This window comes from Streptomyces tatrensis, from assembly GCF_049310065.1.
In the GTDB taxonomy this organism is placed as follows: Bacteria; Actinomycetota; Actinomycetes; order Streptomycetales; family Streptomycetaceae; genus Streptomyces.
Genome location: NZ_JBMDLB010000007.1, coordinates 569,389 through 627,059, shown reverse-complemented (window position 1 = coordinate 627,059; position 57,671 = coordinate 569,389). Strand labels below are relative to the sequence as shown.

At 73.1% G+C, this 57,671-nt stretch carries 43 protein-coding genes and 2 pseudogenes (1 of these 45 running past the window's edge); 15 read left to right on the top strand and 30 right to left on the bottom strand.

Annotation, left to right across the window (positions count from 1 at the left end; translation table 11 throughout):
* Positions 1-112: 112 nt before the first annotated feature.
* Entirely contained in the window at positions 113-1,333 is a 1,221-nt protein-coding gene (locus tag ACODT5_RS06490) for an alpha/beta hydrolase family protein (RefSeq protein ID WP_422518228.1), read from the top strand.
* Between the two features lie 134 nt (positions 1,334-1,467).
* Complete coding sequence (locus ACODT5_RS06485; protein WP_422518227.1) at positions 1,468-2,325, top strand: 2OG-Fe(II) oxygenase; 858 nt, start codon at positions 1,468-1,470, stop codon at positions 2,323-2,325.
* Between the two features lie 84 nt (positions 2,326-2,409).
* On the opposite strand, the gene ACODT5_RS06480 is transcribed toward ACODT5_RS06485, so the two are convergent.
* The 3 genes from ACODT5_RS06480 to ACODT5_RS06470 form a co-directional block, all read right to left on the bottom strand.
* Positions 2,410-4,575 carry a protein kinase domain-containing protein gene (locus ACODT5_RS06480; protein WP_422518226.1) on the bottom strand — a complete coding sequence of 722 codons (2,166 nt, stop codon included), beginning with the start codon at positions 4,573-4,575 and terminating at the stop codon, positions 2,410-2,412.
* A gap of 78 nt (positions 4,576-4,653) precedes the next feature.
* Complete coding sequence (locus ACODT5_RS06475; protein WP_422518225.1) at positions 4,654-7,032, bottom strand: outer membrane protein assembly factor BamB family protein; 2,379 nt, start codon at positions 7,030-7,032, stop codon at positions 4,654-4,656.
* Positions 7,033-7,070: 38 nt separating this feature from the next.
* Positions 7,071-9,098 carry a protein kinase domain-containing protein gene (locus ACODT5_RS06470; RefSeq protein ID WP_422518224.1) on the bottom strand — a complete coding sequence of 676 codons (2,028 nt, stop codon included), beginning with the start codon at positions 9,096-9,098 and terminating at the stop codon, positions 7,071-7,073.
* Between the two features lie 182 nt (positions 9,099-9,280).
* Here ACODT5_RS06470 and ACODT5_RS06465 point away from each other — a divergent pair, with 182 nt between their 5' ends.
* Positions 9,281-9,715 (top strand): ester cyclase, encoded by a 435-nt coding sequence (locus ACODT5_RS06465; protein ID WP_422518223.1) that lies wholly within the window; start codon positions 9,281-9,283, stop codon positions 9,713-9,715.
* 68 nt (positions 9,716-9,783) lie between these two features.
* Here ACODT5_RS06465 and ACODT5_RS06460 read toward each other — a convergent pair whose 3' ends face one another.
* Positions 9,784-10,062 (bottom strand): hypothetical protein, encoded by a 279-nt coding sequence (locus ACODT5_RS06460; RefSeq protein WP_422518222.1) that lies wholly within the window; start codon positions 10,060-10,062, stop codon positions 9,784-9,786.
* Positions 10,063-10,137: 75 nt separating this feature from the next.
* Positions 10,138-11,340 carry a PucR family transcriptional regulator gene (locus ACODT5_RS06455; protein ID WP_422518221.1) on the bottom strand — a complete coding sequence of 401 codons (1,203 nt, stop codon included), beginning with the start codon at positions 11,338-11,340 and terminating at the stop codon, positions 10,138-10,140.
* Positions 11,341-11,454: 114 nt separating this feature from the next.
* Between ACODT5_RS06455 and ACODT5_RS06450 the strand changes: the two genes are divergently transcribed.
* From ACODT5_RS06450 to ACODT5_RS06440, 3 genes are read left to right on the top strand one after another with little or no spacing between them, the layout of a single operon-like run.
* The gene (locus tag ACODT5_RS06450) at positions 11,455-12,843 is read left to right on the top strand and encodes a spinster family MFS transporter (protein WP_422518220.1); all 1,389 of its coding nucleotides are present in this window, start codon (positions 11,455-11,457) and stop codon (positions 12,841-12,843) included.
* Complete coding sequence (locus ACODT5_RS06445) at positions 12,840-14,486, top strand: flavin-containing monooxygenase (RefSeq protein WP_422518219.1); 1,647 nt, start codon at positions 12,840-12,842, stop codon at positions 14,484-14,486. The genes ACODT5_RS06450 and ACODT5_RS06445 overlap by 4 nt, the downstream gene beginning before the upstream one ends.
* A complete protein-coding gene (locus tag ACODT5_RS06440) occupies positions 14,483-15,661 on the top strand; it encodes a zinc-binding dehydrogenase (protein WP_422518218.1) in 1,179 nt (392 codons plus the stop codon). Before ACODT5_RS06445 ends, ACODT5_RS06440 begins: the two co-directional genes overlap by 4 nt.
* An 88-nt stretch (positions 15,662-15,749) precedes the next feature.
* Here ACODT5_RS06440 and ACODT5_RS06435 read toward each other — a convergent pair whose 3' ends face one another.
* The 5 genes from ACODT5_RS06435 to ACODT5_RS06415 form a co-directional block, all read right to left on the bottom strand.
* Positions 15,750-16,133, bottom strand: a complete 384-nt coding sequence (locus tag ACODT5_RS06435) for a VOC family protein (RefSeq protein ID WP_422518217.1) — start codon at positions 16,131-16,133, stop codon at positions 15,750-15,752.
* A gap of 8 nt (positions 16,134-16,141) precedes the next feature.
* Positions 16,142-17,098, bottom strand: coding sequence for a nucleoside hydrolase (locus tag ACODT5_RS06430; RefSeq protein ID WP_422518216.1), 957 nt, complete (start codon positions 17,096-17,098; stop codon positions 16,142-16,144).
* A 94-nt stretch (positions 17,099-17,192) separates the two neighbouring features.
* Positions 17,193-18,047 carry a YihY/virulence factor BrkB family protein gene (locus tag ACODT5_RS06425; RefSeq protein WP_422518215.1) on the bottom strand — a complete coding sequence of 285 codons (855 nt, stop codon included), beginning with the start codon at positions 18,045-18,047 and terminating at the stop codon, positions 17,193-17,195.
* 235 nt (positions 18,048-18,282) lie between these two features.
* Complete coding sequence (locus ACODT5_RS06420) at positions 18,283-18,888, bottom strand: hypothetical protein (protein WP_422518214.1); 606 nt, start codon at positions 18,886-18,888, stop codon at positions 18,283-18,285.
* Positions 18,889-19,122: 234 nt separating this feature from the next.
* Positions 19,123-19,815: a hypothetical protein gene (locus ACODT5_RS06415; RefSeq protein WP_422518213.1), complete on the bottom strand. Its 693-nt coding sequence runs from the start codon at positions 19,813-19,815 to the stop codon at positions 19,123-19,125.
* Positions 19,816-20,076: 261 nt separating this feature from the next.
* Here ACODT5_RS06415 and ACODT5_RS06410 point away from each other — a divergent pair, with 261 nt between their 5' ends.
* From ACODT5_RS06410 to ACODT5_RS06400, 3 genes are all read left to right on the top strand, one after another.
* Entirely contained in the window at positions 20,077-21,087 is a 1,011-nt protein-coding gene (locus tag ACODT5_RS06410; RefSeq protein WP_422518212.1) for a glycosyl hydrolase, read from the top strand.
* 673 nt (positions 21,088-21,760) lie between these two features.
* Positions 21,761-22,570, top strand: a complete 810-nt coding sequence (locus ACODT5_RS06405) for a polysaccharide deacetylase family protein (protein ID WP_422518211.1) — start codon at positions 21,761-21,763, stop codon at positions 22,568-22,570.
* Positions 22,571-23,013: 443 nt separating this feature from the next.
* Positions 23,014-23,724, top strand: coding sequence for a CAP domain-containing protein (locus ACODT5_RS06400; RefSeq protein WP_422518210.1), 711 nt, complete (start codon positions 23,014-23,016; stop codon positions 23,722-23,724).
* Positions 23,725-23,770: 46 nt separating this feature from the next.
* Here the strand turns inward: ACODT5_RS06400 and ACODT5_RS06395 are convergent, their stop codons facing one another.
* Both ACODT5_RS06395 and ACODT5_RS06390 read right to left on the bottom strand, forming a co-directional pair.
* Entirely contained in the window at positions 23,771-24,511 is a 741-nt protein-coding gene (locus tag ACODT5_RS06395; protein WP_422518209.1) for a hypothetical protein, read from the bottom strand.
* A gap of 158 nt (positions 24,512-24,669) precedes the next feature.
* Complete coding sequence (locus ACODT5_RS06390) at positions 24,670-25,779, bottom strand: AI-2E family transporter (protein WP_422518208.1); 1,110 nt, start codon at positions 25,777-25,779, stop codon at positions 24,670-24,672.
* A 290-nt stretch (positions 25,780-26,069) separates the two neighbouring features.
* Here ACODT5_RS06390 and ACODT5_RS06385 point away from each other — a divergent pair, with 290 nt between their 5' ends.
* Entirely contained in the window at positions 26,070-26,834 is a 765-nt protein-coding gene (locus tag ACODT5_RS06385) for a DUF1206 domain-containing protein (protein WP_422518207.1), read from the top strand.
* 162 nt (positions 26,835-26,996) lie between these two features.
* Here ACODT5_RS06385 and ACODT5_RS06380 read toward each other — a convergent pair whose 3' ends face one another.
* The 5 genes from ACODT5_RS06380 to ACODT5_RS06360 form a co-directional block, all read right to left on the bottom strand.
* Complete coding sequence (locus ACODT5_RS06380) at positions 26,997-27,185, bottom strand: DUF6381 family protein (protein WP_422518206.1); 189 nt, start codon at positions 27,183-27,185, stop codon at positions 26,997-26,999.
* Between the two features lie 122 nt (positions 27,186-27,307).
* The gene (locus tag ACODT5_RS06375) at positions 27,308-27,886 is read right to left on the bottom strand and encodes a methyltransferase (protein WP_422518205.1); all 579 of its coding nucleotides are present in this window, start codon (positions 27,884-27,886) and stop codon (positions 27,308-27,310) included.
* Positions 27,838-28,782, bottom strand: coding sequence for a hypothetical protein (locus ACODT5_RS06370; RefSeq protein WP_422518204.1), 945 nt, complete (start codon positions 28,780-28,782; stop codon positions 27,838-27,840). The genes ACODT5_RS06375 and ACODT5_RS06370 overlap by 49 nt, the downstream gene beginning before the upstream one ends.
* A gap of 207 nt (positions 28,783-28,989) precedes the next feature.
* A complete protein-coding gene (locus tag ACODT5_RS06365; RefSeq protein WP_422518203.1) occupies positions 28,990-30,204 on the bottom strand; it encodes a 4-hydroxybenzoate 3-monooxygenase in 1,215 nt (404 codons plus the stop codon).
* 190 nt (positions 30,205-30,394) lie between these two features.
* Complete coding sequence (locus ACODT5_RS06360) at positions 30,395-31,339, bottom strand: 5'-nucleotidase (protein ID WP_422518202.1); 945 nt, start codon at positions 31,337-31,339, stop codon at positions 30,395-30,397.
* A 268-nt stretch (positions 31,340-31,607) separates the two neighbouring features.
* Here ACODT5_RS06360 and ACODT5_RS06355 point away from each other — a divergent pair, with 268 nt between their 5' ends.
* Positions 31,608-31,970 (top strand): transglycosylase family protein, encoded by a 363-nt coding sequence (locus ACODT5_RS06355; RefSeq protein WP_422518201.1) that lies wholly within the window; start codon positions 31,608-31,610, stop codon positions 31,968-31,970.
* Between the two features lie 216 nt (positions 31,971-32,186).
* The gene (locus ACODT5_RS06350; RefSeq protein WP_422518200.1) at positions 32,187-32,615 is read left to right on the top strand and encodes a hypothetical protein; all 429 of its coding nucleotides are present in this window, start codon (positions 32,187-32,189) and stop codon (positions 32,613-32,615) included.
* Between the two features lie 61 nt (positions 32,616-32,676).
* Here ACODT5_RS06350 and ACODT5_RS06345 read toward each other — a convergent pair whose 3' ends face one another.
* On the bottom strand, positions 32,677-33,321 hold the full coding sequence (locus ACODT5_RS06345) for a LysR substrate-binding domain-containing protein (protein ID WP_422518199.1): 645 nt from the start codon (positions 33,319-33,321) through the stop codon (positions 32,677-32,679).
* A complete protein-coding gene (locus tag ACODT5_RS06340; protein ID WP_422518198.1) occupies positions 33,218-33,637 on the bottom strand; it encodes a LysR family transcriptional regulator in 420 nt (139 codons plus the stop codon). Before ACODT5_RS06340 ends, ACODT5_RS06345 begins: the two co-directional genes overlap by 104 nt.
* Positions 33,638-33,768: 131 nt before the next feature.
* On the opposite strand from ACODT5_RS06340, the gene ACODT5_RS06335 reads away from it, so the two are divergent.
* Both ACODT5_RS06335 and ACODT5_RS06330 read left to right on the top strand, forming a co-directional pair.
* A complete protein-coding gene (locus ACODT5_RS06335) occupies positions 33,769-34,281 on the top strand; it encodes a hypothetical protein (protein ID WP_422518197.1) in 513 nt (170 codons plus the stop codon).
* Entirely contained in the window at positions 34,262-34,417 is a 156-nt protein-coding gene (locus ACODT5_RS06330) for a hypothetical protein (RefSeq protein ID WP_422518196.1), read from the top strand. Before ACODT5_RS06335 ends, ACODT5_RS06330 begins: the two co-directional genes overlap by 20 nt.
* 102 nt (positions 34,418-34,519) lie before the next feature.
* Here ACODT5_RS06330 and ACODT5_RS06325 read toward each other — a convergent pair whose 3' ends face one another.
* The 4 genes from ACODT5_RS06325 to ACODT5_RS06310 form a co-directional block, all read right to left on the bottom strand.
* Positions 34,520-37,747 carry an AMP-binding protein gene (locus tag ACODT5_RS06325; protein ID WP_422518195.1) on the bottom strand — a complete coding sequence of 1,076 codons (3,228 nt, stop codon included), beginning with the start codon at positions 37,745-37,747 and terminating at the stop codon, positions 34,520-34,522.
* Positions 37,707-41,018, bottom strand: coding sequence for an amino acid adenylation domain-containing protein (locus tag ACODT5_RS06320; RefSeq protein WP_422518194.1), 3,312 nt, complete (start codon positions 41,016-41,018; stop codon positions 37,707-37,709). The genes ACODT5_RS06325 and ACODT5_RS06320 overlap by 41 nt, the downstream gene beginning before the upstream one ends.
* Positions 41,015-46,708 (bottom strand): non-ribosomal peptide synthetase/MFS transporter, encoded by a 5,694-nt coding sequence (locus ACODT5_RS06315; protein ID WP_422518193.1) that lies wholly within the window; start codon positions 46,706-46,708, stop codon positions 41,015-41,017. The genes ACODT5_RS06320 and ACODT5_RS06315 overlap by 4 nt, the downstream gene beginning before the upstream one ends.
* Before the next feature lie 131 nt (positions 46,709-46,839).
* Complete coding sequence (locus tag ACODT5_RS06310) at positions 46,840-50,007, bottom strand: non-ribosomal peptide synthetase (protein ID WP_422518192.1); 3,168 nt, start codon at positions 50,005-50,007, stop codon at positions 46,840-46,842.
* 1,036 nt (positions 50,008-51,043) lie between these two features.
* Between ACODT5_RS06310 and ACODT5_RS06305 the strand changes: the two genes are divergently transcribed.
* On the top strand, positions 51,044-52,129 hold the full coding sequence (locus ACODT5_RS06305; protein ID WP_422518191.1) for a pentapeptide repeat-containing protein: 1,086 nt from the start codon (positions 51,044-51,046) through the stop codon (positions 52,127-52,129).
* A 51-nt stretch (positions 52,130-52,180) separates the two neighbouring features.
* Here ACODT5_RS06305 and ACODT5_RS06300 read toward each other — a convergent pair.
* The 7 genes and pseudogenes from ACODT5_RS06300 to ACODT5_RS06270 all read right to left on the bottom strand — a co-directional run.
* A pseudogene (locus tag ACODT5_RS06300) lies at positions 52,181-53,050 on the bottom strand (IS630 family transposase); the annotation flags it as partial.
* A gap of 14 nt (positions 53,051-53,064) precedes the next feature.
* On the bottom strand, positions 53,065-54,222 hold the full coding sequence (locus ACODT5_RS06295) for a bifunctional class I SAM-dependent methyltransferase/NUDIX hydrolase (protein ID WP_422518190.1): 1,158 nt from the start codon (positions 54,220-54,222) through the stop codon (positions 53,065-53,067).
* 29 nt (positions 54,223-54,251) lie between these two features.
* Positions 54,252-54,851 carry a class I SAM-dependent methyltransferase gene (locus tag ACODT5_RS06290; protein ID WP_422519569.1) on the bottom strand — a complete coding sequence of 200 codons (600 nt, stop codon included), beginning with the start codon at positions 54,849-54,851 and terminating at the stop codon, positions 54,252-54,254.
* Positions 54,848-55,222, bottom strand: coding sequence for a hypothetical protein (locus ACODT5_RS06285; protein ID WP_422519663.1), 375 nt, complete (start codon positions 55,220-55,222; stop codon positions 54,848-54,850). The genes ACODT5_RS06290 and ACODT5_RS06285 overlap by 4 nt, the downstream gene beginning before the upstream one ends.
* A gap of 397 nt (positions 55,223-55,619) precedes the next feature.
* Positions 55,620-56,327: pseudogene (locus ACODT5_RS06280) on the bottom strand (MFS transporter); the annotation flags it as partial.
* 53 nt (positions 56,328-56,380) lie between these two features.
* Positions 56,381-57,199 (bottom strand): phosphotransferase, encoded by an 819-nt coding sequence (locus ACODT5_RS06275; protein WP_422518189.1) that lies wholly within the window; start codon positions 57,197-57,199, stop codon positions 56,381-56,383.
* Positions 57,200-57,495: 296 nt separating this feature from the next.
* On the bottom strand, positions 57,496-57,671 hold the 3' end of the coding sequence (locus tag ACODT5_RS06270; RefSeq protein WP_422518188.1) for an ATP-binding cassette domain-containing protein. 1,753 nt of this gene lie beyond the right edge of the window; 176 of the gene's 1,929 nt are visible here — the last part of the coding sequence; its start codon lies off the right edge, out of view — the gene reads right to left on this strand; the stop codon is at positions 57,496-57,498.

The window sequence follows — 57,671 nt, the reverse complement described above, 5'->3', positions numbered from 1 at the left end:
CGTTGTCCATCGGTGAGCCGATGCCGTGCGGGAAGGCACGTGACAGCGTTCCCCTGTGCCCACGGACCAGCCGTTCAGGCACGCTTGACGATGCGTCACCACCGGAGGACCCGTGATCAACACACCGTTCGTCAGTCGTCGGCGCATGACGCGCCGCCGCATGCTGGGCGCCGCGCTGGCCGTAGGTGCCGCCGTACCGCTGGCCGCCGCCGGCCCTGCGTGGGCCACCCCCGCCGCGTCCGCCGCCCACGCCTCGACGCGGCTCACGCTGCCCGTGCCGACCGGTCCGCATCCGGTGGGGACGGTCCAGCTGCACCTCGTCGACCGCTCGCGTCCGGACGCCATCGCGGGGCCCGGGCACTTCCGTGAGCTGATGGCCACCGTTTGGTACCCCGCCCGGGACGTGCGGCGGTACCCGGTGGCGCCCTGGATGCCGGCCGGGGCGTTTCGGGCGTTCGTCGACGACGCCGGGTTCGGCGATCTGGCCTCCCTGGGACCGCTGACTGCCGGCCACGTGGGCGCTCCGGTGCGCAGGTCGGACCGGCGGCTGCACGTGGTCGTGTTCTCGCACGGCGCGCACAGCCACCAGGGCGACCACACCGTCGTGGTCCAGGAGCTCGCCAGCCACGGATATGCGGTGGTGACGATCGCGCACCAGTACGACACGTACACCGAGTTCCCCGACGGCCGGGTCGCCGTCCCGCTCCAGGACAGGGAGGCGCCGACGCGGCCGGGGGACTTCGCCGCCGACCTGCGCTTCGTCCTCGACTGCGTCGAGCAGATCGCCGCGGGACGCAATCCGGACGTCGACCACAAGAGGCTGCCGGCCGGGCTGCTCGGCTCGCTCGACCCGCGGCGCACGGGCGCGTTCGGCTGGTCGAAGGGCGGCACGGCCACCGCGTGCGCCACGCTCGCGGACGCGCGCATCCGGGCCGGGCTGAGCCTCGACGGCCCGATGCAGATGAACCCGCCGCTCGCCGGCGACCTGGACCGGCCGTTCATGATGATGTCCGCCGAGTTCAGCCGGGCCACGGATCCCGCGGTCGCCGCCTTCTGGTCGCACCTGCGGGGCCGGCGGCTGGACATCCGGGCCGAGGGAGCCGTCCACATCTCCTCCGGCGACAACGAGGCGCTGTTCCCACAAGTGGCGAAGCTGTACGGATGGAGCGCGCAGCAGCTCCAGGAGGTGATCGGCACCCTCGATCCCGACCAGGCGGTGAGGATCCAGCAGGCCTACCCGCTCGCGTTCTTCGACGAGCACCTGCGCCACCGTCCGGGGCACCTGCTCGACGGGCCGTCCCCGGCCTTCCCGGCAGTGACGTTCCTTCCCTGAGCCCCTTCACGGCACCACGCGCCACACACGCATGCGGATCGGCCTCCTCCGAGGTCCGGGCCGTGCGGTGTACTCCTGTGCGCCCCCATGTACCCCTTCGGTGGCCCAGCCGGTTCCGTTTACGGTTCCGGGCCATGAGTGGATACGCGAAGGAACCGGCCACGCCGACGGAAATCAGCACCCGCGACCTGCCTCCCTCCGACCGGTGGTCCACGACCCCGGTGGTACCGGCCCCGGTCTGCCGTCTGGAGAACTTCCTCGGCGCCGACCGCGCCGCCCGCCTGCTGAGCTACGCGATCTCCCGGGAGCCGGACTTCCGCGCCGGAACGGTCCTTGACCCGCTGTCGGGCCAGGTCTCGCACAAGGGCCGCAGCTCCCTCGTCCTCCCCGTGACCAGCGCCGTGCTGAGCCGGCACCTCGCCGACTGCCTGCCGCTGGTCCAGGAGGTGCTCGGTCACGGGGCCGCGCTCAGCCACACCCTGACGGTGCTGACCGCGCACGGGGAAGGGGGCCACTACGGCATGCACACGGACGCCTCACGGGTCCGCGATGTGAGCACGGCCCTGTCGGCCGTGTACTACCTCCACCGCAAGCCCCGGGGCTTCGACGGGGGCCAGCTCCGGCTGTACGACACCCTGCTCACCGACGGCGGGGCGCAGCCGGCGGAGTCCTACCGCACCGTCGAACCCGAGCACGACACCATCGTCTTCTTCCCGGCGAGCGCCTTCCACGAGGTCGTCCCCTCCACCTGCCCCAGCGGGCGGTTCGCCGATCACCGGTTCACCCTCACGACGTGGATCAGCGGTGCCGGGTCCGCGGCGACGGCGCACGACCCGACGTTCCGGATCCTGCCGTGGATGGCCCGCGCGGCCGAACGCACCCGCCCGCTCGCGGATGTCGAGCACGACCACGACGGCGCCCACCCCATCGCCCTCCCGCCGGCTGCCCCTGCCACGCGACTCACCCTCCCCGCATCCCGCACGACACCGTGAACCCGGTGCCAGGGCCACCACGCGCCGAGGATGCCCCGTCGCTCCCCGACCCTGTCCGGTGATCCGCGGCGGTCGCGGCGGACGTCAGTCGAGCGGTACGGCCGCGAGGCGGTCGACGGTCTGGGGGTAGAGCCTGTTGCCGCGCTGGACGATCATCGTCGGGCCGTCGGGCATGTTCACGGCGCCCGCGGCGAGCGTCCACGCGACCCGCCGGGCCGCGACGTCCACCGCGACGACCGCCTGACCTGCGCCGCCGACCGCCGCGTAGAGCTCCCCGCGGAACGGGGCGGGAGGCGCCAGCATGGAGACGTACGCGCCCGGGTCGTGGGTCCACACCTTCTTCCCGGTCGACTCGTCGAACGCCTGGAGCGCCCCGTCCGCGGCGTACACCGTGCCGTTCACGCAGACGGGCGCGCTCAGCAGCTTCGGACTCTCCGGTTCCAGCTTCCAGGCCACCGCACCCGTCGCCAGGTCCACCGCAGTGATCCGCTCCTCGAAGTCGAAGACGTGGCGGTCCGAGGCGACCGGGGGGTTGATGCCTCCCGACTTGTCCGCCGACGTCGCCTCCTGGTCCGTGCGGACCCGGCAGGCCCACAGGACGCGGCCGTCGCGCAGGTCGGCGGCGAAGACGCGTGCGGGGTCCGAGCAGATCAGGCGGCCGCCGGAGATGATCGCCGACATCATGAGCGAGCCGTCCCTGTCCAGGACGGCGCCCTCGATGCGCGTGCGCCAGCGTAGTTTCCGGGCGCCCAGCTCGTAGGCGAGCAGCCACGCCTGCTCCTGCTGCTGCCGGTCGCCGGATCTGAAGTACGCCTTGAGGTAGAGGCATTCGGCGTCCGCGGCCAGCAGCTGCGTGGTGTGGGTGAGATCGCCCAGGACGGCCGGGTTGGCCGCGTCGGCGGCGAGGTGGCCGGTGCGCGGGTCCAGGTACCCCGCGCTCGCGTTGCCGTCGTCGTCGAAGACGAAGCCGACGAGCTTGTCGCCCGCCACGGCCACGTCGGCCATGGCGGTCCGGGTCTCCCACAGGATCCGGCCGTCGGCGGTCGAAATGCCGCACAGGATGTCGCTCGTGTGGATCAGGACCTCGTCGGAGGGGACGGCCGTGGTGGCGGTGAACGGGGACGGGACCGACCACAGCGGGGCCGGAGGGGTGCCGGGCGGGCGGGAGGACCGGGTGGGGCCGGGCGTCGCGGTACGGCCGGCGGAGCCCGGACCGGAGCCCGAGCCCGGGAGGTACCCGGTGGCCCAGAGCGCCGAGGCGCCGCCCACCACGGTGAGCCCGGCGGCCGCCGCGCCCGCGATCAGGGTGCGGCGGGAGAGCGCGCGGCGCGGGGCGGGGGCGCGCAGTGGGGCGGTGGCGACGGTGGCGACGTCACCGATCCGGCGGGACAGGTCGGCGAGGAGCGCCTGCGGCAGCAGCTCGGCGAACTCTCCGGGGTCGAACGGCCCCCACTCGTCGTGCAGTCGGCCGGGGGCGGGCCGGTCGCCGGGCTCGGGGGAGAAGCAGGCCGTGAGCGTCGCGCGCAGGCCGTCCGGCAGGCCCGTGAGGTCGGGGTCGGCGCCGTCCCGCAGCAGTTCGAGGGTGCTCTGCCGGCCGCGGGCGTCGTAGGGGCCGTGACCGGACGAGGCGAACACCAGGACCGCCGCGAGGGCGAACACGTCGCCTTCCGGGCCGGGCGGTCCTCCGCGCGCCTGCTCCGGTGACATGTACGCCGGTGTGCCCGCGAGGCCCCCGGCCTCCGTGAGGCGGGGGCTGCCCGGGGCCTGGGCGAGCCCGAAGTCGATGAGGCGAGGGCCGTGCGCGGTGATCAGTACGTTCGACGGCTTGATGTCCCGGTGGACGAGCCCGGCGCGGTGCAGGGCGGCGAGCGCGGCGGCGAGCGCGGAGCCGAGTTGACGGACGACCGGTTCGGGCAGCGGACCCCCGGCCGCCACCGCCTCGGCCAGCGAGGGCCCGATGAGGTACGCCGTGGCCAGCCAGGGCCGCGCCGTGTCGGGGTCGGCGCCGAGGAAGGCCGCGGTGTGCTCCGCTCCCAGGGCCCGCGCGGCCTCGGCCTCCAGCGTCAGCCGCCGGCGGTAGCCGGGCTGGTCGCGCAGGTCGGACCGGACGGTCTTGACCGCGGCGAGGCGGCCGCCGGCGGTGCGGGCCAGGAAGACGGTACCCATGCCGCCGCCGCCCAGCCGGCCGAGGAGGGTGTACTCCCCGAGCCGTTCGGGATCGTCGGGCAGCAGGGGCAGGAGCGTGGACATGACCGGTGGACTCCTTCGGGGCGGCGGTCGTACCTGTGCGTGGGTCGGGGGCGGGCGAGGGGGTGGGAGGGCGCGGGGTCAGTCCGCCGGGAGGGCGACGACGGCGGACGGCCGGGCGACGAGCAGGATGCCGGGGACCGCGGCGAGCTGGAACGGTTCCCGGGCCTCCACCCCCGCGAGCCCGGTCTGCCACAGCCGTTTGCCCGAGGGGATGCCGGTCGCGGTGACCTGGTGCAGGGTCGCGAGGTAGAGGGTGCGTCCGGAGGTGCTCGCGGTCATGCCCCCGAGCATGTTCCACTCCAGGTTCTCGGTGAGCGTCTGCTCCCACAGCGTCCGGCCGGTGTCCGGGTCGACGGCGACGACGGGGCCCGTGCCGTCGTCGGCCAGGTACAGGGTGCCGCCGCTGAAGAAGGGCGGGGAGTTGGTCCCGGCGATCAGGGCCTGCGACTCCCACAGCCGGGTGCCGGTCTTCAGGTCGTAGGCGTGGGCGCGACCGCGGGAGAGCAGGAACAGCCGTCCGCCGCCCGCCGGGTCCACCGTGGAGGCCGGGCCGCCGTGGACGCCGGGGAAGGAACGGTTCCAGAGCATGCGTCCGCTGCTCCGCTCGAAGCCCGCGATCGCGAGGGTCCGGACGGCCCTGACGTCCCGGAACACCTGCGGGGGCACCTGCACCTCCACGACGACCGTCTCGGGGCCGACGGCGGTGACGAGTCGCTCGTTGCCGAATCCGCTCGGCAGCGGGGTGCGCCACAGCTCCTTGCGCTGGTCCAGGTCGAACGCCGCCAGCAGGTACCCGACCGCCGGACTCCCGTCCGCCAGGAGCAGCCACGCGGTGGCGCCGTCGGCGGCGATCACCCCCGCGAGCTGTTCGTGGCGCTGGAGCCACTGGGTACGGCCGTCACGCATCGAGCAGAGCGACAGTCCCTCGCGCGTGGCCGTCAGGAAGCGGTCGCCGGGCACCTGGACGGGTGGGGTGCTGCCGCCGTCGGGCAGCTGCCACACCTCCTTGCCGGTGCGCAGGTCGTGCCCGTACAGGACGTCGCCGCGCGTCATCAGGCAGTGGTCGGCGCTGCTCCCCGGAAGGAGCCGGATTCGGGCCGTCGGGTCGTCCAGGCGCCACAGGGCGCCCGGCGGCATGCCGGGGACGCGGGGGCTCGTACCGGAACCGCCGCCCGTCGCGGACGGCCCGGCGCGGTTGTCCTCTCGGGTCAGGGCGGACCAGGCGAGGGTCCCGGAGACCCCGAGGGCCGCTCCCGCCGCACCGGTCAGCAGGCCGGACAGCACTCGGCGGCGGGTGGGCGGGGCCGGAACCGGTGCGGGGGCCGGGGGCGTCACCGCCAGGGTGGCGGGGTGCGGGGGCTCGTACGCATCGGCGTCCGCCGGGGACCGGGCATCCGCATGCCCGTTCCCGTCCCGGTCCGCGTCCGGATCCCCGTCCCCGTTCGGGTCCGCATCGTGGATCTCCAGGTCGGCGATCGCCTGCGTGCGTACGGCCAGTGCGGCGACGACCCGGCCGGGCAGCGGGTCCGGTGTCCGCTCCGCGCCCTGCCCTCCGGGGGCCAGCGTCCGGCACAGCTCCGCGGCGGTCGGGCGGTCCGTCGGGGAGGCGGCCAGCGCCGCGGCCACCACCTCGCCCAGCTCTCCCGGCAGACCGGTCAGTTCGGGCCGGTCGTGGAGGGCGCGGTAGGCCAGCACGGGCGGCGGGCCGTCCCCGAAGGGGAGCCGCCCGGTGGCCGTGTGGAGCAGCAGCACCGCCAGGGAGTACACGTCGGCAGCGGCGGAGGAGGGCCGCCCCGCGGCCACTTCCGGGGCCATGAAGGCGGCCGGCACGGTCGACACCCGGCTCTGCGGTTCGGGCCGCCCTTGCCCTGCGTCGGGCCGCGGCCCCGGCCCCGATCCTTGGCCCGATCCCTGGCCCGGCCCCGGCCCCTGACCCCCGCCCGGTTCGCGAGGTGGCGTGGAGGGCATGCGGCAGGCGTGCAGGGCCATCAGCAGTGGGCGGGCCGTGGTGAGCCAGACCCCGTCGGGGGCCACCGCGCCGTAGGTGATGCCCCGGGCGTGCAGGGCGGCCAGGGTGTCGGCGATCTCCGCGGCAAGCCGCACCGACTGATCCAGGGGCAGGGTCCCGGACTCCGTGCCGGGCCGCCGCCCGACATCGGAGAGGGACACGGCCGGGGTGTGCGCGAGGGCCGCCCACGAGGGCTCGGTCCCGGTCCGCAGGTCCAGTACGTGCGGCACTCCCGGCACGGGCCCACGGTGCAGCGCCTCGGCCGCCTCGTACGCGGCCGGGGGCAGCAGGCACACCACGGCGTGCCCGTGGTTCCGGTCGCGGCCGACGTACATGCCGTTGGCCGGCGGCGCCGGCCGGGGGCCGGGCCAACGGGCCAGCAGCCGGTACGGCCCGGCCGCCCGCGGGTCCTCGGGGTGCAAGCCCTCCTCCAGACGTCCGCCGCCCATGGGTTCCCCCCTCACCTCGTGGCCCCGCCCGGGGCCGGTCACATGCCCGGCAGGGCGCGGACCGCGCTGCCGCGTTGCCAGATGACGCTGCCTCCGGCGACCGCTCCCCGCCAGGGAACGTCGGCCCGGCCTTCCGCGGCCGGGGCCGGTGCGAACACGTACTGTTCGGCCGCCCGCCCGCCGTGCACCACGAGGATGCCGAGCTCGGGCTTCCGCAGCGGCGCGAAGATCCCGGCCCCCGCCACCAACGGAGCCTGGTCCTGGGCCAGTTCCTCGGAGGCCGGCACGGTCCAGGCGGGGGCTCCGGTCTTCACGCCGATGCTCCGGAGCTGGCGGCCGTCGGCGACGTACACGCTGTCGCCGGCCGGCGCGGGCACGCCGAAGCCCGCGCTGTCGTCCGCGGGCAGGGTCCACAGCTGCTCGCCGTGCTCCAGGTCCAGGCAGGTCAGCGTCCGGTCTCCGGCCCCGCCCAGCAGCACTCCGCCCGCGGACAGGGCCGTCCGCGAGCCGTCGGTGCCGGCGGGCCGCCGCCACGCGGGGCCGCCGTCGGCGGCGGACAGGGCCACCACCCCGCCGGCGGCGGAGGCCAGGAGCAGCCGCCCGTACCCGGCGGCCGCCGAGAGCGCCGTGCCCGGCACGGGGACGGGCACGCGCCAGCGCACCGAGCCGTCCGCCCGCTTGAGCGCGGCCAGCCGGCCGTCGGCGCCGAGGACGTACACCTGGTCCTCGTCGGCGGCGAGCAGCCCGGTCACCCCGTCGCGTGCGCGGTGGCGGACCGTACCGCTGCCGGGGTCCAGGAACAGCAGGGCGCCGTCCGGGGCCAGGGCGACGGGTCGGCGGCCGCCGGCGAGGTCGCGCACCACAGGTCCGCGCCAGCGCCGTTCGCCCGAGACCGGATCGTGGAGGAGGAGCTCGCCGCCGCCGTCCGCGAAGCACACCCGGCCGTCGACGTCCACCGGCCCGAAGGCCGGCTGCGCCGCGGCGCGGTCGTACGACCACAGGGGCCCCGGCACCGTGCCGGGCGGGCCGCTCCAGCGGGGAGCGGGGGTGCGGCCGGGGCCGTCGTCCCCCCGGAGGGTGCGCAGGGCGGTGGCGCCGGTCGCCGCGAGGAGCACGGCGGCTCCGGCGCCGGTGAGCACCCTGCGCCGGGTGGGCAGCCGCGGGCCGGCGCCCAGGGCGGCCGCGGCCCGTGCGATCTCGGCGGCGTCGGCGAGCACCGCGGGGGGCAGCCAGCGGGTGGCGGCGCGCACGGCCGCGCCCTGCGGGTCGAGTTCCGCGGCCACCTCCGCGGCGGCGGGCCGGTCTTCCGGCTGCTTTTCGAGGCAGCCGCGGATCACGGGCGCCAGCCCGGCCGGTACGCCGGTGAGGTCGGGGGCCTCGTAGGCGATGCGGAAGTCCGATCGGACCGGATCTCCGTCGTAGAAGGCGTGCCGGCCGGTCAGCGCGAAGACGAGCAGCGCACCGAGGCAGAAGACGTCGCTCGGCGGTCCGAGGGGACCCTTCACCACCTGCTCGGGCGACATGTAGCCGGGCGTTCCGGGGCGCTGACCCGTCGCGGTCAAAGTGGCGTCCCCGGTCACCCGGGCGATGCCGAAGTCGACGACGCGGGGGCGGTCGGCGCCGAGGATGACGTTCGACGGCTTCAGATCGCGGTGTACGACTCCGGCCGCGGCCAGGGCCGTCAGGGCCCGGCCGAGCGCCCCGGCGAGGACCCGCACGGCGGGCGCGGGCAGCGGTCCGTGCCGCTGTACGGCGGCGGCGAGGGTCGCGCCCGGGACGAACTCGGCTGCGATCCAGGGCACTTGCCCGGTCGTCGAGGAGCCGAGCACGTTGGCGACGAAGGGGCTGCGGACCGCTGCCGCGGCGGCGGCCTCGCGGGTGAACCGCTCGCGCAGGTCCGCGTCGCGGAAGAGTTCGGGCCGGATGGTCTTGAGGGCGACCGGACGCCCCCGGCGGCGGGCGAGGTAGACCCTCCCCATGCCGCCGGCCCCGAGCACCCCCAGGATCCGGTGACCTCCGAGTTGCGCGGGCGTACCGCCCGGCAACGGGGCGATCGCTGGTGTCATGCCGTTGATCGTATGCGTGCGTCCGTCAACCATCCCTGGAATCAACAAAGTTGACGTCTCCCCGGCCGGGCGGGGGCACGCCCGGTTTGACCTTGCCGCGACGTCACGGTTTGTACTGAGTGACATCCGGCCCGGGGCGCACCGAGCTCACGGGACGGTCACCCACCCGAGAGGACTCCCAGATGACCGCGACCACCGCTGTCGAGAAGAACATGGCCCTGCTGCGCACCGCGTACCGGTTGGTGGAGAGCGGTGACATCGACGCTGCCGGGCAGCTGCTGAGCGAAGACTTCATCGCCAACGTCCCTGGATGCCCCGACCCGCTGCACGGCCGGGAGACCTGGCGGACGGGCACGCAGATGATGAAGGACGCGTTCCCCGATCTGAAGATCGAGGTGCGGGACATGTTCGGCGCCGGCGACAAGGTGACCGTGCTGGTCCACTTCCAGGCCACGCACCTGGGCGCGTTCCAGCAGTTCGAGGCGACCGGACGGCAGGTCGGCTACCGCAGTGTCGAGGTCTACCGCTTCGAGGGCGAGCGGATCGCCGAGGAATGGGTCGCGCCGGACCTGATCAGCCTCTTCCAGCAGATTTCACCGGCCCCCGTCGGCCACTGACGGACGGTAGTGGGCCAGGGGCCCCTTCCCGCGTGGGGGGAATGGGGCCCCTGGGCGGCAGGGATGCTCTAGGAGCCGTGGACGTTCGCGCCGCTCAGGCGGGCGCTGATCAACTGTTCGGCCCCTTCCGACAGCCGCGCCCGCCGGGCCGGATCCTCGGCCCATTCGAGCTCCACCGTCAGCGCCAGTTCGGACCGGATGACGGTCGCGCGAGGAACCGGCACACGCTGGCCGGGCTTCTCCGTGAACGGCTGGAGCTCCGCCGCCACGGCTTGGGACTCCTCCGAAGAACTGTGACGGAGCGTAAGAAACACCCGGGCGAGCCAGTCGGCCGGGACCTTCACCATGAAATCGGTCATACCGAGGCAACGACGGCACTCGATCTCGGTGACGCCCCACCTCACGGCATCGTCCGGGCCGCCTCAGGTGCGCCGACGGTTGAGCAGCCACCACGAGGTCACCAGATCATCGGTGCGACGCAGGTCGAGTCCCGTGAGTTCCTGGAACCGGTTGACCCGATAACGCACGGTGTTGGGGTGCACGGCGAGTTCCCGCGCGACCCTGCCCACGTCCTGGTCGCATTCGAGGTAGACGCGCGCCGTGCGCTCGATCTCCTTGCTCGAACGCCCCGCGGTGTCGAGCGCCGTCAGGTGGCGTGCGGAGAGGGATTCGGCGGTGCGGGATTCGGCGAGGACGAGGGGCCGCGGCCCGAGGTCGCAGAGCCGTACGGCACCCGACATGGCGAAGCGCCGTGCGGTTTCCAGCGCCAGCACCGCCTCGCCGAAGCCGGTGTCGAGCTGATCGAGCGGCATCGGTGGGCCGACCGCCACCAGGTGTCCGACGATCGACTCGGGTGCGCTCGGGGCGATGAAGCCGAGGACCTCCCCGATCTCGGCGAGGGGCAGCCGGTCGGCGGGAACGCGCAGCGCCCCGGCGATGGCGCGGCGCAGGGTGTCGGCGTCGTCGGCGGTCGAGGCCCGTGCGGCGAGGGCCACGTAGTGCGCCTGTGGCCGGAGCCCGAAGAGGTGGGCGTCCTGGTGGATCCGTTCGGCCGGGAAGGCCCCGCTGAGCACGCCGGCCGCGAAGGCCGATCGGCGTTCGGCGTCGAAGTGCGCGCGCTCCAGGGCGAGGTCGTGCTGGACGCGGGCGAACACCGCCGATGCCTCGTTGGAGAACTCCCAGGTGCTGTCGTGCACCGCGAGGAGGAGGTCGGGGGGCAGGCCCACCTCGGCGGCGATCTCGTCCAGCAGGGCGAGCATCTCCCGCGAGCCGAGCTGGTAGCCGATGGTGAGCGCGTCGAGGGAGATCCCCCGGGCGGTCCGCTCCGCCGCGTAGCCGCCGAGCATCTCCCGCAGGGCGGCGTCGGGCACGCGCAGGGACGAGAGCTCCGAGACGAGGACGTCCATGAACCTGCGGGCGGACACCTGGATCTCCTCGTCCGAGAGCACCGCGTACCCCGGGACGTGTCCGCGCACCAGGATCAGGAAACGCTCCGCGAAGGCGTCGCGCCGCGTGCGCAGGCGGGCGACAGCGGCGACGACCGTGGCGTGGGTCGCGGGGTCCAGGGCGCCGAGGTCCGGCATGCGCCGGCGTGCGGGCCAGGCCGTGGGGCTCTCGTGGTCCATGGCGGCACCCTAGTCACAGACTTTGTTATGGAGAACAAAGTTCGCGCGACGAGGTTATCGGAGACTCCGTAGCTTGCCAGGTCAGGCACGGCGACACTGTGGCGGAGCTCGCGGGTGACCTGGTTCCGGGCGCCATGTCGAGCACTCTTCACTGTCGAAGGGATCCCTCCTGGGGCACGTTCTCTCCCGAAGCCGACCAGCGGTGCGTCGACGCCGCGGTCGCCGGCCGGGTACGTACTCGGGCTGCTGTTCGCAGGCAACCTGCTCAACTTCTACGACCGGGCGCTGCCCTCCGTCGTGCTGGAGCCGATCAAGGAGGAGTTCGGCCTCGACGACACACAAGTCGGGATGCTCGCATCGGCTTTCGTGCTCGTCGCGGCGCTCGCCGGCGTGCCACTGGGGCGTCTGGCGGACCGGATCCCGCGTACGGCGGTCGCGGGATGGGGGCTGTTCGTGTGGAGCGCCTTCACCGCGGCCGGCGGGGTCCTGACCTCCTTCTGGGGGTTCTTCGCCACACGCGTGGGCGTGGGGGTCGGAGAGTCCAGCTACGCACCGGCCACCGGATCCCTGCTGGCGGACCTCTACCCGAGCGAACGCCGCTCGCGCGCCCAGTCGCTGTTCATGCTCGGCTTCCCGATCGGGACCCTGCTCGCCTTCCTCACCGCCGGCGCACTGGCCGTCGCCTTCGACAGCTGGCGGGCTCCCTTCCTGATCGCGGCCGTACCCGGAGTCGTCGTGGCCTTCCTCGTACTGCGCCTGCGCGAACCCGAACGCGGCGCCGCCGAACCCGACCACGTCCCCACCGGGGAGAACCGGCGGACCTCCCTCCTGGCGCTGATGAAGGTGCGCTCGATGTACGGGATGCTCCTGGCGTTCGCCGGATACAACTTCGCCGCGTACGCGATCGGGACCTTCCTCACCCCCGTCCTACAGCGCTATTACGGCCTGTCCCTCGTCACGGCCGGCCTGGTGGGCGGGGTCGTCGTCGGCGTCACCGGTCTCATAGGCCTGCTCACCGGCGGTCGGGTGCTCGACCGTGCGGCGAGGAGATCCCCCGAGGCCCGGGTGCGGGCATCGGCCCTTTGCCTCGGCCTTGCCGCCCTGTTCTCCCTCGCGGGCCTGGCCGCGGGCCGTGGCGCGGCGTGGCAGCTGGTGGTGTTCCTGAGCCTGGGCTACATGTTCGGCATCGTCTACCTGGCCGCGGCCGTGCCCGTGGTCTCCGACGTCATCCGCCCCGAGCAGCGCTCGGGAGCGCTGGGTCTCCTCTTCGCCGTCGGCTACCTGATCGGCGGTGCGGGCGGGCCCGTGTTCGTCGGCGCCCTGTCGGACGCCCTGGCCGAGGGTTCCGCCTCGGCCCTCGGGGCGTCGGCCCACGGCCTGCGCACAGCCCTGATGCTCACCGTTCCCCTCGCCTTCGCGGTCGCGGCGGTCGGGATGCTCCTGGCCTCGCGATACGTCCGCTCGGACCGCGACTCGATGCTCACGCCAAGGACCACGACATGACACGGCCGGACCACACCGAATCCCCGGACATCACTGACTCCCCGGACCGCACCGACTCCCCGGACACCACCGCATCCGCGAACGAAGGAGAGACGTCCCGCGTGATCCAGCACGTACGGGTCCTGATCGTCGGCAGCGGCTTCTCGGGCATCGCCCTGGGGCGAGCCCTGAGGGAAGACCGGTTCACGGACTTCGTCATCCTCGAACGGGCACCCGCGGCCGGAGGCGTCTGGCACTCGAACACCTACCCCGGCTGCCGGTGTGACGTCCCCTCCCACCTCTACTCGTTCTCTTTCGCCCCGAACCCGGACTGGACCTCCACGTACTCCCCACAGCCGGAGATCCGGGCGTACCTGGAGCGCTGCCTCGACCGGTTCGGGCTGCGCCCCCACCTGCGCACCGGAGTCGAGGTGCAGGACGCCCGGTGGGACGAGGACGACCAGCTCTGGCACGTCACGACGGACAGCGGGGACTGGACGGCGCAGGTACTCGTCAGCGCCGTCGGCCCGCTGACCGAACCCAGACTCCCCGACGTGCCGGGCATCGACCGCTTCCGGGGGAAGATCATGCACTCCGCGCGCTGGGACCACGACCACACGCTCGACGGTGAACGCGTCGCGTCGATCGGCACCGGCGCCTCCGCGATCCAGTACGTCCCGGAGATAGCCGACCGAGTCCGCTCGCTCCACGTCTTCCAGCGCAGCGCCCCGTGGATCACCCCCCACGACAAGCGGGCGATCACCGATGCGGAGCGCGAGCGCTTCAGGGCACGCCCCGGGCGCCAGCGGGTCGAACGTGCCAAGACCTACCTCGGCAAGGAACTGCTGGTACTGGGCTTCGCCAAGCGGCCCGGACTCATGCGCGTGATCGAGCGGGTCGCGCTTCGGCACCTGCGGGGCCAGGTCGAGGACCCGGCCTTGCGGCGCGCCCTGACTCCCGACTTCACGCTTGGCTGCAAACGGGTCCTTCCGTCGAACGCCTGGTACCCCGCGCTGCAGAAGCCGAACGTGGAGCTCGTTCCCCGCGCGTTGGCCGAGATCCGGGAGAACAGCGTGATCGACGCGGACGGCGTCGAGCGCGAGGTCGACACGATCGTCTTCGCCACCGGGTTCCACGTCACCGACATCCCCTTCGCGGACAAGGTGCGCGGCCGCGCGGGCAAGCCGCTGAACGTGGTGTGGGCGGGGTCCCCGCGCGCGTACCTCGGCGTGTCCGTTCCGGGCTTCCCGAACTTCTTCATGTTCCTCGGGCCCAACTCCGGCCTGGGCCACAGCTCCATGGTCTACATGGTCGAGGCCCAGGCGCAGCACGTGAAGAAGGCCATCCGCGCGCTCGACCTCTCGGGCTCGACCTCCATCGAGGTGGCCCCGCAGGCGCACGACGCCTACAACGCCGAACTCGACCGCAAACTGGCGAAGTCGGTGTGGGAACTGGGCGGGTGCCGCACCTTCTACCGGGACGCCAACGGCCGCAACGCCACCATCTACCCCGACTGGACCTTCACCTTCCGGCGCCGGGCGATCCGCTGGAAGCCGGAGGCCTACCACCTGGCCACGCGCACACCCGCCAGGGCCGAACACCCGGTCACGACCGAACACCCGGTCACGACCGCACACCCGATCACGTCCACGGATGCCTCATGAAGGCCGTCAGCCTGTCCCGGGGGCAGCTGGAAGTCGTCGACCTGCCCACCCCGCGTCCCGCTGCGGGACAGCTGCTGGTCAAGGTGGAGCGCTGCGGGATCTGCGGCTCCGACCTGCACTGCCGCCTGCACGCCGACGAGTTGGCCCGATCACTGGAGCTGTGCGGCTACCCCCGCTACCTGCGCTCCGACGAGAAGGTGGTGCTGGGCCACGAGATCTTCGGCAGGGTCGTCGAGCACGGCCCGTGGAACGCGGCGCGGATCAAGCCCGGCACGCCGGTCGTCAGCGTCCCGCTGGTGCGCCGCGGCCGGCAGGTCGACGGCGTAGGACTGTCCGCACACGCCCCGGGAGGCTACGCCGAGTACGTCGTGGTCCAAGAGGCACTGACCCTGCCGGTCCCGAACGGCCTCCCCGCCGACCTCGCCGCACTCACCGAGCCCATGGCGGTGGCCTGGCACGCGGTGAACCGCGCAGAGGTGTCCCGCAAGGACGCAGCCATCGTCCTCGGGTGCGGCCCCGTGGGCCTCGCGGTCATCTCCGTGCTCAAAGCCCGCGGTGTCGCCACCGTCGTGGCCGGCGACTACTCCGCCGGCCGCCGTGCGCTCGCCACGCGGTGCGGCGCCGACATCACGGTCGACCCGGCCGTCGACTCCCCGTGGACACAGGGCGGCGCCGGGCACCACTTCATGACCACCATGCCCGATCAGTACAACGCGGGCATCGACGCCCTCGAGAGCCTGGCCCGGCTGCCCGTGCCCTGGTGGACCGCCTGGCGCGTACTGGACAAGGCCGGCGCGACGCGGCCGGACAGGCCCGTGGTGTTCGAGTGCGTCGGAACTCCGGGCATGATCGACGGGATCCTGGCCGCTGCCCCCATGCACACGCGCGTCGTGGTCGTCGGCGTCTGCATGGGCCCCGACAGCATCCGCCCCTCGCTCGCGGTGAACAAGGAACTCGACCTCCGTTTCGCCGTCGGGTACACCCCGATGGAATTCCGGGACACTCTGCACGCCCTCGCCGACGGCACCCTCGACGCCGTCCCCCTCGTCACCGGCCGCGTGGGCCTGGCGGGCGTCCCGGATGCCTTCACCACCCTGAACGACCCCGAGACCCATGCCAAGATCCTCATCGATCCCGCACTCACCACTGAACGGATCGAGGCGGTGAGGAACTAGCTCGGCGGGACTCGGCCGCGAGGGCAAGGCGTCCATCGGGCCGGACCGCTGCGGCCGTCCGGCGCGCGGGCGGCGCGCCCGTACCCGGTCAGGGGCGAGAGCGCAGCGGGTGGTCCGCCGGCACTTCCACTACGGCGATGTGTACGCCGTCGGGGTCGGCGATCCACATCTCGATGAGGCCCCAGGCCTCGCGTCGTGGCGGCCGCAGCACTTCGATGCGGTGCCCGCGCAGTTCCTCGTACGCCGCGTGCACGTCCGCGACTTGGAGCCACAGTTGAAGGCCGGGCGCGGGCGGTGCCTCGGCGCGCCCCGATACCTCGAGGAACCCGCCGCCGAGGAAGTAGACCGTCCCCCGCTCGGGTCCGGTGCCGAACTCGCGGTAGACGGCGAGGCCCAGGGTGTCGCCGTAGAAGGCGCGTGAGCGCTCGGGGTCCGTGGGACGCAGGAGAATCCTGCTGCCCAGTACATGCACCGTGGTCCCTACCCTCGCTCACGCGGTGTACGGGCTCCGAGGGCCGTGACAGCGGCGATCATCCGGTCCCAGAGCGGGTCGGTCTCCAGACCCACCGCGACTCGGGCGTTGACCGGGCGGTCGACGTAACGCTGCAGGTCCACCACGGTGGCGCCGCGCGTGTACCGGCCGTGCAAGTCCACGACGACGTTCGCGTCCACGCAGTGCACGAGCCCGGGGTCGATGACGCGGGCCACCGCGACGGGGTCGTGCAACGGCGGGTGCGGGAACCCCCACAGTGTGCGGTACGTGGACGCGAAGAAGGTCAGCAACTCGGCGCACAGGTGTCCGAGGGGCGTACCGAGCCCCTCGAAGCGGGCCACCACCTCGGGCGTGGCCAGCGCCTGGTGCGTGACGTTGAGACCGCACATGGTGACGGGCACGCCACTGCGGAAGACGATGTCCGCGGCCTCCGGATCCGTGAGGATGTTGAACTCGGCTGCCGGGGTCTGGTTGCCCCGCTCCGTCGATCCGCCCATCAGGACGATCTCGTGGATGCGGGAGGCGTCCTGCGGAAAGCGGGTCAGCAGGAGGGCGATATTGGTCAACGGCGCCGTCGGTACGAGGGTGACCGGCTCCGGATGCTCGGTCAGTATCCGGTGGATGAGGTCCACCGCGTGCTCCGGGACGATGTCCACGGTGGGCTCCGGGAACATCGGTCCGTCGAGGCCGGAGGCGCCGTGCACGTCGTCCGCGACGCTGAGTGCCTGGACGAGCGGCCGGGCGCAGCCCGCCGCGATGGGCACATCGGTGATCCCGGCCACCGTGCACACGCGCCGCGCGTTCAGGGTGGTCTTGTCGAGCGTCTGATTCCCCGCGACCGTGGTGATGGCCAGCAGATCGACCGCGGGATCCCCCGCCGCCAGCATGATCGCGAGGGCGTCGTCGTGTCCGGGATCGCAGTCGATGATGATCGGGACGGGCACGTCGCTCCTCCCGGTGCGGGGTCGTGGCCCCTTCAGTGTGGCGCCCTCCCGGTCCCGTGACCAGGAGGCGGGACCCCGAGCCCGCGGACCACGATCACATCGAGCGGGGCGCCCGGCGCCCGGGCCACCCGGGCACCGCGCGGTCCTCCCGTGCTCGCTCGGCGTTGAACTGGGCTCCCGTGAGCAGGGCCAGGTTGGCGAACCAGAGCCAGATGACGAAGACCACGATGCCGGCCAGCGACCCGTAGACCCGGCCGTACGTGTCCAGCTGCGTGTACAGGGTGAAGAGCGCCGAGGCGGCCAGCCAGAGCAGGGCCGCCAGGACGCCGCCGGGCAGGCCCCGGCGGGTGCCCCGGCTCTGGGCCGGTCCCGTCCGGAAGAGCATCAGCACCAGCAGGGTGACGACGGACAGCAGCACGGGCCAGCGCAGGAGCGCGATCCCCTCGGCGCTCGCCCCGCCCGTGGTGTGCGCGAGCCGGCGGGCGAGCGGCCCGGACACCACCAGCCCCACGGCGCCGACGACGAGCAGGACGAGCAGCAGCACGGCATTGATGATCAGTGTGTGGGCGGCCCGGAGGGGAGGCCGGGTGTCCGGCACCTGGTGCATCGCGTGCAGGGCGCGGCGGAACACCGCGAGGTAACTGCACGCCGACCACAGGGCGCTCACTCCGCCGCTGATCATCAGGACCCAGATCGACGAGTGCTCGGCCGCGAGTCCGCCGAGCGCGTCGCGCAGCACCTCAGCGGACTGGGGCGGTGCGTACGAGGTGAGGTCCGTGGTCAACCGGTCCCTCGTCGCCCCGCCCGACAACCCCACCAGCGACACCGCGATGACGAGCGCGGGCAGGAGCGCCAGTACGGCGTAGTAGGTGAGGGCGGCCGCGTGATCGGCGAGGTTGTCGGTCCAGACGCGGACGGCGGTACGCCGCAGCTCGGCGCGGGTGCGCATCGCGAGGGCGATGGACGGAGGGCGTTCTCCTCCACGTGCTGCACTGCGGGGGATGTCGGCCATGCCCCGCGAGTGCCCTACGGAGCCCTTCGCATGCGCCCGCGGGGCCCCGTGCCGAAGCTGAAGGCCGAGGTGAGCGGGTGCGAGGAGCCCCGCCCCCATCCGGCGCTGACAGCGGTGACCGTCGGCGCCGACGCCGAGCGTGGTGGCCAGGTTCTCTGCTCCCGCGCGCCCGTCAGGGCTTCAGGCCCGCCCGCCTGAGGGCGATCTCGGACAGGTCGGCGATGACTTGCCGGTCGCCGCGGCGCCAGGCGTCGGCGAGGCCGCCTGCGGGGGTGGGGATCGCGGAGAGGGCGCGCGGCGGTCCCGTAAGGGCGCGCAGGGCCAGCAGGTCCGCGCCTCCGGGCGCGTCGAGGAGGTCCCGGATGGTGGCGCTGCGGCGGATCCAGCGCACGCGCAGGGGGAGCCACAGCAGCAGGATGAAGGCCACGGGGAGGACGATCAGGGCGAGCGTGGCCAGGGTCGCCACCTGGCTGACGACGTCCTGCAGTGACTGTCCCGCGTCGGCGAGTCCGGTGCCCGCGTCGGCCGCGGACCGGAACGGCTTCCTCAGGAGGTCGCCGACGAGCGGCACCCCGGAGGCGGTGTCGCCGGCTTCGGTGAGGGCGCTGGCCAGGCTTTCGCCGGAGCTCTCGACCTTGCGTCCGGGTTCGGCCAGCCGCATGATCGCGCCGTGGACGGTCAGGGCGAACTTCACCGCGACGGCGATCAGCAGTACGGCCATCAGGTCCGCAAGGATCTGTCGGTTCCGCCGTGCGGGGGTCTGGGCGTAGAGACGCATGGGCTGCTCCTGTTCCGGCGCTGGCGGCAGGGGTAGGCCGGCCACTCGACCGTATGCCGGACTCGGCCGTCACGTGGTGTCCGCCGGTATTCGGCCTTGACGCGTCGCCAGGTTGGCCCAGTGCGTGCCGTTGCCGTGGGACAACCGGCGGGTCCGCTGGTTCCGCAGGACGCCGTGGGCCGCGGGCCGTCGGCGGCGTCATCGCGAGCGACTGGTTCCGTACCGGCCCTTTGGTCAGTCCTCGCCGGGAACGGCGGCGAACACGGGGGCGCCGACGGCCCGCGCCAGGCGGTATCGCCCGAGCGCCCGGTCGAAGCGGGCGCGGCTGCCCGGCAGGGCTCCGCGGAGGTCGGCGATCAGCGAGCCGTCCGGCACGCCGGCGGCGAGGCGGGCGACCAGCGGGTCCGGGCTGCGGCGGAGTTCGGCAGCGGGGTGCAGCGGCAGTTCGGGGCCGTCCGGCTGCAGGAGGTCCCAGAAGTCGTCGGCGTACGGCTGGACGCCTTCCTCGAAGCCGGTCTGCTCGACCAGTTCCTCCGCCGTGGCGATGAGCCGCTCGAGCCAGAGCGGCAGCGAGTCGGCTTCGACGTGGAGGCCGCCCTCGCGGTACTGCATCAGGACCTGGCCCCACCGGCCGTCGGCCTCGATGTCGACCCAGGTGACGCCGCCGCCCCCGTCGTCGGTGACCAGCCAGTGGGGGTGCGGCAGGCCGTGGTCGCCGGCCTGGCGGGGGTGGCCCGTCAGCGTGAACTCCACCGGCGGCACGGCGAAGCCGCCGAGTCGGCCCAGCAGTTCGCGGGCGTCGGCCGGCACCGGGACGGGCCAGCGGTCGAAGTCGGCAGCCGTGGCGCCGGGTTGTACCGCGAGGTCGAACGGGACTCGGGCGGCCAGCAACCGCAGCCGCTCGAGGAGGGTGTCACCGGAGATCACCCGGCCAAGCTACCGGAGCGGTTCCCGGCAGCGGGAGCCCGTGTGCCCGGCCGAGGCTGTCGGGGCATCGGCCGTCATCGGGCGACCACGCCCGGGCCCGCCGCCCGGTGCGCCGGTGAGGATTCATCCCTTCGGGTCAAGCGGGGGCGGGTGACTGAGGCGAATGGCCCAGCATCGGGACACTGGGCGGGCCGTGCATCGGATGAGATGCCTAACGTCGCTGCCAGACACATCGGTGCTCGCGCAGCTTGTGGAGGTGCCATGTCCCGTCGACGCAGCTTGCTGGCGGGGGTTTGCGCGACCGCGGTCGCCCTCGCTCTGCTCCTGACCGGGGGCGCCCAGGGCGTCCAGACGCCGCACCGGCAGGACTCCGGTACACGTGCCGGGGGCGAGGTCGCGCTGGGCGCCTACCTGCACTACGGATCGCCCGGCGTCGAGCGGATGCAGGAGCTGTCGCGCTGGCTCGGGGGTACCGAGCTGCGCGCCGGGCACACCTACCTGCCGGGCGACACCTGGGCGAACATCGAGGGGGCACCCGATTCCCTGCGCACCTGGGCGCGGTGGCGCAACGAGAGGGCCGACCGGCTGTTCGTCCTGAACGTGCCCATGCAGGAGCGCAACGAGGCCCGCCTCCCCGACGCGCGGGTCGCCGAGCTGATCCGCACCGGTGCGCGGGGCACTCACGACCACCACTTCCGGCGGCTGGCCGAGCGCCTGGTCGACCTCGACGTGCCGGACACCGTGATCGTGCTCGGCTGGGAGATGAACGGCTTCGACTACACCCACCGTTGCCGGCCCGACCCCGAGAACTGGAAGAAGTACTGGCGGCGCATCGTGGCCGCCATGCGCTCCGTGAAGGGACAGGACTTCCGCTTCGACTTCGCCCCCAACCGTGGCGGCGACGCGATCGCGTGGACCCGGTGCTACCCGGGTGACGACGTCGTCGACGTCGTCGGGATGGACTCGTACGACCAGGAACCCGGCCGGACCTTCGACGAGCAGGTCGCCCAGCCCTACGGCCTGCGGCAGCAGGTCGATTTCGCGAGGGCTCACGGCAAGGAGATCTCGTACCCCGAGTGGGGGCTGTTCCGGCACGGCGACAATCCCGAGTACGTGCGGCGCATGCTGGAGTGGATCGAGGAGCACCGGCCGCTGTACCACAGCATCACGGACTTCTGCCCGCACGGCGTGTGGCAGTGCGGGCAGAACCCGCGCTCCTCGCGGGTGTTCCGGGACTTCCTCTCCGGTGGCCAGCGCCGCCTCACGGGTTGAGCGTGACGGCGTTGGCGAACGGCCCGGGAGGAGCGTGCGTACCCGGACGCCGGCACCGTGCCCGCGGGCGTCCCGTCCGTCCCCGCGGCCTCAGGGCGGGCTGTGTCTCGGACCGCGCGGTGCGGGCCGTGGGTCGGTCTCGGTCTCGGGGAGGAGCCCGAGCATGTCCAGCAGCAGCGCCAGCTCGCTCGCGTCGGCGGCCCGTGAAGCGACAAAGTGGCGGGCTGCCGCACGGTCCGTGGTCCCGGAAGATGCCAGGAATGCCGGCTCGTCACAACCAAAGGGATCCTTCACCCGGCCGATCCCACCACGGTCACCCGCTCTGTGCACGCGCAGTGGGCCGTCTGATCGACCGGCCTGATCGACCAGCCTGATCGACTGGTCTGACGGGTCGGCCTGACCGGTCGGACTGACCAGTCGGTGAGATCCGGCAGCGAGATCTGGGCGGGGCGACCCCAGGAACGGCCCGGGGACGACGGGGTTCGGCCCGGATCCTGCTGCGCCCCGGCTCTGGAGCGGGGCCGGACGGAGGTTGGACGGGGGGTCGGACGGCCCGTCCGCGGCGGGCCTCCGGATGGGCCGTTCGGGGGAGGACGGCGCCGGGGCGTACGGCCTAGCCTGGACCGGCAGTGGTGGGGGACCGGGGGGCCGAGTCCGAAGGAAGAGCGCCTCCATGGGCATCACCCGCAGTTCCGCAAGCCGTCTTCGGGCGGGATCCGCCGTGGCGGCCGCTGCCGTCCTCGTCCTGTCGGCGGCCGCCGGTGCATCGGCCTCCGCGGCCCCGAGCGGCCAGGCCGCCCCGGTCGGCGGGCCGGCCGTGCCGTCGGCGGCGGGGCGGTCGTCCGCCGTGCGTGCCCCCGGTCCGGAGCAGGTGCCGCTGGGCATCTCCCGGCTGGCACAGGGCCCGGGTCACGACATCGCCATCACCATCGACGACGGTCCTGACCCGCGCTGGACGCCCCAGGTCCTCGAGGTGCTGCGGGAGAACCACGTTAAGGCCACCTTCTGCATGATCGGAACCCGCGCGCAGCAGTATCCGGACCTGGTGCGCTCGGTCGCCGCCGAGGGGCACAGCCTCTGCGACCACTCGGTCGACCACGACGTGACCATGGACCACAAGCCCGTCGCGTACCAACGGCAGCAGATCCTCGACGGCAAGTCCATGATCGAGCGGGCCGCACCCGGCGTCGCCGTACGCTACTACCGCGCTCCCGGTGGCGCCTTCACCCCCGACAGCCGCGCGATAGCCGCCGCGAGCGGGATGCGGCCGCTGGGCTGGAGCGTGGACCCCAAGGACTGGAGCAGGCCCGGCCTGCCGTCGATCGTCGCCGCAGTGGAGGGGAACCTGCCCCCACAGCCGACGGTCCTCTTCCACGACGGGGGCGGCGACCGCAGCGAGACGGTCGCCGCGCTCAAGGAATACCTGCCGTGGCTCACGGCGCACGGCTACACCTTCACTTTTCCGAAGCTCACCACCCCGTAGATCCGCGGTCACCCGGTTGACGGGCGCGGCGCACCGATGAGGGCATGCCGTCCGGTTCCCCCGCCGAGTGGTGACATGCGTCACGGCCTGCATGTCGCCGTGGCCCCGTCTGTGGTGATCCTCCGCTCTGGACATTTCGCCGTATGTACCTGTTTGGCGGTGACATGCCGTACTCCGGCAGAAACGGAACCCGGCGCTCCTGTTTCCTCGCCTTCAACAGTGCTGACGGGGGTGGGTTCTGTCGGCGGGCCAGGCGGGTGCCGGACCGGCCGCGACGGGAGGATGCACGATCTTGAGGCCGTTTCAAGCCGCGTCCCGAACGTCCCGCGCGGCTGAGCGGGGGTGGCTTGCCAGGCCGCCGGCGGGCTTCTAAGAATGGCGATTCCTCCGGCGCCTTCGCGGTCCGGCGCCGGGAGCTTCGCGATCACCGAGTGAGGTCCCGCATGAAGAAGCACCGTAGGAAGACGCACCACAGGAAAATAGCCGTCGCCATCGGGGCGCTGGCCCTGGTGGCCGTACCCACCACGGCCATGGCCTGCCTCGACCCGCAGGAGACCGGCCCGATGCGGTCCGTCGCCGCCGAGCAGGAGAGCCCTCCCCGGTACGCCGACTCCCAGGGCGACCCCTACGACGAGCCCTACGGCGACCCCGGCGCGCAGCTGCCCGCGGAGGTCCCGGTTCAGGTCGGCGGCCCCGCCGGGATCGTCGAGCAGCCCGTCGTCCAGCCGCCCGCCGAGCCGGCAGCGACCCCCGCGCCCTCGGACTCCGTGGCACCCTCCGGTGCACCGGCCGAGGTCCTCGCGCTCGTCAACGAGGAGCGCGCCGCGGTCGGGTGCCCCGCGCTGACCGTCAACGCGATGCTGACGAAGGCCGCGCAGGACCACAGCGAGGACATGGCGGCCCACTCCACCATGTCCCACACCGGCTCCGACGGATCCGACCCGGGTCAGCGGATCACCCGTGCCGGGTACCAGTGGAGTACGTACGCCGAGAACGTCGCGTACGGCTACGACACCGCCGCCAAGGTCATGGACGGCTGGATGAACAGCCCGGGGCACAAGCGGAACATCCTCGACTGCGACGTCAAGGAGATCGGCATCGGCCTCGCGCAGCCCGGCCAGTACTGGACGCAGGACTTCGGCGCCGCCCGCTGATCCGGCCGCTTCCGCAGCCGGCGGACGACGAGTGCGGGTGCCCGTCCTACTGGAGCCGGGACACGTCGACCGACTCGGCGGGCGCGGGGGGCGTGGCCGGGACGGGCTCGTCGAAGGCGGAGAAGGTTGCCTCGACCCGCGTGCCGGGAGCTTCGGTGCCCTCGATCCGCAGGAGGTACGGCTCGTCCTCGGTGGAGACCTGGTACGCGCCCGTCTCGTCGTCGTGCCGGCTCTCCACCGTGATGGCCGGACGGCCGTCGACGGCGGTCCGCGCCCCCTTGGCCAGCTCTTCGTTCGCCGGTTTCGAGGAGAACTCCTTCTTGAAGGAGTCCAGGTCGCACAATTCGGCGAAGTCCCGCAACAGGAAACTGCCCGTAGTGCCGTGCAGATAGCGGCCGTTGACGAGTGCGATCGCCTCCTCTGCCGCGGAGCCCGGGATCCGGGCCCGCAGAAGGGCGTCGTCGAGCTTCATCCACACGTCGTCGCCGCGTTTGATGATGTCGGCCGTGCCCGAGCCTCCGGGAGGCGTGACGGTCCCGACGCAGTTGCCCCCTTCGTCGAATCGGAGGTCCAGGGCGGTGGTGCCCGACTTGTCGGTCACCACGGCCACCATGCGCATGGACGTGACGCCGGACATGGCCTCACGCGAGGCGTCCGCGATGGCCCGGGCGCTCTTGTCGGCGATGCCGTTGTCATCGGCCCCGGCGGCTCCCGCGCCCACGAGGACCGACAGACAGGCAGCTCCGGCGGCCGCACAGCGTGCCGCTGCCGCCCGGTGTGCGGACATCAGGCCCACCTCCCTCCGGCCGCCTCCGGATGGCATCCGCCATCGCCATGGCCATCGCCCTGGCCTCCGGTACGGCCGTCACCTGATCAGCGTAGGTCCGCGCCGCTGCGGGCGCAGTCCGGGCGCCCCCTCTCGGCTTCGCGGGCCGGCTCAGCTCATCACGGGGTGGCGCCGGTGGGCGCCTGGCCGGTCTCCGGGTCGGCCGCGGTGTGCACGAGCTGCTCGCGGAGGTACCTCCACACGACGCCGATCAGCGCCGCGGCCGGAACCGCCAGCAGGCTGCCGACCACTCCGGCCAGACTGCCGCCCAGGGTCACCGCCAACAGGACCACCGCCGCGTGGAGCCCGAGACCGCGGCTCTGGATCATCGGCTGGAAGACGTTGCCCTCCAGCTGCTGCACCACGATGATGATCACCAGCACGATCAGCGCGTCCGTCAGACCGTTCGAGACCAGCGCGATGAGCACCGCGACCAGGCCGGCGAACAAGGCGCCCACGATCGGCACGAACGCGGACACGAAGGTCAGTACCGCCAGGGGCAGCACCAGGGGAACGCCGACGATCCACAGCCCCAGCCCGATGAAGGCGGCGTCGAGCAGACCGACGAACGCCTGTGAGCGCACGAACGAACCGAGGGTCTCCCAGCCGCGCTCGGCGACCACGGGGACGTCGGTGGCGAGGCGGCCGGGGAGCTGCCGGGTGAGCCACGGCAGGAACCGCGGGCCGTCCTTGAGGAAGAAGAACATCAGGAAGATCGCCAGGACGGCGGTGACCAGACCACTGAAGATGGTGCTCACGCCGGTGACGACCGTGGAAACCGTGGTGCCCACGCTCTTCTGGACCCGGTCGACCGCACTGTCGAACGCCGCCGTGATCTGGGCGTCGCCGATGTTCAGCGGCGGCCCGGCAGCCCACCCGCGCAACTGCTGGATCCCCTTGACCACGCCGTCGCCCAGCTCGCCGGCCTGCGACGCCACCGGCACGGCGATCAGTGCCACGACGCCTGCGGCGACCACGAGGAACAGTACGGTCACCAAGGACGCGGCCACAGCGGGAGGCCAGCCGCGCCGGCGCAGGAACGCGACCAGGGGCCACGTCAGCGTGGTGAGCAACAGGGCCACGACCAGCGGCCAGACCACCGACCACATCCGACCCAGGAGCCACAGCGTCGCGGCGGCCGTCACGAGGACCAGCAGCAACTCGGCGGAGACCCGTGCGGACGCCCGGAGCGCGGACCCCGTCTTTCTCGAACTCAGCGTGTCAGACATGGGCTCACCCTATGGAACGCCCCCACGCCACCGGCCCCGGCCCCGATGGGTACGGCTCATGCGGGTGGGGCACGACCGGCCCCGGCAACTCCCGCGCTGCTCCTGCGGCTTCGGACTTCCCCATGAGCGACTGGTCCGGGGGTCTCGGCAGTTCCGGACCGCGCACCGCGACCGGGGCACCGCCGGGCCGGGCATGGAGGGGGGAATGCAGGGTATTCGCGGGGCATGACGGCTGGTGGAGCGGTACGCGAGGGTGTGGAGACCGCGTCGAGGGGCGGCAAGGTACGGGGGTGCTGGCCCGGTGCGGCCTGGTGACGCGCGGGCTGCTGTACGTACTCATCGGCGTACTCGCGGTGCGCGTCGCCTTCGGCGTGAGCGGCGAGCAAGCGGACCGGACGGGCGCACTGCAGGAGCTCGCGGAGAAGCCCTTCGGCGGTGTCCTCGTGTGGGCCGTCGGCATCGGCCTGGTCTGCATGATGCTCTGGCGGCTTTCGGAGGCGGCGCTGGGTGCGGCCGGCCCCGACGGGGACAAGCCCGGCAAGCGACTGGCCGCGGCGGCCCGGGCCGTGTTCTACGGGGTCGTCGCCTTCTCCGTGCTCTCCTTCGCCGCCGGCACCGGCGGCGGCGGCCGGTCGGGCGACGAGCAGTCGCGCGATGTGACGGCCCGCGTGCTCGATGTACCCGGTGGTCCGTGGTGGGTGGCGGCAACGGGGGCGGGGATCGCCATCGGCGGTGTCGTGATCGCCGTACAGGCGGCGCGGCGCACCTTCCGCAAGCACCTGGCGATGGACCGGCAGTCCGAGCAGCTCCGCACGGCGGTCGAGATCCTCGGGGTGGTGGGCGGTGTGGCGCGCGGCGCCGTCTTCGCCGCGGCCGGCGCCTTCGCCGTGCACGCCGCCCTGAGCTACGACCCGGCGAAGGCGAAGGGGGTCGACGGCACGCTCCGCGCGTTCACCCAGACCCCCGCAGGCCCGTGGCTGCTCATGGTGGTCGCCGCCGGGCTGGTGCTGTTCGGGCTGTTCTCCTGGGCCATGGCCTGTTGGCGCCGGGTCTGAGCGAGTCGAGAACCAGGGCCCGGCATTCGGTTTGGGCAGCGGAGAACGGGCCAGAAGCGTGGACAGGGAGTCCGCGGCGGTGAGCGGCGCGGGCTCCCGAGCGGCCCGAGCCGCGTAGTGGCTTCCCCCCGCCACTACGCGGCCGGGACGCAGGCCGCACGTCTACATGGGGTCCATGGTGCCGCTGCCCCTGCCGTTCTCCCGCTCGCTCTTCTGGCGGATGTACAGGGCCTTGGCGGTCAGCCGGTCCCGCTCCGCGGGGTCGGCGGCCCGCTGCGCCGCCTGCTCCAGTTCCTGAGCCTTGTCGCGCATCTGCCGGGCCCGCTCGCTCGGCTGGCTTTCGGTGCTCATGATCGGTCCTCGATGAGAGTCGGAGGCTGGGGTCCTCCAAGCCAAGCAGGAGCACGCGGGACCCGCCACCGTGACGTCCCGAGGGCGGCGGACCGCGTAGCTCCGGGGGAGCGGGGCTGGGCCTACCGGGCCTTGCGGGCGTGCAGGACGTACGCCTCCAGAGGGAGGGGGGTGTGGTCGAGCAGCTCCAGTCCGGCGTCGGCCAGCAGGCGGGCGTAGTGCTCGGCTCGGCGTTCGCGACCGCCGACGTTGCACATCATGTGGAGGTCCCAGGCCGTGGCCAGCGAGGGGGCACCGTCGGCGGGCAGCAGTCGTTCGACGACCAGCAGGTCGGCGTGCGCGGGCATCGCGCGGGCGCAGTGGCGCAGGATCTCCCGGCACCGGTCGTCGTCCCAGTCGTGCAGGATGCGGGAGAGGACGTACACGTCGCCGCCGTGCGGTACGTCTGCGAAGTCGCCGCTGCGGTAGTCGCAGCGATCACCGCAGCCCGTGGCGTCGAGCGAGCGGCGGGCGGCCTCGACGGCGTGCGGGCGCTCCAGGAGCGTGCCCCGCAGCCCCGGGTGCGCGGTCAGGATGCGCCCGAGGAGTTCGCCGTTGCCGCCGGCGACGTCGACGACGGTCCGCGGGGTGGGCGCCTGGGCCGCGGCGGTGATCACGGGGTGGGCGGGGAGCGGTTGGAACATGCGCGAGCTGGCGGCCATGGAACGGTCGAAGAGGTCGGCGAGTTCGGGGTCCCGTGCGAAGTGGTCGAAGTAGCCAGGTTCTCGGGGCGGGTGGCGGTGCGCCGGGCGAGCTCCCGGGTGCCGGTGGCCGCGTACGGGTCCATCGCGTCGGGCAGGCCCAGGCGCGCGAACGCGGCGAGGGCCTGGGTGGTCCATGCGCCGGTGAGCAGGCGCAGGAGCGTCTCGGCGGGCCGGTCCGCGTCCGGGCGCTGCTGAGGGTCCGCGCGGAGGTGGTCGGCGAGGGCGTCCCGGTGGTCGCCGGGCGTGTAGAGCTCCAGGCGGCGGTAGCCGCACGCCCCGGCCGCGGGGGTGGTGAAGTAGAGGACGGTGCCGTCCTCGTGCGGGTTGTACCCGCCGCCGTCGGGGCGGGCGCCGTGCCGGGTGAGCACCGCGCACAGGCCGCGCAGCACCAGGGGGTCCGGGTGCTCCAGTTCGAGGGCCAGGTGGGCCTCGTGGCCCCGGACGCGTTCGTGCGCGGCGATCGCTTCCAGGCCCGAGGGCGCGGGCACCGTCAGGGCGAACACCTCCACCGCGCGGCGCTCTCCGGCCGGGCCCTGGACGCGGGGGCGCAGGATCCGGACGTCGAGCTCGGCCAGGTCGCGGCGGTGGCGCCGGGCGAGCCGTTGCCGTACGACGACGCTGGGCTGGGACGGAATGTCGACGGCGAGCCCGCAGTCGGCGAGCCTGCGGCGCAGGTCCTGCGGGTCGGTGGGGAAGATCAGCAGGCCGGCGTGGGCGAAGCGGCAGTGCGGGGCCAGGGACTCCAGTTCCGGGCCGCGCAGGCCGGGCAGCAGGAGGGACAGCACGGTGGCGGTGTCGTGTTCCCGCACGAAGGCGACGGCCGTGCGCAGGCGGGCCGTGTCGTCGGGAAGCATCGTTCGCCTCGAAGCGGCGATCCGGCGGGGCGCGTCGCTTCGTCGGGGAGGGTCGTCGTCATCGCAGAGGTTTCTCGGGCGGTGCTGGGGCGGGTGCTCCGGCGGAGCTGGGCATGGTGGAGCTGGGCATGGTGGACCGGCGCGTGGTGGACCGGCTGTGGGGTGGTCGAGCGTGGAAGGCGGTACGGGTACGGGGTAGAGCAGTGGTCACATGCCGACGTAGTTTTCGGCGAACCAGTCCTGGTGGGCGCGGGAGGTGCGCAAGGAGTCGAGGCGGGCGCGCCGAAGGGAAGCCTGGAAGAACGATCCGCCCGGTTGGTCCCGGGCCGGGATCGCGTGCAGCAGTCCGGTCATCCACTGGGTGAACTCCTGCGCGCGCCAGATGTGCGCCAGGCTCCGCGCCGAGTAGCGGTCGAGGGCCGTGCCGTCCCCTCCGCCGAGGGTCTCGGCGAGGGCTCCGCCCAAGAGCTCCGCCTCCAGCACGGCGAGGTTCGCGCCCTTCGCGGCAGCCGGTGCGGCCAGGCTCGCGGCATCGCCGGCGAGCAGGAGCGAGCCGTGACACAGCGGTTCGATCACGTCGCACGCAAGGTCGACGACGCCGCGCTCGATGATCGGCCCCCTGCGCAGCGGGCCGTGTTCCGCGGCGCCCATCCGCAGGTCGAGTTCGTCCCAGATCCGCTCCTCGGACCAGGCGTCGGCGGGGGTGCCGCGCCGGTACTGCAGGTAGTACCGCGTGACCTGCGGGCTGCGGGCCATGTGGCCGGCGAAGCCGCGGTCGTGGACGGCGTAGCCGACGGCGTCGAGACTGGGCGGAGCTTCGGCGAGCAGGCCGAGCCAGCTCACTCCGTGGTCGTGGTGGTGGCGGACCGCGCCGGGCGGCAACGAGCGGCGGGACGCTCCGTGGCGGCCGTCGTAGCCGGCGACGTACCGGGCGTCCCATCGGGTGGGGCGGCCGTCCGGCTCCCGGGTGGTGACGTAGGGCCGGGCGCCGTCGGCGTCGTGGACCGCCAGGGCCTCGGTCGCGAAGTGGATCCTGCCACCGGCGTCGAGGTAGTGCGCCAGGAGGTCCGTCACCAGGTTCTGCTGCGGGTAGACGGTGTGCCGCTCGCCGCGGCCCAGGGAGCCGTAGTCGAGGCGGAAGCGGCCGTCCCCGGTACGGAACTCGCACGTACCGTGGGTGCGCCCGTTGCGGTGCAGCCCGTCGGCGAGGCCGTGGCGGTCCAGGATCCGTACGGTGTTCGGCGCGAGGAAGCCGGCCCGGGCCCGGGTCTGGACGTGTGACCGGTCGGCGCGTTCGAGAACGACGCAGTCGATCCCGGCGGCGAGCAGGAGGTTGGCGAGCACCAGGCCGGCGGGGCCCGCGCCGAGCACGACCACATCGGCCGAGGCGCTTAAGCCTTGGAAATTCTGACTCTCTGTCATAGCGCGGGAATCATAAGCACGGAAAAACCGGAGGAAGATCACCAGTAACCCGCATGCAGCAATGGGCAGATAATCACCGGACCGTCGGGCGGAGTAGCGGAGCCGTCGGCGCACCCGGTAGCCGAAGTCGTCTGTCGGCACTGTTGATTGCTCTGCGTCGACACTCAACTGCTAGTGAAAAGTGGTCTGTTCAGGCCGCGTCGACGGGCGGCGCATTGGCCACTCCGAACGGTATGTGGACGCTCGGGGTGCCCTGTGCCGTGCCGTTCAGGTGGGAGACCTGGTCGTCGAAGAAGATGTGGGGATCGAGCGTCTTCATGACGGCGGCCTTGTCGATGCCTCCGAGGAAGAAGGCGTCGTTCACCCGAAGGCCCCACTCCTTCAGGCTCCGTAGGGCGCGTTCGTGTGCGGGGGCGTCCCGGGCGGTGACCAGGGACACCCGGAGACGGGGCCGGTACGCGGGGTCCCGGCGGTGCTGTTCGTCTTCTCGGCGCTGGATGCGGTTGATGCCCGCGAGGAAGTTCCGCAGCGGTCCCGGATCGTGGGGGGTGGCGACATGGCTGACTTCGTGTGCGCGGAAGGTTTCGATGCCGCCGTTCCGGTAGACGCGCTCGGAGGTGTCGCTCGCCACCACTCCGTCGAAGTCGAAGGCGATGCGGAGTTCGGGTTCGGTCTCGTCGTCGATGCGTGCCGTGTTCAGAACGTGTCCCGCGGGCAGCCCGGCCGCGACCGCTTCCCGTACGTCGGAACCGTTGGCCGACAGGAACAGCGACATGTTCAGCGCCGGCATGAAACCGTATGAGGGGCGCCCCTGTTGAAAGATCGCGCGACTGATGGGCAGGTGGTGCGCTGTGATCGAACGCATGACGCGCATCCCGGTGTCCGGGTCGTTGCGCGAGAGGATGATGACCTCGACCAGGGGGTCGGACCCGTCCGAGAGGTCGTTCAGCGACAGCAGGCGCCTGACGAACGGGAAGGCCACTCCCTTGGCCAGAAGTTCGTCGACGTGGTTCTCCTGGTACGTCCGGTAGACGTCCTCTCCGTGCTCCCGGAATACGGCGTCGCCGTCGGTCAGGTCGAACAGGGCGCTGGAGGCGATCCCCACGACCAGGCGGTCGGACAGGTCGTACTTCATGCTGCCCCCTGTTGGCGGACGTGCACTGTTGGGGTTCTTATCGCCGTTCGTGTCGCTGTGCATGCCGAACCCGCTCATCGGATCGCCGATCGGCAGGGCTGCGCGAGGGTCGTAGAGCGTCCGTTCGGGTGGCGTTGCCCCTTCGCGGGTGGTAAGTGCGCCTGGAAGTACGACGGTCCGTGCTGTGCTGTGGCCACGGCCCTAAGAGGGTCGTACGCGGGCCCGCCCGCTGTTCGCGGCAGCCCGCCCCAACAGCGAAGGAGGACTGATGTCGCACTACCCGAAGGACCGGCGAGAGCTGGGCAGGATCACGCAAGTGCTGCTGTTTCTCATGGTGTTGACAGTTCCGCTCTTGAACGTCTCCGGAGCCCACGCCGCCGCCGTCCACTCCAAACAGGGCCCCGACTGGGATGCCATCGCCCGGTGTGAATCCGGGGGGAATTGGCGGGCGAACACCGGCAACGGCCATTACGGCGGTTTGCAGTTCACCCAGTCGAGCTGGAAGGCGGCAGGAGGCCGCAAGTACGCACCACGCGCCGACCTCGCCACGAAGGCGGAGCAGATCGCCACGGCGAGGAGGCTTGCCAGGATCCAGGGAATGGGGGCCTGGACCTGCGCACGCCGCCGCTGACGGGCGCGCATCCAGGGCCCGTACTCGGGGGCCGGCGCCCGCCGGCCCCCGGTGCACCGCTCTGACCGGCGGATCAGTACGTTGACCTGCGGTTTCACCCGGAATGCAGGCGGGGTGGGGGAGTGGCGTGCGGATGCGGGCCCTGGGGCCCTGTGTCAGCTTGGTACGAGTGGGGGCCGTACCGGGGGGCGTCTTCCCCGAAGGGGTGCATCACAGATGAACCGACTTCTCGCCACGGCCGTGAGCACGGCCGCCGCAGCGCTTCTCGTCGCCGGCGGGGCCGCCTCGGCCTTCGCCGCCGGGCCCACCGACGACGCGACCACGAAGCTGTGCAGCAGTCTGACCGAACTCAAGGCCGACAACGCGAAGTTGCGTGCGCTCGACCCGGCGACAGCGACCAAGGACCAGATCAAGGACGCGCACAAGGCCGTCCAGGACGACTCGAAGACCGTCGCCGAGTCCACCGCGCAGTTCAATGCCGCTCAGAAGGACGCGGTCAAGTCTGCCGCCGCCGATGTGAAGAAGACGTACGAGGACCTGCCCGGCGACACCACTGGGGCCGAGGCCCTCACCAAGCTCACCCCTGACCTGCAGAAGCTCGACACGGCCGTCGCGAGCGCCCAAAACGGCCTGCAGTGCTATTGATTCGGACGCACCGCCGGGCGGGGCGCCAGTAGGGCGCCCCGCACCGGCCCGGGCGGCCTCCTCAGCCGGTGGCAGCCCAGCGGGCCGTGACCAGCGCGGCTTGCTCCTGGAGGGCCGATACCAGCTCCTGGGCGCTGCCGGCCGACGTCGAGCGGAGTACCGCGACACTGATCTCCCGGGCGAGATCGGGGCCCGCCGGCGGGCGTACGACCAGGTCGGCGAGGGGAGAGCCCAGCGCGAGTCGTGGGATCAGCGCCACACCCGTGCCCGCGGCCACGAGGCCCTGGACGACCGCGTAGTCGTCCGTGCGCATGGCGTGCACCGGCTGGAAGCCCTGCTGCCCGCACGCCCAGGAGAGCACCCGGTCGCACGGATCGTGCGGGTCCGCGGCGCCCACCCAGTGGGCGTCGCGCAGATCGACGAGCGGAACCCTGTCCAGAGCCGCACACGGATGGTCCCGCGGCATCACGAGGAGGAGCGGGTCCGCGAGCAGGGGGTGGAGCTCGAAGTCCTCGTCCAGGTCGAGACGGTCACCGGGTTGGGAGAAGACGAGCGCGGCCTGCAGCTCCCGTGCCCGCAGGCCCCGCAGGAGCAGGGGAAGCTCACCCTCGGTGAGCGCGATGTGGACGCCCTGTTGGTGGAGGCGCTTGACCGCCGGGGCCAGCAGCGTCGAGCACCGCCTCGGCGTGCGGGAGCAGTGACTCACCGAGCTCGGTGAGCAGGGCGCCCCGCGGCCCGCGCTGGACGAGGGGGGCGCCCAGGTAGGCCTCCATGGTGGCCAGGTGGTGGGTGATCGTGGGCTGGCTGTAGTGCAGTGCGCGCGCGGCGCCGGCCAGCGATCCCTCCTGGGCGATGGAGCGCAGGACCTGGAGATGTCGTACCTCGAGCGTATAGACGGCCAGATCGGTCGCCCGGCAGCCGGTCGACCGGGCCCTGTTCGAGGCGTCCGAGGAAGGCCTGCGCCGTGGTCGGGCCACGCTGGGCCACTGGGAGCGCACCCTGCGCGCGGCTCCCGGAGTCATGCAGGCCAAGACCTCCACCCCGGACGAGGCCCCCCCGTGACTGGGCGGCCATCCGGTCGCCGGCCCTGGCCGGCGCCGCACGCGTGCTGGCCTCACGGACCGGGGCCAACGGGGGAGCGGTGCTCCTGTCCATGACCGCACTGCTGCTCGCGGCACGGACGGGAGAGGACTCGGCCCTTCTCCGGCTGATCGTCGCCACCCGCTCAGACCCGCGGGACCGGGAGTTCGTCGGCGCGCAGAACCAGAACGGCCTGCTGCGCGTGGGCCCGGCGGACGAGTCGGCCGAAGCCTTCGTACGCCGCTGCGCGGGCGCCACCCTGGCGGCCTCCCGGCGGTGCGAGGGCGATCCGCAAGCCGTCGAAGCGCTGGCCGGCGACATCGCGCACGAGCGTGGATTCCTCCCGGGCGGCTACAGCTTCTTCAACGACGTCCGCTTCAAGGGGGCCGAGCGGTTCAGAGCGCCCGACGCGGCGGAAGCGCAGCGCGCACCCGGTCCGGACGACTGGGCCGCCGAACTCGGCCTGACGGACCTGCGGACCATCCGGCGGCCGGGCCGCCAGGCGGGGGGCGAAGTTCTTCCTGTTCCTCGAAGAGCTCGACGAGTCCTGCCAGGTCACCCAGTCGGTGGACCCCGGTTTCCGTGAACTCGGCACGGCGGAAAGCTTCCTGGGCGGCCTGGAGGCGCTGGCCGTCGTCGCCGCCCGCGATCCTGAAGGCCCGGTCGCCGCACTCCTCCGGCTGGGAGCGGAGGGAGCCGACGCGGAGGCCATTGCGCGCTGACGCCGACGGTCCCTGTGCCCGACTGTCCCTGTGCCCGAATGTGCCTGTGCCCGACTGTGCCTGTCGGCTCCAGCCGTCGGGCGGGTGGAGCCGACAGAAGGGTCAGCCGCAGGCGGCGGTCAGCGCGGCGGTGAACTCCGCGGCCAGCTCGGTGATCACGGGGAGGTCGAAGGCCAGCGAGTTGTACTGCAGCCAGCACCGCAGGCCGCCGTCCGGCAGCTCGACCACGGTCAGCTCGGGCACGCCCCGGTCGCCGCCCGGCAGCGGCCACGGGACGGTGCTCCCGCGCGGGAGTTCCCAGGGCTCGCAGGCCAGGCCGGGCAGTTGGGCGGGCGCGGCCCACGCCTCGTAGCGGAGCCATGCCGCGAACGGCACGGACGGGCTGAACTCGGCGAACGGGTAGAGCTGGTGGTCCAGGGCCTCGCTGTAGACCGTCCGCAGCCGGTCCACCAGCTCGGCGAAACCGGGTCCGCCGCTCGCGTCCACCCGCAGCAGCAGCGACTGGACGAAGCAGCCCACCGTCCGCTCGATGTCCGGGCGCGGGCGACCGGGCACCGGGGTCATCACGACCAGATCGGGACGGCCGCTGCGGCTCGCCAGCAGTCCGGTCCAGGCCGCCGTGACGGCCAGGAAGGGGGTGGCGCCCAGCTCGGCCGCCCGGGCCCGCAGGGCTTCGACCAACGGCGCCGACACCTCGAACTCGTGCGCCTGGGTGAGTACTTCCTCCACCGCCCGGCGGCCGGCGAACTGCTCCACGGCCTCCGGCGCCCCGGCCAGCGAGGCCTGGAAGTGGGCCCGGGAGGCCGGCCAGTGCGCGTTCGCCCGGTCCACCAACTCCTGGTAGCCCGGGCCCGAGCGGGCCGGCGGGGCCGAGCGGCCCCGCCGCAGCGCGGAGTAGAACACCCCGAGGTCGGCCAGCAGTACACCGATCGACCAGCCGTCGGAGACCATGTGGTGCACCGCGACCAGCACCACGTGGTCGGTATCCGACCGGCTGACCACCAGGAGGCGTGCCATCGGGTCACTGGCCAGATCGGTGAGCCTGTCGCGTTCGAGGAGCAGGAGGGCGTCCACTTCCGCGTCCGTGGCCCCCGGAGCCCGGGTCAGCGTGATCCGGACCCGGGGCTCCTCGTCCAGCACCGCCCGTACGACTCCCTCACCCACCGCCTCGAACCGGGTCCGCAGCGCCGGATGACGCCGGACCGCCTCGGTGAGCGCCAGGCCCAGGGTCTCCGGTTCCAGCCGGTCGGTCACCCGGAACAGCGCCGTCACCGCGCCGGCGTCCCGCCCCGGAGCCTCCGCCATCCAGCGGAAGAAGTTCTCCTGCTGCGAGGTCAGCGCCACGGCGTGCGGCTGCGCACGCAGTGCGGCCAGGTAGGGCGTCACGGTCGTCTCCGCCCCGTCGGACCCACCGCCGGTAGCGGTCCGCCGCCGGTCGGGGTGGTCCACCCAGGTGGCCTGCGAGCGCAGCGAGGGCCGCTCGAAGACCGTGGCGGTGCTCGCCCGGACTCCGAACTCGCCGCTGATGCCGGTGGCGAGCTGGACGGCCCGGAACGAGTCGCCGCCGAGCGCGAAGAACTCGGCGGCCACGTCGGTGACGGGCCGGCCCAGCAGCCGTCGCCAGAGCGCGGCCAACCGCAGCTCCGTCGGGGAGGCCGGGGCGACCGCAGGGCCAAAGGACTCCGCAGGCGCGTCGAACAGGGGGCGGAGCCGGTGCTTGACCACCTTGCCGCTCGGATTCCTGGGCAGGTCGCCGGCGAGCAGGATCCGGACCGGCAGTTCGGGCCGGCTCAACCGGGCGCTCAGGAACAGCCGGAGCTCGTCCAGGTCCACACCGCCGGGCCCGGCCACCACGACCGCCACCGGGACGGCGCCCATCACGGGGTGCGGCAGCCCGAGCGCGGCGGCGTCGGCGACCGCGGGGTGCTCGTGCAGCACCTCCTCGATCCGCAGGGTGGAGACCTTCAGCGCACCGCTCTTGATGACGTCGCTCTCCCGGTCGACCAAGTACAGGTAGCCGTCCGGGTCGAGGCGGCCGACATCGCCCATCCGCACCCAGCCGTCCCGGAACACGCGGGCGCTCTCCCCGGCGGCGCCCAGGTAGCCCCGGGGCGGTCCGGGCTGGCGCAGCCAGACCTCGCCGACCTGCCCGGCGGGGAGCGGCAGCCCCTCCTCGTCGAGGATCCGGAGGTCGCGGGGGTCCGCCGGCCGGCCCAGCGAGCCGGGGCGGCGGGCGTCGACCACGGTGGAGATCTGCGCGGGCGAGGCCTCGGCGGAGGTGTAGGTGTTGACCAGCGTCGCGCCCGGCAGCGCGGCGGCCAGCGCGGCCGCCACCGGTACGGGCAAGGCGGCGGCGGAGGAGTTGACCAGGCGCAGACTGCTCAGGTCGTACCGGCCGGCGGCGCCGGCGTTGACCAGCTCGATCGCCATCGAGGGCACCAGGAAGGCGGTGCCGATCCCGAACTTCTCGACCGCGACGGCGAACTGGTCCGCGTCGAAGCGCGGCAGGCTGAGCACGGTGGGCGCGGCGGTCAGCGCGCCCAGCAGCATCACCTGACCCGCGTTGGTCCCGATCGGGAAGGCGTGCAGGGCGTGCCGCGAGTGCGCGTAGGCGCGGTGGCGGGGGTGGGCGACGAGGCCCGCGGTCAGGTTGCCGTGCGCGGCGAGCACGCCCTTGGGCGCGCCGGTGGTGCCGGAGGTACCGATCACCTGGGCCGGGTCGGCCGGGCCGACCCGGTGCGGCGGCCCGGCCGGCGGCTCGGGGTGCGCCGCCAGCAGGGCGTCCAGCCGCAGGTCCACCAGTCCGGGGAGGGCGGGCAGACCACTCCCGGACCGGCCGTGACCATGACCGGGGTCCTGACCCGCATCGTCACCCTCGTCGTCACCGTCCCGCAGGACCGTGGCGGCTCCGGCCAGCGCGGCCAGGGCGGCGGCATCGGTCTCGGACAGGTCCTCGCGGACCGGTACGGGCACTCCGCCCGCGTACTGGACGGCGAGGAAGCCGACGGCGTACCGCTCCCAGCGCGTGTTGGAGAACCGCAGCACCACCCGGTCGCCCGGTCCGACCCCGGCGGCGGCCAGCCCTGCGGCAGCGCGCAGCGCCTCCTCGCGCCAACGGCGGTAGCTGATCTCCCCGCCGCCGAGGACCTGCAGTGCTGTGCGGTCGGGGTGTTCGGCGGCCCGGGCGTCGAGGAGTTCCGGGACGGTCGTCGCGGCGGGCGGCAGGGTGGTGGCGATGGCGGGCTCCGGTGTGATTCGTGGGAGGTGGTCGGGGAAGGAGCGGGCAGGGTCAGGCCAGCCGGTCGGCGGTCTCCTCCTCGCTGAGGGCATCGATCTCCGCGATCAGCAGGGCCTCGATCCGGGCCGCCAGGGCGGCCGGGGTGGGGCTCTCGAAGACGTCGCGGATCGACACGTCGAGGCCGACGCCGGCCCGGATGCGGGCGGCGACCCTGGTCACCAGGAGCGAGTCCCCGCCGAGGGCGAGGAAATCGTCCAGCACGCCGACCTTCGGTACGCCGAGCACCTCCTGCCAGAGGTCGACCACCAGGGCCTCCGCATCGCTGCGGGGCGCCAGGTAACCGGAGGCGGCGCCCGCCGGGTCCGGGTCGGGCAGGGCCGCGGTGTCGAGCTTGCCGTTCGTGGTCAGCGGGAGGGTGTCGAGCGGCACCACGGCGTCCGGCACCATGAAGGCCGGCAGCCGCAGCGCCAGGTACTCGCGCAGGTCGCCCGGCCCAGGCGCGGCTTCGTCCCCCTGTTCGGCGGTCCGGCGCAGGACGGCGTACGCGATCAGCCGACGGCCGTCGCGGACCAGTACGGCCGCCCGGCCGACCGCCGGGTGGGAGGTGAGGGCGGCCTCGATCTCGGCCGGCTCGATCCGGTATCCGCGGATCTTCACCTGGCCGTCGGCGCGGCCGAGGAACTCCAACTGCCCGTCGGTGCGCCACCGGGCGCGGTCGCCCGTGCGGTACATCCGGCCGTCCGGGGCCTCGGTGAACGGATCCGGGAGGAAGGCCTCCGCGGTGAGCTCGGGCCGGGCCAGGTAGCCACGGGCGAGGCCGTTGCCGCCGATGTACAGCTCGCCCTCGGAGCCGGTGGGCAGCAGGCTGCCGCGCTCGTCCAGGAGGTAGAGCCGCACCCCCGGCAGCGGACGGCCGAGCGGCGGGCGCCGATCGGCGGCGGGCCCGCTGCCCGGGCGGTCACCGGCGTCGCCGACATCGCCGTAGGGGCCGCCGGCGAGTTCGCCCGCGGTGACGATGACGGTGGCCTCGGTCGGGCCGTAGGTGTTGACCAGCCGTACGGTGTCGCCGTGCCGCTCCCGCCACTGGGCGAGGGTGGCGGCGTGCGCCTCGGAGCCCCCGAGGACCACCAGGCGCAGCGCCGGCGGCCACGGGGTCTGCTCACCGAGCGACACCAGTTCCTGCCAGTACGCGGTGGGCAGGTCGAGTACGGTGACGGACCGTCCGGCCTCGCTGCGCAGCAGGTCGGGCAGCATCCGGCCGCCGCCGGGCAGCAGGACGACACAGGCGCCCGCGGTGAGGGCGGGCCAGATCTCCTCGGCGTGGGTGTCGAAGCCGATGGAGGCGAACTGGACGATCCGGTCGCCCGGCCGGAGCCGGTAGCCCTCCGGTCCGGCCATCCACCGGACCCGCTCGGCCAGAGAAGCGTGCTCGACGGCGACGCCCTTGGGAGTACCGGTGGAGCCCGAGGTGTAGAGGACGTACGCGAGGCCGCCCGGGTCGCTCCCGGGCAGCGCGGCCGCCGCGGGCCCCGTGTCCGGATCGCCGATGCCCAGTACGGGGACTCCCGGTGCAGGGAGTCCCGGCGCAGGTACTGCCAGGACCGGGACTCCGAGGTCCGGACGCTCGCCCCCGGTGAGCAGCAGCGCGGCGTCCGCCTCGGCGAGCATCAGCCGCTGGCGCTCGGCCGGGTGCGCGGGGTCGAGCGGCAGGTACCCGGCGCCCGCCTTCCAGATCGCCAGCAGGGCGGTGACCAGGTCGAAGGACGGCTCGATCCGGACGCCTACCGCGCGGCCGGCCACGGGGCCCAGCCGGCGCGCCAACTCATCCGACGCGCGGTCGAGTTCGGCGTAGGTGAGGACGCTGCCCGCGCACTCGAGGGCGGGTGCGCCGGGGCGGATGGCGACCTGGTCGGCGAAGCCGCGCAGGATCGGGAGGGCGCCCTCGGTGACGGCGGGGCCGGCGCCGAGGGCGAGGAGCGCGGCACGCTCCTCCTCGGCCGGCAGCCAGTCGCCGTGGAGCGGGACCTCCACGTCCACGACGACCCGGGCGAGCAGGTGACGGACCCGGCGCGCCAGGGCCTCGACCGTCGCGCGCTCGAAGAGCTCCCGGTCGAAGCAGAACGAGAGCGTCATCCCGCCGTCCGGGGTACGCCAACTGTCCAACAGGAGATCGGTCTTGGCCCGGTCGAATCCGGAGTCCATGCTCGCCGTCCGGACGCCCGCGGGCAGCGAGGTCCGCTCGTCGGCGCCGGCCAGCTCGTACTGGCTCTGGTGGACGAACACCGCTTGGTAGAGCGGGCCGACGCCGGGCAGCACGGGCAGCCCCAGTTCGGCGGCCACCCGCTCGACCGGGATGTCCTGATGGGTCAGCGCGGCCATCGTGGCGGAGCGCACCCGGCGCAGCACCGTGCGGAAGTCGGGCTCGCCGGTGAGGTCCGCACGGATCACCCCGGTGCGGGAGAAGTAGCCGAGCAGCGCCTCGTGAGCGGTCTCGTTGCGGCCGGCCAGCGGGGTGCCGACGGCGAAGTCGTAGCAGCCGCTCCAGCGGGCCAGCACGCTCTGGTAGGCGGCGAGCAGCACCATGAACGGGGTGCAGCGCTGCTCGCGGGCCAGTGCGTCCAGTCCCGCGACGAGCTCGGGGGCGAGGGCGAGGTCGCAGAAGCCGGCCGGGTGGGTGGGCTCGGCGGGCCGGGGGCGGTCCAGCGGCATCCGCAGGGCGCTGACACCGGTCAGCCGCCCGCTCCAGTGCCGGACCGCCTCCTCGGTGGCGCCGCCGTCCAGCCTGATCCGCTCGGCGTGCGCGAAGTCGCCGAACTGGAGCTTGAGGGCGGGGAGTTCGGCCGGACCCTCACCGGTCTCCTCGCGGTACAGCGCGAGCAGCTCGCGCCACAGCACGGTGAACGACCAGCCGTCGGAGACGATGTGGTGGACCACCACGCTCAGGGCGTGCTCGTGCTCACCGGCACTGACCAGCACGGCCCGCAGCGGCGGGCGCTCGGCGAGGTCGAAGGGGGCGTTGACGAAGGGGGCGCAGGCCGCGGTGAAGGATTCCTCCGCGGCATCCGGTATCGGGACCCGGGCGAGTTCGACGTCCCGTACGGGCTCGACGAGTTGGACGGGCTGTTCGCCGTCCAGGGCGAACCGGGTGCGCAGCACCTGGTGCCGCGCGGTGAGCCGGGTGAGTGCCGCGCTCAGCGCCCGCGGGTCGATCGGCCCGCTCCAGCGCCGGTTGAGGTACATGTTGAACCCGGCGTCCTCGGGATGAAGTTGCTGGAGGAACCAGAGGCGGCGCTGCTCGTCGGTCAGCGGGTGCCGGGCGATCGGGGCCGGGGCCGGGGTCGGGGTCGGAGTCGGAGAGGTCATGCGGTCATCTCGCCTTTCGCGCGGGCCTGCAGGGTCTCCAGGCCGATCAGGTCGTCGGACTCGGCGTCCGGGACGTCCCGGTCGAAGCGGGCCAGGACGGGAATGCAGAGGCTGATCAGGACCAGTGCGGCCATGGCGAGGCCGAACACCAGGTAGAGCAGGCCGATGCCGCGCCCGTCGCCGGTGCCGATCAGTGCGCCGATGCTGGAGGCCAGTGCGCCGCCCTCGTCCATCAGGGGCTGGAGCAGTTCGGGTCCGGCCGGGGCGACCAGGGCGAAGCCGATCGGCAGCGTGGACCAGGCGACCAGGGTGTTCACCGCGATCACCCGGCCGTGGAAGCGCATCGGCACCTTGGTCTGGATGACCGTCGCGTAGATGCCGTTGAGCAGGGCCAGTCCGTAGGTCATGCCGAACGCGCCGGCGGCCACCACGGTCACCGAGGGCCGCAGGCCGGTGACGACGCAGGCGGCGGCGAGACCGAGGGTGGCGAACAGGACCCCGCGCAGGCGCATCCGGCGCGGTCCTCCCCAGACCAGCAGGGTGAGGCCGCCGAGGACGGCGCCCAGGCCTGCCGCGGTGGAGACCCAGCCGGCCGCGGCGGTCGAGGAGAAGGAGAGCACCAGCGGGGTGATGAGCAGGAAGAGCGGCGAGAGGAAGATGTTCAGCGCCGCGAACCAGAACAGCATGGCCCTGAAGTGGCGGCTTCCCAGCGCTCGTTGGAAGCCGGCCCGGATCTCGGCGCCGACGCTCTCGCGGCGCCTGGCGGCCATCACGTCGGGGAAGCGCACCGCCAGGGTGACCCCGGTGGCGACCACGTAGCTGACGACGTCGAAGACCAGGATGCCGCCGAGGCCGATCACGTGCAGGATGCCGACCGCGATGAGCGGTACGAGGAACTGGGCGAGGCCGAGGGCCATCTGGACCACACCGTTGGCGCGTCCGAGGAAGCGCTTGGGCACCAGCTGCGGTACCGCCGAGCCCCAGGCGACGCGCTGGAAGGCGAGCGCGGCGGAGAGCAGGGAGATCATCACGTAGCAGTGCCAGATCTCCAGGGCATCGCTCAGGTAGAGCCCGAGCAAGGCCGCCTGGGTCAGGCCGGCCGCGACGTCGCCCCACAGCATCACCCGGCGGCGGTCGCCGCGGTCGACGATGGCGCCGGCCAGCGGGGCGACCACGATGCCGGGCACCAGGCCGAAGGCGGCGAGCATGCCGAGCTGGAACAGCGAGCCGGTCTGCAGGTAGATCCAGATCGGCAGGGCGAACTCGGTGAGGGCCGAGCCGATCATCGAGAGCTGCTGGCCGGTGGCGATGGCCAGGAAGCGGCCCATGGTCGGGTGTACGGGGCGGCGCACACGCGCCTTCCGGAACTTCCCCCGCTTCCCCGGCCCCGCACTTGGTTCCGGGCCGGATCCCGCACCTGATTCCGCACCCGATTCCGGACCGGACTCCAGCTCGAGGCCAGGCTCCGCGGCGGCGTCGCGGGAGAGGCCCGCCAGCCACCAGGTGGCGTCGGCGGTGCGTTCGTGGCGCGCCTCCTCGCCGGCGGCGATCGAGCGGTGCACCCCGGTCACGATGCCGGCCAACTCCTGGGCACGGTACTTGAGGTAGAAGTGCCCGGCTTCGTCCAGGACCACCACGGCGGCGGTCCCGGTGATGCGGTGCCACTCGCGGAACCGCTCCTCGTAGAACTCGGTCGCCGGATCGCGGTCGCCGCAGACGGCGATCACCGGCGCCGTGATGGCGCCGCCCTCGCTCTCGTACAGGTCGCCGAAGTAGCGCTCGGCGCCCTTGGTGCCGACCCGGCGGTTGTGCACGATCAGCCGCAGCTGCTCCTCATCGACCTCGTCCACGTCGAGGCCGGCCGCTGCCAGGGCGTTGATCATGCCCTGGTCGCTGCGCAGGCGGGCGGACAGCTCGGCGAAGCGCTCGGCCAGCGCGGCGCCGCGGCCCTTCGGGCGTGCGAACGGGAAGATGCCTCCGAGGTGGACGGCGTCGATCTCCCGCCCGGCCGCCTCCACCCGGCGGGCGATCTCCACGGTCAGCCGGACGCCGACCCCGCAGTGCCCGTAGAGCACCAGCGGTCCGGCGACGTTCGCGACGATCTCCTCGGCGCAGAGCCGGGCGACCTCGTCGATGTCCATCGCCTCCTCGCCCAGCTCGTGGCCGGGGACGGCGATGGAGTGCAGGGCCCAGTCGGCCGGCATGGCGTCGGCGAGCGGCTTGTAGATCAGTGCGCTGCCGCCGCCGTAGGGGGCGCACACCACGGTGGCGGACGCCCGGCGGCGTTCGGGGGTGAGCAGGTGCAGCAGCCGGCGCGGGCCGCGGTCCGCCTCGGGGGTGGCCACCAGCTCGGCGAGCCGGCGGACCGTCGGGTGCTTGAAGAGGTCCATCACGCCGACCGGGGTGGCCAGGTCGGGGAAGGCCCGGCGCATCCGGGCGACCACCTGGGTGGCGAGCAGGGAGTGGCCCCCGAGCTCGAAGAAGTCGTCGAGCGCGCCCACCCGGGGGAGGTCCAGCAGGTCCGCCCACATGGCGGCGATCACCTGCTCGGTCCCCTCCTCGGGGTCTACGTGGCTGCCGGCGGACGGGCCGTCGGCGGGCGCCGGCAGCGCCTTCCGGTCGACCTTGCCGTGGGCGAGCAGGGGCAGCCGCTCCAGCACCACGTAGCGGGCCGGGACCATGTAGTCCGGCAGGACCTCGCCGAGGGTGGCGCGCAGTTCGGCGGCGGCCGGAGGTTCGCCTCCGGCGGGGCGTTCCAGGTAGGCGACGAGGCTCTGCTTGACGCCCTCGCCGCGGGCCAGGACCACCGCCTGGGTGATCCCGGGCAGGGCGGTCAGCGCGGCCTCGATCTCGCCGGGCTCGACCCGGTAGCCGCGGACCTTGATCTGGTCGTCGCCGCGGCCGAGGTAGTCCAGGGTTCCGTCGGCGCGCCAGCGCGCCAGGTCGCCGGTCCGGTACATCCGCGGGCCGGAGCTCCCCGGAGTGCCCCGGTCGGGGCCGTACGGGTCGGCCGCGGACGGCTCCGCCCCGGCCGGGTCGGCGTACGGATCGGCCGGGTCGGCGTACGGATCGGGCAGGAACCGCTCGGCGGTCAGGTCCGGCCGCCCGAGGTAGCCCCGGGCCAGCCGGTCCCCGCCCAGGTACAACTCGCCGGTGACGCCCGGCGGAACGGGGTTGCGGGCCTCGTCCAGCACGTAGCAGCGGCCGCCGGCGAGCGGGCTGCCGATCGGGGTGTTGCCCGGCGCGTTCAGGCCTTCGGCGGTGACCTCGTGGACGGTGATCCCGACCGTCGCCTCGGTCGGCCCGTAGTGGTTGAACACCGTGCACCGGCCCAGTGCGGCGATGCCCGCCGCCCAGGACCAGCTGCTGGCCTCGCCGCCGAGGACCAGCGTACGGCGGGGCAGCAGCCGCTCGATCGGTGCGTCGGCGGTCAGCGCGGCCAGGTGGGAGGGCGTCATCTTCAGGTGGTCGATGCCGGCCCGCTCGATCTCCGCGGCCAGTTCCACGCCCGCGATCCGGCGCGGCAGCAGGTGCACCCGGCCGCCGGTCGTGAGCGCCAGGTAGAGCATGGTCATGCTGAAGTCGAAGGAGAGCGACTGCAGCAGCCCGAAGGAGGCCCCCGGCTCGATCCGCAGCCGCTCGCCCGCGCCCGCCAGATAGTTGAGGATCTGGCGGTGCTGTACGGCCACACCCTTGGGGGCGCCGGTGGAGCCGGAGGTGTAGATCACGTACGCGAGGTGGTCGGCGCCCGAGACCTCCTCCAGCGGCGTCCCCTCCCACTCCGCCGCGTCGCCGTACCCGTTGTCGCCCTTGTCTTCATCGCCGGTCAGCAGGTCGACGGCCGCGTGGTCGCCGAACCGGGCCCGCAGCACGGAGTCGGTGATCAGGACCTTGGCCCCGGCATCGGCCACCAGGTGGGCGAGCCGGGCGGGAGGCTGCTCGGGGTCGAGCGGCAGGTAGCCGCCGCCGGCCTTGAGTACGGCGACCAGGGCGACCGCCAGCTCGGGGGACTGCTCCAGGCATACGGCCACCCGGTCGTCCGCGCCCACGCCCAGGGCCCGGAGGCGCCGGGCCATGGCATTGGCGCGCCGGTCGAGGTCGCCGTAGGTCATCGTGCGGTCCTCGAAGACCAGGGCCGGCGCGTCGGGCGTCCGGGCCGCCGAGCGGGCCAGCGCCTGGGTGAGCGTGGCGGGACCGCCCTGCGGCAGCGCGGGACCGGTGGACCAGGTCTCCAGTACGGCCGTCCGCTCGGCCGCGTCGAGCAGCGGGAGCCGGTCGACCGGCAGCGCGGGATCGGCGACGCCGGCCGCGGTCAGCAGCTCGAACCGCTCCGCGAGGCGTTCGACGGTGGCGGCGTCGAAGAGGTCGGTGCGGTAGGTGAGCAGGCCGTAGAGGCCGCCGTCGGGCTCCTCGCGCATGTAGAGGGCGAGGTCGGCGTGGGTGGTGGTGGCTTCGTAGCCGAAGCCCTCGGAGTCCAGGCCCGCGGCGGGGGTGGTGGCGCGGTCACCGTAGTTCTGGAAGGCGAAGGTGGTCTGGAAGACGGCGGCGCGGCTGACGTCGCGTTCCACCGCGAGGTCGCTGACCATCTGCTCGAACGGCACCTCCTGGTGCGCGTACGCGTCGAGCGTGGTCTCGCGGACCCGGCTGATCAGGCGGCCGAAGTCGAGGTCGGCGGAGAGCCGGGCCCGGATCGGCAGCATGTTGACGAACGCCCCGACCACGCCTTCGAGTTCATGGTGGAGCCGGCCGGCGACCGCGGAGCCGACGGCGAAGTCGCGCTGGCCGCTGTGCCGGCCCAGCAGGGCCTGGAACGCGGCCATCAGCACCATGTACGTGGAGGCGCCGTACGCGCGTGCCACCTCGCTGATCTGACGGGAGAGTTCGGCGCTCCAGTGGAACTCGGTCGCGGCCCCGTCGAAGGTGAAGAGCGGCGGGCGAGGCCGGTCGGAGGGCAGCTCCAGGGCCGGGACGCCGTCGAGTTCGCCCCGCCAGTGCTCACGGGAGGCGGCGAGCTGCCCGTTCTCCAGACGGTCGCGCTGCCAGGCCGCGTAGTCCCCGAACTGGACGGGCAGGGCGGGCAGTTCATTCGGGGCGCCGTGGGCGTGGTGGGCGTAGAGGAGGTCGAGCTCGCGGTTGAGGAGGTCGATCGACCACCCGTCGCAGATGATGTGGTGCATCACCAGGGCCAGTACGTGGTCGTCCTCGGCGATCCGGACCACCAGGGCGCGCAGCAGCGGACCGGTCTGGAGGTCGAAGGGTTCGGCGATCAGCGCGCCGAGTTCGGCGGCGGCGCGCGCCTGGGGATCCGGGTCCGCGACGGCGTCCAGGTGCTGGGCGGCGAACGGCGCCGGCCCGGCGACCCGGGCCTCGGCGGTGCCGGCCTCGGTGGTGCGGAAGGTCATCCGCAGGCTCTCGTGCCGGGCCACCAGATCGGTCAGCGCGGCATCCAGCGCGGAGCGGTCGAAGGGGCCCCGGAGGCGGCGGGCCGGCGCCAGCGTGTAGGCCGTGGAGCCGGGAGCGAACTGGTCCATGAACCAGAGCCGTTCCTGGCCGCTGGAGAGCGGCGGAGCGGTGTCCGCCGGGCGGGGGTCCACCACCCGGGCGGGGGCCGCGGCGCCGCGCAGCCGCCTGCTGAGGAGGGCGCGTTTGGCTGCGGACCAGTCGGCGGGCAGGTCCTGGGTATCCGTCATCGAGTTCCTGTTCGGGCGTGCGGAGGGGGATCGGAGGGTGCGGGCGCGGTGCGGCGCGGTGCGGCGCGTGCGGGCGCGGCGGGGGCCGGGCACGGCCGAGTGGCCCGTGCCCGGCGTACGGGGCGCAGGGCCTACCGGCGCTCGCGGACGGCAGCGGCGATGCCGGCCGGGGTCGGGACGTCGAAGAAGACGTCGAAGTCCAGTTCCACGCCGAGCGCGTCGCGGATCCGGGAGGCGATCTGGATGACCGTCAGCGAGTGTCCGCCGAGGTCGAACAGGTCGTCCTCGGGGCCGACATCGGGCAGGTTCAGCACCTCGGCCCAGATCCGGCGGACCGTTCCGGTCGTCTCGTCGCCACCGTCGGCGTCGGCGTCGGCGTCGGCGTCGGCGTCGTCGTCCGAGGCCTGTGGTGCCGGAGCCTCGCGCGGCGGTACCGGCAGGGCCCGGCGGTCCAGCTTGCCGTTCGGGGTGAGCGGCAGGCGGTCCATGGTGAGCCAGCGCTGCGGCACCATCGCGGCCGGCAGCGTGCGCATCAGGTGGTCGCGCAGGTCGGCGGGGGCGGGCGACGGGGAGCCGGCGGCGGGGACCAGGTAGCCGGCCAGGAACGGCTCGCCGTCCTCCTCGGTGCGGACGGCCACGGCGGCCTCGGCGAGTGCCGGGTGCTCCAGCAGCGCGGACTCGATCTCGCCGAGTTCGATCCGGTGACCGCGGATCTTGACCTGGTCGTCGATCCGGCCGAGGAAGTCGAGTTCGCCGTCGGGCGTCCGGACGGCGCGGTCCCCGGTGCGGTAGAGCCGGGCTCCGGGCGGACCGAACGGGCTCTGCACGAAGCGCTCGGCGGTGAGTTCGGGCCGGCCGAGGTATCCGTGAGCGACCCCGTCCCCGCCGATGAGCAGCTCCCCGGGGATGCCGAGCGGGGTGGGGGTCAGCTGCTCGTCGACGACGTAGACCTGGGTGTTGGCGATCGGGCCGCCGATCCTGACGTGCTCGGGCACGGCGGGGAGTTCGGAGCAGGTGGACCAGATGGTGGTCTCGGTGGGCCCGTACACATTGAACAACCGGGCGGTGCGGGACCGCAGTTCACGGGCGAGGGGAAGCGGCAGCGCCTCCCCGCCGGCCAGGCCGGTGACGGCGGCGAGCGCGTCGGTGGCGTTCCCCGCCGCGAGCATCACCCGCCATCCGGACGGGGTGGCCTGTACGTGGGTGACGCCCTCGGCGCCGATCAGCGCGAGCAGGCCGGGTCCGTCGACGGCGAGGCCGTCCGGGGCCAGGACCAGGCGGGCACCGGTGATCAGCGGCAGGTAGAGCTCCAGCGCGGAGATGTCGAAGGAGAGCGAGGTCAATCCGAGCCAGGCGTGCCGAGGGCCCGAGTCGAACCGGTCGGCGAAGGAGGTGAGCAGGTTGACCAGGGCCCGGTGCCCGACCGCGACGCCCTTGGGGCGGCCCGTGGAGCCGGAGGTGTAGAGGACGTACGCCACGTCGTCCGGACCGGGGGAGGCGCCGGGGGCGGCCTCGGTGGCGGCCTCGGCCGGGTCCTGCGCCGATGGCGCCGGGAGCCGTAGGACCGCGGGGGCGGCGGCGGCCACCAGGGGCGAGGGCTCGCGGTCGGCGAGCACCAGAACGGCTCCGGAGTCGCGCAGGACGAGGGCGAGGCGCTCGGCCGGATAGCCGGGGTCCAGGGGCAGGTACGCCGCGCCGGTGGCGAGGACGGCGAGCAGCGCGGCGGGGAGGTCGGCGGTCCGGTCCAAATGGAGAGCTACCAGGTCGCCGGGTCTGACTCCGCCGGCGCGCAGTGCCCCGGCCAACTGGTCGGCGCGGGCCAGCAGTTCTCGGTAATCGAAGTGCCGACCCGCAGCGCTGACCGCGATCGCCCCGGGGGTGGCGGCGGCCTGGGCGCGGATCAGGTCGAGCACGGTCCGGTGGGCCGGGTAGGCCCGGTCGGTGGCGTTCGGCGCGGTGGTGACGGCCCGGAGCTCGGCGGCGTCCAGCAGCGGCAGGTCGAGCAGCCGGGCGCCGGGGTCGGCGACGGCGCCGGCGAGCAGGGTGCTGTAGTGGCCGGCGATCCGGCGGGCGGCGTCCGGGGCGAGCACGGCCGGGTCGTAGTGCAGGCTGAAATCGATGCCGCCGCCCGGGGCGTCGCCGGCCGTCGGGGTTTCGACGATCTGGAGGTGGAGGGTGTTGCGGGCGGTGCGGTTGTGCACGGCCCAGGCGATCCGGGCACCGGTGTCGGCGAAGTCCGGGTCGGGGCCGCGCCGGCGGTATCCGAGCGAGACGGCGGTCAGGCCGACACGGGGGCCCAGTCCGGCGACGGCGGCGCCGAAGGGCACGCTCCGGTACGGATAGCCGGCCCGCAACTCGGCCCGGACGGCGGCGGCGAAGTCGGTGAAGGTCTGTGACGCATCGGCTGCGGGAGCGTGGACGGGCAGTTCATTGACGAACAGCCCTATCTCCTCACGGAGTTCGGGAGTCCGGGTGGAAAGCGGAACGGACACCGGGACCGCCTCGCCGCCGTACCGGCGCAGCAGCCCGTGCAGGGCCGCGAGCAGGAACTCGAAGACCGTGGTGCCGCCGAGGGCGGCTGCGGCGGCCAGCTCGGCCACCTCGGCGCCGTCCAGGCGCCACTCGACCGTCTCACCGGCCCCGGCGACGATCGGGGTGCGCGACACACCGGGCAGCACCGGGTCGGTGGCGGCGGCCCAACGCGGCCCGTACCACTCGGCGGCTCTCCGTACGGTGGCCGGATCCGCGGTCGGCGCGGTCGGTACGGGCCGCGGCGGAGCGAACGCAGCCGGTGCGGGCGGTGCGGTGGTCACGAGAAGGGGTGCCGCGCCGTACGCGGCGGCGAGATCCCTGGTCAGGACGTCCTTGGAGTTGCCGTCGAAGACCGAGTGGTGGGCCGTGACCAGCAGCTCGGCGCTGCCGTCGGAGCGCCGGTGCAGGGTGAATCGGCTGAGCGGGCCGGTCTCCAGGAAGAACGGACGAGCAGCCTCCTCCTCCAGCCGCTTCTCCAGGTCGGCCTCGTCTCCGGGCGCTTCGAGCTCCACCAGTCCGGGCCGCTGCGCCGCGGGTTCCTGCCAGACCTGGCCATCATGCTCCACGAGCCTTGCAGCGAGGGCCGGATGACGCTCGGTCACGGCATCCACGGCGCGGACCAGCGCCGCCGTGTCGATCCGGTCGAAGGAGATCCGCACCGGCATGTGGAACGCCTCGCGGGCCAGTCCCAGCCGATCGGTCAGCCAGACGCCCTGCTGGGCCGGCGAGGCGGGTCTGCGGTCGGGCGAGGGGAGGAGTTCGGACATTCAGCGGCTCACTTAGGACGTCGGAGCAGGGTGGCGGAGCAGCACGGGTGAACGTGCGGACGCGGCATTGGGCGCGGGCTACCGCACGTCGGGTTTCGGACGCCAACGGCAGGCTGCGGCGGTCGGGTTCGGCGAGGTACCGGCCACCTCATGACTTCCGGCCCTCCCCCGGGGGCCGGCCGATGGCCGTGAGCGGTCAGGACCACCGGACGTCCCGAAATCCCCCGGGACGTCCGGACAACTCGGGCCCCCGCCCGATGAAGACAATTGGTCCAGACCTGTCGTGAGATTCGCACAACGCCCATTCACCGTCAAGGACCGCCAGAGGCTGGAATCGGTCGTTGTTCGCGCGCCGATCTGTACCGAGACACGCCCAAACATCCGTGATTTATCGCCGCTGACTGATCGTCAATGTTGCTGCGTCCAAAGGCAGATCGGCTGAATCTGGTCGGTGGAGAAGCTCGGACATCTCCGGCACGGAGCGTGACGGAAGCGTGCGGGTGGTGGCACCGGTCGGGCGAGTTGTCGTACCGCTCGAAGGTGGTCCCGATGGGACGGATGGCGACGCTCCGGCCTGGTGCCGGACGGGCCTGCGGGCCGGTTGCGGCGAGTGGAGTACAGGTGCACCACGTCCGGGATCCGCAGGGATGGGGGCGTGCCCACAAAGGTAGGAACCCGCAGTTCACCCGGGCGCGTGGCCCGCCATCGCGAGCGAGCCGATCCTGGTGCGCCGGTGTCCCCCGGGCCCCGGACGCATGGCTCGTCACCTCTCCGGGGCGGGGCGTCCACCCGTGCCGGAACGGGCGGAACCGCGGAGTCGCACCTGACGCGGGTGCGCGCGGTGCCGACTTCCGTGGCGTTGTGGTGCTGGTTACGTTGTGTTGAACACGGCAGGCCCTAGTGCTCTGACCGGATAGGTACACCGGCTTCCGGGCCGCCCTGCGATCATGCACGCATGGATGCGGGGGGATCTACTCATAGGCGGCGCATACCGGGCGCCTCTAGGTGGCGTCGGGTCAGTTCCGCTCTTTTCGCGGTGGCGGCGGGGCTGGCCGTGCTCGCCGCGCTGGCCGTAGTTGTCGTCGTGCTGCCAGGGCTGGTGGTCGAGCGCGATCTCGGAGGGGCCAGGATCTCGGCCGCTGAACGGCTCGCAGCTGTGAACAACGTACGCACGACGCTCGTGCAGGCGGTCGGTGGCGCTGTCGTCCTCTTCGGCGCGTACGCCACCTGGCGGCAGTTGAGGGTCAACCAGGAGGGGCTGAACGCCACCCGGGAGGGGCACATCACCGACCGCTTCAGCCGGGCGGTCGACCAGCTCGGCAGCGAGAAGACGGACGTGCGGATCGGCGGCCTCTACGCACTGTGGCGGATCGCGGACCATTCGGCTCACGACCGGGAGGCGGTCCTCTCGATCAAGGCCTCGTTCCTACGGACTCACCTGCCATGGCCTCCGCAAGCGCAAGACTCGCCGGCGGCGGAAGCCTCGATCAACTCCGTGCCTCCGCTGGAGACACGTGCCCCGGATGCCCAGGTGGCGCTCACCGGCCTCGGAGTCCTGTGTCAGGAACGCCAGCCCGACTGGCTCAACGTCAGCTATACCGACCTGCGTCGGGCCGACTGCGACGGACTGTGGCTGCACCACGTCAACTTCGACGGCGCCTGCCTGGAAGCGGCGAGCATCTACCAGGTCAACCTGACCAAGGCATCGCTGATCGCGGCCAACATGCGGCACGTGGAGCTCGGGACGTCGATTCTCCACCAGAGCCGCTACATCGAAGCCGACCTGCGCGGCGCTCGCATGGTCAGGGCCGACCTCCGTGAGGCTGACTTCTCGGGGGCCGACCTGCGGGAAGCGAATCTGCGCAAGGCGCGGGGCCATGGTGCCAAGTTCACCGGCGCGGATCTGAGACTGGCTGACCTCCGAGGGACCGACCTCACCAGTGCCGACCTGACACGGGCGAAGCTGGAGGGTGCGCTGGCAAGCGACGTCACCATCTGGCCGGCAGGCTTCGACATCCAGGCGGCCGGCGTCGTCATGGTCGAGGACCCCGGCGCCGAGCCGAGCATCCTGCTGCAAGCCGCCGCGCTCACGAGGAACGTCCCACCCCTGCATTCGGCCTGATGCTGCAACCGAGGTAGTCCGTCAGGCGGATGCACTGAGGGGTCGTCCGCCCCAGCGGAGGTAGGCGTGCAGGGCCCGGGTTTGGGCGGTGTGGTTGGGGTGGTGGGAGTTGGCGAGGGTGAACTGCCGTAGCGGTCCGAAGTGGGCCTCGATGGGGTTGGCCCAGGAGACGTAGGTCGGGGTGAAGCACAGCTCGACCTTGTTTTTCACCGCCCACCGCTTCATCCGCCAGTTCGTGTGGGCGGAGAGGTTGTCAAGGATCACGTAGATCGGGGCGCCGTCCGGGCGAGCGGCCCGGATCGTTCTCAGGGCCGCCCAGGTGTGGTCGGTGCCCTTGCGGAGCCGGTTGACGCCCCACATCTTGTCGTCGCCGACCGAGTGGCAGCCGTGGAAGTAGGTGATTCCGTGGGTGCGGCGATAGGTGGCCGGCAGTCGGTCGGGACGGGATTCCTCGGCCCAGCAGGAACCGGCTGTCGGGCGGATGCCCAGCGGGCCGAATTCGTCGAAGGCGAACGTGCGGTCGGGCCGCTGATCGCGTACTCGATCCGCTCCAGCTTGCCGTCGATGTCCGGATCCGGGGACTCCTTCCAGGTTTTCGTGCGCTGGAAGGAGGTCCTCCGGCGGGCCAGTAAGCACCGCAGGGCCTCGCGGCCTATCCGGATCGGGCGGGCGATGTTGCGTCGCAGGTGATCGGCGAGCTTGCGGATCGACCAGCGGGTGAAGGACCTGGGTCGGCCGGGTGGTGGCCGTCTGGACGACGAAGTCCTCATCGTCACCACTGAGCAGGCGGGGACGGCCTCCCGCCCACTGAGGGTTCAGGCATGCGAGTCCGATCTCGTTGCAGCGGTGGATCACGTCGCGGACAGTGTCCTCGTCCGCCTGGACCAGACGCGCGATGACCGGGACCGTGCTGCCAAAGGCTCGCGGTCACAGCACTAGGCAGGTCCGGGGCCGGACGGGTGGAAGGCTGCGGGCGGACGGGCGAGCAGAAGGCTCGGATCCCAGGTGCCGAGGCACTGGGCGGTCGGCACGAACAGCGGCTGGGGCAGTGCGTCCCGGGGCCAGAACCGCCAGGACCCGATGACTTCCTCGCACTGTCGCGGTGTACCGGACCAGCGGTTGACCAGGACGGGAACCGTCACCCGGACGATGTCACCCACCCGGTCCAGGAGGGTGCCCAGCACGACGGTGTCGTCGGCGTCGGCCACGAGCCCTGCCTCTTCGCGGAGTTCGCGTACGGCAGCCTCGGCGAAGGTCTCGCCGGGCTCGACGGAGCCGCCGGGAAGTTCGAAGGTGCCGCGGTGGTGCCGGCCCAGCAGGACACCGTCCGGGCCGTGGATGATCACGCCGACCCCCACGACCGCGTGCGGTGGCGGGGGAGTGTGGGTGCGCGGCCGGCTCGGCACCCTGTGGGGACGCCGGACCTCGTACAGCCGGTAGGAGGCGGCGTTGTCCGGCTGTGGGGCGTCGATCGCCGTGACCGTCTGCAGGGTGAGGCCGTGCTCGACCAGGAGGTCCTCCCACAGCTGGGGGGTGAGGACCCACATGTGGACGGGGTGGGTCCGGGTGGTGCCGGGAAGTCGCAAGTCCTCCGGGCGCGGGGTGACGGCCGTCGAGGGCCCGGCGCCGCGGGAGTTGGTGTGCAACGCGGAGAACAGGAGGCGCCCACCGGGCCTGATGGCGTTGGCCAGCGCGGGCAGGAGCCGGCCGGGGTCCAGGAAGGGCAGACCGTTGACGGAGTAGATCAGATCGTAGGGGGCCGCGTACCGGAGGTGGGAGACGGCGTCCGCGCAGACGAAGCGGAGCCCGGGAGTGCTCGGGTACCGGGTGACGGCGCGCTCGTGCTGGGTGGGGGAGGCGTCGACGGCGGTGACCTCGGCGCCCAGGGCGGCCAGGCGTGCGGCATGGCGGCCCAGTCCGCTGCCGAGGTCCAGGACGCGAAGCCCCTTCACGTTCCCGAGGCTCTCGATGCCGGGCCCGGCGTCCGGGATGCCCCAGTCCCACCGCTCGATCTCCGGCAGGTCCGGGCACACGGTCAGCTGGTGCGCCCCGTAGGCGGTCCAGACTTCGGCGGTCTGCTTCTCGACGTGCATCAACAAGTCCTCCAGCGGGGCGGGGTCGGTCAGGGGCGCAGGGCGTAGCAGCGGAGCACGTCCAGGTCATGGGTCCGGACCACGGACCAGCCCGCGGTGAGGATCTCGGCCTCGGCCGGGCCGATCCCGAGGCTCTGGCGGGGGTCGGAGCTCTTCCGGCGGCCGGTGATCTCGGCGACGACCCAGAAGGTCCCGCCGGGTACCAGGAGACGGCGGACACGGTGGACGAAGGCCGCTTTGTCGTCGAGCCACCGATAGACCAGGCGGCAGGTGACGACCGCGTACGCGGGGTCCGGCAGGGCGGCCGGGGCGGTCAGGTCGTCGGCCCCGATGTCGGCGCATCTCCACAGCGGTCCGGGCGCCGCCGGAGAGTCCTGGGCGGCGGCGAGCGCGAGGGCGCCGGGGGAACAGCCGATCCCGGTGGCGCGGTACCCGAGCCGATGGTGGAGGTGGCGGGTCAGGGCGCCGTCGCCGCAGCCGATGTCGAGGGCCGGCCGTCCTCGGCCGGGGCCGAGGTGCCGGTCCAGCAGCCGTGTCTCGGCGTCGTCGAGCTGCCGGTACCGGCGGCCTCGGGCCCAGAGGGGATTCCAATACGCGGCGGCGGCCGTCGAGGTCGAGGCTGTCGTCATGAAGCTCCTTCGCGGGCGGAGGGCAGTGGTGTGCGCGGGGGCGGGGCGGGCATGTCGCGCAGGGTACGGACGGGGGAGAGGAGCAGGAGGGCGACGGGGACGAGTGGGAAGAGCGCGCCGATCGTGAGGGTGGTGCGTACGCCGAGGTGGAGGACCAGGGCGCCGGCGGCCGCGGCGGCGAGCGGTCGGACGCCGGCGGTCATCGTGGTGCTGGCGGCCTGCATCCGCCCCTGGAAACGGGGGTCGCAGATGGTCTGCCTGAGGGACCTCTGGCTCGTCCCGGACGCGGTGGCCCAGAAGAGCTGTACGGCCAGCACCAGGGCGAGGACGGTCTGCCAGCGAAGGCCGGGCCCGGCGAGCAGGAGGGGCACCTGTGCTAGGGCCTGTCGTCAAACTCCCGTCTGCCGCGCGACGCCTGGTACGCGCTCTCGCCGCACCGGGCGAAAGCCAAGTACGTCCAGTACGCGGGCTTCCGCCCGGCACGCCGAGAGCACGCACCAGACGCCGCGCGGCCGCCCTTCGGGCGACGACGGGAGTGTGACGACAGGCCCTAGGGGGCTGACCGCGAATCCGACGATGATCGTCGGCCCGATGCCGATGCGGGCGGCGATCTTCGGGGCGAGGAGTGCCCCGGCCAGACTGCCGGCGCCACCGACGCCCATGATCACGCCGAACGCCGTCGGGGACACCGTCCAGGACGGCGAGCAGGTAGTACGCCCAGTAGGTATTCATGATCGCCAGTCCGAAGCTGAGCGTGGAGAGTGCCGCGATCACCGTGCGGATCGTCGGCTGCCCGGCCACGTAGCGCAGTCCCTCACGGATGTCCCGCGCGAGGCTGCGGCGGCCCTGGGGCCGCGCGGCGGCCGGCTCGGGGGTGCGGATGCGCCAGACGAGGAAGGCGGAGACGAGGTGGGACAGGGCATCGACGGTCACCGAGCGGGCCGCGCCGACAGCGGCGATCAGTGCGGCGCCCAGGTTGCTTCCCAGGCTGTCGGCGACCGACGAGGCCGCACCGAGGCGGGAGTTCGCGCGCTGGAGGAGGTGGGGCTCGACGAGGACGGGCAGGTAGCTGATCGAAGCCGCGCCGTGCACGATCTTGGCGATGCCGAGGACGACGGCGACCGCGTACAGCTGGCCGATGGTGAGCGTGCCGGACACGGCGGCGGCCGGGATGGTCGCGAGGGCCAGCGCGGCCACCACATCGGCGCCGATCATCTGGGGGCGCTTGGGGTGGCGGTCCGAGAGCGCGCCGGCCGGGAGCGCCACGATGGCGTTCGGCAGCTGTCCGAGGAAGGCGAGTACGGCGATCTGGAGAGTGGAGGCGTGGAGCACGAGCACGGCCAGAGCGGGGATGGCGACGGCGCTGACCGCCGATCCGGACAGGCTCGTGCATTCGCTCGCGACCAGCAGCCGCAGGGCCCGTGGGGTCGGCCTCCGGATCTCGGCCGTCTTGGTCGTCCTGGCGGAGGCTGTCACGGGCCCTCACCGCCCTGGAGTTCCGGAGGGGTGAGGCCGACGTCGATGCTCGCTCACGACCCGCTCTCCCTCATCAGCCGGTCCAGGGTCCGTCGGCCCCGGGCCGTGACCGGCTCGTCGTTGTTGTCCGGGCCCCAGGCCAGGCAGTTGACCGCGTCCAGCGCGGTCAGGCAGCGCAGGGCATGCCGCTCGGCGTCGGTCAGGGAGCGCCCGTAGGACAGGAGGAACGCCCGCTCGCGGTCCGGATGGTCGATCCACTGGGTGACCGCCAAGATGACCAGGTCCTGGACGAGGGCAGCCGGCCGGGTCCGCTCGAAGTCGATGAGAGCGAGCCCGCCCTCGGACACCATCCAGTTCCTGGGCTGGTTGTCGCCGTGGATGTAGCCGACGGGAACCGGGCCGAGGCGGCGCAGCCGGGCCGCGTGGTCGCGGACCAACTGCTGCTCTCCTTCGGTGAGTCGGTCACCGGCGCGGGCCAGGTACTTCTCCGCCCCGTCGGCGGCGGCCTTCAGGGAGGCTTCGGCCTCCACCCGATCGGCGCGGTCCAGCTCCCCGGCCTCGTGCAGCCGGGCACACAGGGTTCCGGCCTGCTGGTGTACGGCCCGCCAGTCACCAGGGGAGAGGCCGAGCGCCTTCGCCGGGGCGCCGGGCACCGCGGTGAGCATCAGGACCAGATCCTGGGCGCGGCTGTCGATGAGGTGGGGTGCCCGGCTGTGCCCGAGAGCGGGGACCACGTGGCGGTATGCCCGGGTCTCACGGGTGAAGAACTTCTCGCTGGGCGAGACCTTCACGTACCGGTGCACCCCGTCGGCGCCCGCCACCTCCCACACCCGGGAGCGGTCCCAGCCGTGCGAGGCATCGCGTACGGACACGACGGGCCCGATCCGCTGCTCCGCCCACCTCCGCACCGCCGGCGGCAGGGGCTTCGTCCGCCTCGTCCGCCTCGTGCGGCGGTCGGCTTCTTGCTCGGGCGCGAGGTCCCCGGGCGGGCGGGGCGCACGGCCGTCGGATGCGGCGAGGTGAGGGAACACGGGTCCTCCGGGGCTCCGGGTGGTGTCCGCCGGGCTGGTCGGCGGCGGGTGGGGCGGGCAGGGTGAGTGGGGCGGGTGAGGCGGGCAGGCCAGGTGAGGCGGGCAGGCCAGGTGTGGCAGAGGGGGGCCGGAACCGGTCAGCGGTCCTGGGAGAGCGCGAGCAGTTCGGCGAAGGTTCCGCCGCCGTGGGCGAGATCGTCATAGCGGCCCTGCTCGGAGATGCGGCCGCCTTCCAGCACGATGATGTGGTCCGCGATCTTCGTGTTCTCCAGGCGGTGGGTGACCATGATGGTGATCCGGTCGGCGGCGATGG

Bases quoted from the DNA above. Each gene is read 5' to 3' on its own strand.
- ACODT5_RS06380 (WP_422518206.1), bottom strand. From the start codon at position 27,185: ATGAGCACCGAAAGCCAGCCGAGCGAGCGGGCCCGGCAGATGCGCGAC.
- ACODT5_RS06320 (WP_422518194.1), bottom strand. From the start codon at position 41,018: ATGACCTCTCCGACTCCGACCCCGACCCCGGCCCCGGCCCCGATCGCC.
- ACODT5_RS06410 (WP_422518212.1), top strand. From the start codon at position 20,077: ATGTCCCGTCGACGCAGCTTGCTGGCGGGGGTTTGCGCGACCGCGGTC.
- ACODT5_RS06420 (WP_422518214.1), bottom strand. From the start codon at position 18,888: ATGCGTCTCTACGCCCAGACCCCCGCACGGCGGAACCGACAGATCCTT.
- ACODT5_RS06365 (WP_422518203.1), bottom strand. From the start codon at position 30,204: ATGACAGAGAGTCAGAATTTCCAAGGCTTAAGCGCCTCGGCCGATGTG.
- ACODT5_RS06445 (WP_422518219.1), top strand. From the start codon at position 12,840: ATGACACGGCCGGACCACACCGAATCCCCGGACATCACTGACTCCCCG.
- ACODT5_RS06355 (WP_422518201.1), top strand. From the start codon at position 31,608: ATGTCGCACTACCCGAAGGACCGGCGAGAGCTGGGCAGGATCACGCAA.
- ACODT5_RS06455 (WP_422518221.1), bottom strand. From the start codon at position 11,340: ATGGACCACGAGAGCCCCACGGCCTGGCCCGCACGCCGGCGCATGCCG.
- ACODT5_RS06315 (WP_422518193.1), bottom strand. From the start codon at position 46,708: ATGACGGATACCCAGGACCTGCCCGCCGACTGGTCCGCAGCCAAACGC.
- ACODT5_RS06405 (WP_422518211.1), top strand. From the start codon at position 21,761: ATGGGCATCACCCGCAGTTCCGCAAGCCGTCTTCGGGCGGGATCCGCC.
- ACODT5_RS06395 (WP_422518209.1), bottom strand. From the start codon at position 24,511: ATGTCCGCACACCGGGCGGCAGCGGCACGCTGTGCGGCCGCCGGAGCT.
- ACODT5_RS06325 (WP_422518195.1), bottom strand. From the start codon at position 37,747: ATGCCCTCAGCGAGGAGGAGACCGCCGACCGGCTGGCCTGACCCTGCC.
- ACODT5_RS06425 (WP_422518215.1), bottom strand. From the start codon at position 18,047: ATGCGCACCCGCGCCGAGCTGCGGCGTACCGCCGTCCGCGTCTGGACC.
- ACODT5_RS06460 (WP_422518222.1), bottom strand. From the start codon at position 10,062: ATGGTGAAGGTCCCGGCCGACTGGCTCGCCCGGGTGTTTCTTACGCTC.
- ACODT5_RS06350 (WP_422518200.1), top strand. From the start codon at position 32,187: ATGAACCGACTTCTCGCCACGGCCGTGAGCACGGCCGCCGCAGCGCTT.
- ACODT5_RS06310 (WP_422518192.1), bottom strand. From the start codon at position 50,007: ATGTCCGAACTCCTCCCCTCGCCCGACCGCAGACCCGCCTCGCCGGCC.
- ACODT5_RS06465 (WP_422518223.1), top strand. From the start codon at position 9,281: ATGACCGCGACCACCGCTGTCGAGAAGAACATGGCCCTGCTGCGCACC.
- ACODT5_RS06360 (WP_422518202.1), bottom strand. From the start codon at position 31,339: ATGAAGTACGACCTGTCCGACCGCCTGGTCGTGGGGATCGCCTCCAGC.
- ACODT5_RS06340 (WP_422518198.1), bottom strand. From the start codon at position 33,637: ATGACTCCGGGAGCCGCGCGCAGGGTGCGCTCCCAGTGGCCCAGCGTG.
- ACODT5_RS06480 (WP_422518226.1), bottom strand. From the start codon at position 4,575: ATGTCCACGCTCCTGCCCCTGCTGCCCGACGATCCCGAACGGCTCGGG.
- ACODT5_RS06400 (WP_422518210.1), top strand. From the start codon at position 23,014: ATGAAGAAGCACCGTAGGAAGACGCACCACAGGAAAATAGCCGTCGCC.
- ACODT5_RS06370 (WP_422518204.1), bottom strand. From the start codon at position 28,782: ATGCTTCCCGACGACACGGCCCGCCTGCGCACGGCCGTCGCCTTCGTG.
- ACODT5_RS06290 (WP_422519569.1), bottom strand. From the start codon at position 54,851: ATGACGACAGCCTCGACCTCGACGGCCGCCGCCGCGTATTGGAATCCC.
- ACODT5_RS06440 (WP_422518218.1), top strand. From the start codon at position 14,483: ATGAAGGCCGTCAGCCTGTCCCGGGGGCAGCTGGAAGTCGTCGACCTG.
- ACODT5_RS06470 (WP_422518224.1), bottom strand. From the start codon at position 9,098: ATGACACCAGCGATCGCCCCGTTGCCGGGCGGTACGCCCGCGCAACTC.
- ACODT5_RS06335 (WP_422518197.1), top strand. From the start codon at position 33,769: ATGACCGCACTGCTGCTCGCGGCACGGACGGGAGAGGACTCGGCCCTT.
- ACODT5_RS06375 (WP_422518205.1), bottom strand. From the start codon at position 27,886: ATGGCCGCCAGCTCGCGCATGTTCCAACCGCTCCCCGCCCACCCCGTG.
- ACODT5_RS06485 (WP_422518227.1), top strand. From the start codon at position 1,468: ATGAGTGGATACGCGAAGGAACCGGCCACGCCGACGGAAATCAGCACC.
- ACODT5_RS06295 (WP_422518190.1), bottom strand. From the start codon at position 54,222: ATGCACGTCGAGAAGCAGACCGCCGAAGTCTGGACCGCCTACGGGGCG.
- ACODT5_RS06390 (WP_422518208.1), bottom strand. From the start codon at position 25,779: ATGTCTGACACGCTGAGTTCGAGAAAGACGGGGTCCGCGCTCCGGGCG.
- ACODT5_RS06475 (WP_422518225.1), bottom strand. From the start codon at position 7,032: ATGGGCGGCGGACGTCTGGAGGAGGGCTTGCACCCCGAGGACCCGCGG.